The sequence below is a fragment of the Halorubrum kocurii JCM 14978 genome (assembly GCF_000337355.1).
GTDB classification, from domain to species: Archaea; Halobacteriota; Halobacteria; order Halobacteriales; family Haloferacaceae; genus Halorubrum; species Halorubrum kocurii.
Genome location: NZ_AOJH01000083.1, coordinates 1 through 55,533, shown reverse-complemented (window position 1 = coordinate 55,533; position 55,533 = coordinate 1). Strand labels below are relative to the sequence as shown.

The following is a 55,533-nucleotide window of genomic DNA, read 5'->3' as shown; positions in this document are numbered from 1 at the left end:
GACCTCGCGGAGGCGAAGGCGCGCGAGTTCCGCAGGCAACTGAGCGCGCGGACGATACGCCCGGCCGCACACCGCGCGTTCCGGGAGTTACGGGCGGACGCGGGCGAGTACGTGGACGACGGGAGCGCGGACCAACACGCGCCCGGCAAACAGCAGTACGTCGCCATGCGGCCGGCGATCCACGAACTCCACGAGAACCAGCGTCGGACACTCAAGCGAGTCCTCGACGGCTTCGAGGATCGGGAGGCGATCCTCGACTGGGGGCACGACCTCGAGCTCGCGACGCACGGGGAGATCGACGAGGCGTTCGTCACGCGGTGCTACGGCGAGCAATCGACGCGTCGGCTCCTCACCGGGACGGACCAGAGCGAGCGGCGTGGTCGCGAGTTGTTCGCGGCGCACTACCTGATCCCGGTGTACAACCGCGGGGTGCGCGACCTCGCGGGACGCGCGAAGGAACAGGCGGACGAACAGCGCGAGGAACGACAGACGGCGACGCTATGAGTACGAAACAACGACAGACGACGAGAGACGAGACGAAACGGCAGGTCCTCGAGGAGTTCCGCGACCCGATCTCCCTCACCCGGTGGACGGACGCGCGGTCGATGCGGGAGGAGTTCGGCATGGGGGCGTGGGACCGCGAGGTGTTCAACTGGCCGAGCGTGATCCCGAACTGTTTAGAACACAGTTGGGACTCGCCGTCGAACGAGGTCGACGGCGGGACCGACTGGCTCGCTCGAGGGAAACCGGGAACAGGAAAGTCGACGCTGGCGAACTACCTGGTCGTCCGGCTCCTCGAGATAAACGACGAGAAAGTCGTGTGGCGTGGGTCCTCCTCGCGGTCGGAGTGGATACCGCTCGCGCCGTGGACGACGCTGTACCTGCCGGCCGGGGTCGACATGTCGATCCGGCTTGAACCGAAGGACCCGACGAACGAACCGGTCGACCTCGAGGTGGACGAGCTCACGGAGATCGTCCGCGAGGTGCGGACCTACAGCGACCCGCGGGAGCTGAACCAGACGCTCGACGAGGGCTCGCTGCACGTCGTGTACCCGGACCCGCGGATGCGCGGGTGCCAGGAGGTGTACGAACGGAGCCCGGAGAAGCAGTACGACACGCCGCCGAAGCGTGAGACGCTGTTCTCCGAGGAGGACCCGGCGAACCACTGGTGGTTCGCGTGGTTCCTGGCTCGTGTCGAGCACGGGCCGCACCACTGGACCTCGCTGATCTTCGACGAGATCGGCGACGTGTGTCCACAGTCGGCGAGCAAAGACACGTTCGGAACCTACCAGAAAGTCGAACTACTGAAAGACACGTGGGTCGACGCCCGGAAGTTTGGGCTCTCGACGTACGCGTTCGCTCACAGTGAGACGGACGTGCATCAGATGATCCGTCGAAAGCTCCGCTGGCGGGTACAGATGCCAGAGACTGCGAACCCGACGAAAGCGAGCGACGTGGTCGGGTTCGAGTCGATCCGGATGAAACACGACATGACCTCGCGATATGATGTTGGCGAGGCGCTGATGTACACGGAGAGTAGTTTCGAGAGCTTCGGGTGGGACGACATGCCGAGCCCGAGCTCCTACAAACTCAAGATCGCGCCGGAGGTGCGCTGATGTTTCTGACTTTTAAAAACAAAATCAACGACGAGACGCCGACGGAGGCAGGGGGTCGATCGACTCAGACAGTCGTCCGCGCCGGTCCGGGCGCGGGCGCTCTACAGATACGCGCGCGCGTATCGGATGTGCACACAGGGGTCCCCCCGGGTGTGCGCGGACAGACGGAGGTGCGGGCATGACACGAGCAAGTGCGATCGCGATCGCTGCGATCGTCGTCGTGTCGATGCTGGCGGCGCCGCTCGGAGCGGCGACGGTCGGCGCACAGACGAGCGGACCGAGCGGTATGGTCGCGCTCGGGAGCGACCAGGTGGCGGAGGACGTACCGGACGGCGAGAGCATGCCGATCGGCGCGGGCGACCTCGAGGGCGCGATCTACGCGTCGGACCACGCCGACACGCTCGAGGCGGTCGTAACGACGCCGGAGCGAGCGGACGAGAAGTACATCGACAGCGGGACGGTCGTATCGAACGACAAGGTCGCGCTCGTGCTCCGTGACGACGAGGTCCACGACGGCCGCAAGGTCGCCGTGGAGATCTCGCTCCTCGAGGAGGCGATCGGATACGCGCCGGAGGTGGCGTACGGCGTCCACGACTCCGGTGAGGAGTGGCAGAGCCAGATCGAACGTGACGGAGAGGTCGGCGTGTTCGAGGTGCCGGAGTTCTCGAGCAACTCGGTGACGTTCAGCGGCGGGATCACGCTGTCGGGCGACGCAGCCGGCGACGGGACGAGCTATGAGTACCAGCTCGACAACCTCGACGGCGTCGATGATTTCGCGATCAATACGACTGGCGTGGAGAACAGCGAAACTGAGGAGGTATCGATGAGGGATACTGGCGAGGTTGACCCAGGGATCGGTGGTAACGTCGATCCGCCAGAGACGGAGATCACACTCGAAGGGAACGGGTTTGGATCCCGAACTGTCACCGATTCGGCGACCGGCGTCTCGGACGGTTACTCGACCACCGTCGATCTTGAGGGCTCGCTCACGGATACCGATAAGAGCGCGGCGCCGACGGTCGATGTGACGGGCGTAACTAACAGCGAGTGGGATAACGTCTCGGCATCGGGCGTCTCAAACGGCGACAGCATCCCTTTGGAGGTCTCTGGGACCACGTCGCCGACGGGACCGAGCTCGAATGGAGAGCCGACGGTTACGTTCACTGGTGTCGAGAAACACACAATAGACGACGTTGAAGACGGTGATACGACGACACTCTCCTCGGAGTGGGACGGCTGGAGCTCCGGATCTGGGACGACCTCGGCGACGAGCACAAACGTCATCGACGGGTCGCACTCGCTGGAGGTGTCAGGCAGTAACGAACTCGCGAGCGCGACGACGACGCGTAGTAGCGACATAACCGACCCACTTTCGGTGGATGTGCTTATCCCTCAGAAAACCGGCGACTCGGGCGACTCAACAACCCTCCAACTGCGATCATCCGATGCGACATTTCTCGGTGCTCTCAACTTCCAGGATGAGGGTCCGGTAGAGTTTGAGGGTGAGACAGTGCAATCATCATGGTCGACTGACACGGTCTATCAGGTCATGTTCGCGCCGAACTTCGCGAACGACGAGGTCACGATCTACATCAACGGAGAATCAAAAGGAACCTTCAGCCTGAGCAACTCGGCGAGCGGACATGGATACCTCCGCCTAGAGCGTGATTCGCGAGGATCTGGGGATACGCTCTCGGCGGTGTTTGACTCTATGAGTACCGGAAGAACAGATAGTCCAGCCATTGATATTGACGGCGACGGAGTCAACGAAGCCTCGCACTCAGGTGTCTTAGAAGCTGGTGAGACGGCGACCTATGAACTCTCGTCGCTGTCCACGGACAACGATGCTGGATCGGTGTCGCTCGAAACGGGGCCTGTCGACATCGATGTCTCGATGCGTGAACACAGCCAGACGCGCGATCCCGTCGTGGAGCTGAACGGTGAAACTGTCGAGCATACGGGATCGATCCCTGAGGGCGAGACAGAGACACTAACGTTCCCGGACGGCGCTGTCAATCCGGGGGAGAGTAATACTTTATCGCTAAGTCTCCGGTCGACCTCCGGTCCTTCCCATGAGGCAGATCTGAGTTATGAGTTTGAGGAATTAGACGGGTCGCTATCACCGGAGGTAGACACGAACGGCGACGGGAGCGCAGAAGTGTCGTCGACGGATCTTCTCACTGACGGAGAGACAACCACGGCGACGATCGACCCGTCGATCGCAGACACATGGAATATTTCGGCGACAGGTAACGCCCCGACCGTCTCCGCGGAGGTCACAGAGCGGACCAAAACGAGCGATCCCGTCGTGAAAGTGAACGGGTACGAAACCGAACACAGCGGAACGCTCGCGGATGGGGAAACGACCTCGCTCGCGACGAACGAGGCGTGGGTCGAAAACGGAACGAACACGGTGACGATCAACACAAATTCGCCGGAGAGAGGGCCGGAGTCACTGGTCGGGTTTGAGTACGCGCACGACGCGAGTGGGACGACACAGTCGGTAGAGGTTAGCGCGACCTCGTGGACGGAGAGGTTCAATGTGTCGAACACGTACCCGTCGGCGGTCTCGGACGCGAACGCGGTGCTCACGTTCGACGACAGCGTCGCGGAGATCAAGGAGGTGGAGTACCGGGTCGACGGCGGGGAGTGGAAGGCGCCGCCGAGTCACGAGCTGAACGGGACCGACCTCGAGGTCCAACTCGGGGACATGGGTGCCGACACGACGGTCGACGTGCGGGCGACGGGTCACAAGATTCGGACGTACGACGGCGCCGTGGAGATCGTCGAGCCGACGGTCGAGGGAGACGAGCTCGCGACCGAGGTAGAGATCACGAACATGACCGAGGACGCGATGTTCGGGCTCCGAGTCGACGGGACCGCGACCGGCGAGCGAGTCCACTACGCGACGGAGGAGTCGTGGAGTGGCGAGTCGGCTCATGTCGAGATCACCGAGAGCGGGACTCAGATACTCAGGGCTCCGGACGCGAACGTCGGCTCGATCATGACGGTGCGGTCGTCGCCGATCTCCGTCGAGCCGAACGTGGGCGCTGTCGAGGTGCTCATGGAAGACGCGAGCGAGCCGCGGTTCTCCGTCCGGGACGGAAACACGATCGGGGCGGACCAGCTCGACGTGACGTACTACGACACGATCAGCGGCGACCGCTATGCGCTATGGTCGGAAACGAACGACGTGGAGGTCGACGCGGCTCGCGCACAGTCGCCGGTGACGTTTACGGCCTCCGGCTCGACAGAGACGTACAGCATCCTACAACGCGACAGCTCCGGGACCACCGAGGTGGCGGGTCCGACGGACACTCGGAACACGCTGCCGCTCGTGCTGGCGTTTGGCGGGATCGGCGTGGTCCTAATCGGGACGGCGTTAGTTGGGCGACGGTTCGGAGTCGGTGGGCGACTCCTGCCGATCACGGCGGCGTCGCTGTCGGCGATCGCGATCCACGTGCTCGCTCCCGGACAGTCGCCGTTCGTCCGCGCGCTCGAGCTCGGGTACGACCCGACCGGAGACGCGGCGGGGAGCCTCCTCGAGGCGGCGCTCGGGTCGAACGTCGTCGCGATCGTTATCGCCGCGGTGCTCCTCCTCGGACTCTGGCAGGTCGACCAGCGGACTCAGGGGAACGTCCCGCTGCCGGTGTGGGCCGTGGTCGGTATCCTGACGGGCGTGTGGGCGCTCGAGACGCTCTCGCCGGGCGTGATTCTCGGCGGGCTCCGCGAGGGTATCTCGACCATGGCGCCGCTCCTGGTCGCGGGTGGAGCGCTGGGGATCGCGTACTTCGTGCGGAACTGGCTGCGCGCGCGGCGTGAGGAGGCATCGACGCCGGATACACAGGTGACACTCAGCGGGTTCGACCGAGGAGACGACTAAGCCATGTTCGGGGCCGTCCGGGAGATCGTCACGTCGATGGGGCTCGGCTCACAGGTCGCCATGGCGGCGACGCTGGTCGTCGCGGCGTTCTACGTGTACCGGGCCGTGGGCATGGCCCGCGTCGTCTCGGGCGTGCTGGGGACGCTCACACGGGAGGTGCTGGTCCTCCTGGTCGTCGGTGCCGTCGTGATCGGGCTCGGGTGGGCGTCGCCGAACGTCGGTACCGCGATCGACCACGCACAGTTCGCACTCCGCGAGGGCGTCGACCTTGCGAGCGGACCGGGCCGCCGGCTGTTCCGGTGGGCCGTCGACGCGGCTGCGGGAGGTGGCTCGTGATACTCGACCGGCTCGGGCGTGCTGTCGGAGCGGCCGTGATCACGTACAAGGAGGTGATTCGAGGAGAGGACCTCGCGATCTGTCGGGAGTGTGGACACGACGTAGACGTGAGCGAGGTTCCGTTAGTTCGGTGTCCGCGCTGTTCGGGCGACCTCGAGGAGATCGACCACTACCCACTCGACACGTCGTAAGGCTATCTGACAAGGTACCTTCTCGGGGTTCTGCCCACGCGTACACCGCGCTCTCACCGCGGAGAGGGCGTGATACGACCGTCCTGTAGGTTCACGTGCGGAGCGGTGCGTGGCGGTAGGCCGGAGCCGTTCTGGCTCCGGCCGTTATTGTTCTCCCCCTTAGGGGCTACACCCGTAGGGGAACCCGCTAACCTACCCACGCACCGCAAACGCTCTACCGGCCGATCTCGCGATGCTCGACACATCGATAGAGGGGATCCGACGAGCCGGGATAAGAATCATTATGTAGTTGCATCCGAGCCAGATCGCATCACAAATAAAATCATACGCTCAGGAGACACTTTCAGCGGGGTCGCGAGCCGGGCTTAACCAACATTAGACGGTCGTCGTCGGCCGAGCGTTGGTTAAGAGACGAAAAAGAGACGGCGCTGTCGCTGTCGACCGGGTCTCGAGTCGCGAACCGACGGGCGCCCTACCCGTCGATCCACTCGTACGGGTCGACGCGGACCCGCACGTGGTCGGGCTCGAGGTAGCCCTTCTCGAGCGCGTTCGACAGCTGGTGCGGCTCGAGGATCGTCTCCGAGAAGTACCGCCAGGTGTTCCGATCGTCCTTGTCGGCGCGATCGTCGTCGCCGGCGCCGTCGACGTCGTCGGTCTCCTCCTGGTCGCCGCCGACAGAGCTCGGATCGTCGCGCGCCTCGCGGCGCTCGCGACGCTCCTCCGCACGGTCCATCATGTCGTCGACCTGGTCGTCCGGGTACACGCGCCGGAGGATCTCCTCCGCCTCGTCGAGAACTGCGAGCGAGGGGAACACGACGAGAACCGGGTTCGAGACCTTCTCGACGACGCCCGTCTCCTGGAGTCGGGAGACGTGGTACCGGATCGTCGAGCGGGCGAGACCGGTACGCTCCTCGAGCGTGTCGTACGACGCGCCGCTCTCGGTGGCGACGACGCGGAGGATATCGTACACGGCCTGAGTGTTCGCTTTGAGAGCCTCGCGGTGGATCTCCGTCCCGACAGCCTCGTACCGCTCCCGGAGTTGCTCACGGCGCCCACCAGGGTGCGTATATTGGTACTCCGGCGAGGCGGGTCCGGGCTGATAGTCGTCGGCGATCAACTCCTCGCGACCGACGCCCGACCACTCGAGGTGGCTCGAAACGATCTCCCGGAGCGTTTGGAGGACCTCGTTCCACTCGTCGACGTGCGGGAGCGCGGCGTCTCCGTCGGTGCCGGCGAACGACGCCTCGAGCTTCGGGTGGTGGGCGGGGTCCTCGCGCGGGATCTCCGTCCATCCGGCGGCCTGATAGCACTTCAACTCGATATCGTACGACGTCCGCGGGTACCCGAGAAGGTGCCATCGGTCGGCGTCGAGGAGTGACTCGAGGTACCCCTCGCGCTGGCGTTTCTGGTGGGCGTCGATCTCCGACATACCACCGTACGCGATAAGCTCGCGAGTCTGGTCGATCGTCTCGACGACCTGGCGCTTCCACCCGATATCGAACCGGTGGTGAGCCTCGACTTTCGTGAGGCGGCGGGAGTCGGCGTCGCGATCGGCGAGGAGACGACCGCGGTCGACGTCGAGGACCAGCTCGAGAACGTCGATCATGCGACCCTCGACCTCCTCGGTGGAGTCCGCCCACGTGGTTTGGCACTTGACGAGACTCCCCTCTCCGTACTGTAGCGTGAGATCGGAGCCGTCCTGGTAATTGAGATCGGCGAATTGCGGGAGGACGCGGAGAGAACAGGCTTGTCCGGTCTTGTAGAGATCTCCGTCCTCGTCGCGCTCGCGGAACGTGAGGTCGTACTTGTAGTACGCGCTGTAGTCGTCGCCCGTTCCGGTCCCGGCCTTCCAGCGGCTCGAGGAGAGCTTAACGACCCACTCGCGGCCGGGAGTCGGCGCCTCGAGCCACGGGAGATCGTCAACGTCGACGACGGCGGCGATCCCGGGCTCGTTCTCGCGGTCGCCGACCACGTCATACCACAACTGGTGGACGGCGGAGTACACCGGGAGATCGCGGCTCTCGTCGTTAAAGACGGCTTGAACGCCGGCGCCGTGGGCGGCGGGCTCGGGACCGACACGGTCCTCGAGGCGCGGGTCGGGGAGCGTCCCGATCGTGGCGTCCGGCGTCGAGGGCATGTCGATGCTCATTCGGAATCGGCCTCCTCGAGGACGCGGAGAACGTTCCACCAGGTGACGCTCCGACACGAGTGACAGACGTGCTGGAAGGAACCGGTCGGCGTGTCGCCGACGATCTCGTTAGTCCGCTTCTCCGAGGTCTTTCCGCACCCCGTACACCGCGCCGAAAGAAGTGGTCCGACGTGACCGGCGCCGGGAGCGGAGCGCGACTTACTCGACATCTTCCTCCTCCTGGTCGAGTTCGTCCGCGAGCTCCTCGGGGAGGTTACCGTTCTCCTCCGCGAGCCGGAGCTGTTCCGCGAGCGAGTTTGCGTGACCGAGATCGTCGTCGCTCACGCGGATGCACCCCCGTCAACGCCGTCGGGCTTGTAACGGCGCGGCCCGTCCGAGGTACCTTTCGAGAAAGAGTCGGGGCGGTTCGGACAGCCGACCAGGTGACCGTACTCGAGATCACCATTGATGCTCCGGGTACACCGGGCGCCACACGTGTCACACCAGAACTCGCGGGATTTCGAGGCGGTGAAAGAGCCGGAGTAGCCCAGGCTCACGCCGGAACCCCTCCGGTTACGGACCTGTTTTTACTCGAATAGCTATTACTAAGAACTGATACGTTAGAGTGAAGACCGCTATGGGGCCGGAGGGATTTGAACCCCCGATCGACTGATATCTCCGGTGCGCCTCGGAACTCCAGAGGGTCGTCAACACGACCGATGATCAGTCGGCCGCTCGGTATATCAGTCTGGAGTGTCGTCCCGGGCGCAAGCCTCTGGAGTCAGTCGCCATGCCTGGCTTGGCCACAGCCCCGCGTGATCTCGCATCAGTTGGTTGCCGAAACGCAGATAAAGGGGTTTCGATCGCGAGCGATCGAGCGACGGGACGGCGGATCGAAGCCGCAGCGCCGCGGCGGCGCTGCGGCCTCACTCCTCGCGGTCGTCGGCGCTCCAGTCGCACTCCTGGCACTTGTAGCCGGTCACGAACTCGGTCACGCTCGGCATGTACCCGACCGAGATGACGTCGCTGCCGCACTCCGGACAGTCGCGGTCGGCGTCCGCGATCGACTCGGCTTCGAGCACCGACTCCCCCTCGACCAGTTCCGCGAGCTTCTCGGGCGTCACCATCCGTCCCTGCACGACGCGGTTTGACATACCCGCCGTACGCCGCCGAGCACCTAAACCCCGGCGACACGCCGGACGGGAACGAGACCCGGTTCGCCCAGCTTCCCCGGCTCTCGGTCCGGCCGGCGTCTACAGCCAGGGCGCCCGGGAGTCGTCGTCCGCGAAGGGGTCCGTGCCGTCCGCGTCGTCGTTCGCATCGGACGGGTCGCCGCCGTTGGCGATCACCGCCACGTCGTCGTCGACGATGGGCCCGGGCGCGGTCGGCGCGTCGAGCGGGGGATCCGTCGGGCCGGAGTCCTCGTCGCCGCCCGCGGCGTCCGACGCGTCGCTCTCGTCACCTTCAGCGGCTCCATCGGTGCCGTCCGCATCGTCGTCTGGGCCGTCGCCCGGCGAATCGTCGCTGGCGTCCTCGACCGGGCCGGCGTTCGGGTCGTACGCGAACAGCGTGGTGACGGCGAGAACGGCCAGCGCGATGGGGGCCTCGGTCTGCATCAGGTCGAACGGCCCGAGCAGGATAGGGAGCGCGAGGACGCCGAGCGCGACCGCTGAGCCGAACCGGAACCGGTCGATGTCGACCCGACCGCGGAGGTGCGGTGACAGCAGCGCGACGGCCAGGGCGAACGAAACGCCGACGCCCGCCGCGGCGGCACCGTTGAGCACGTACTCCGGCGACGTCATCTCGTTCACGGGCAACGCGAACCCGCTGGGGTCGAAGCTCGCGACGAGCCCGAGCGAGATGATGATGCCGGGGCTCGGCAGGTACTCGCCGATCTCCGAACTCGCGGTCTTGGCGGCGATCGTGAGGATCACCAGCCCGGCGAACCGCTCGAAGATAGGGAGATTGAGGAACGCCTTGAACGTGGGGGCGAACGCGGCTTCGAGCGCCGCCAGCGGGACGATCACCGCGCCGATCAGCAGCACGGAGGTCGCCATCTGTCGGCGGGTCCCGTCCATCTCGGCGAGGATCACGGCCGCGGTGGCCGACCCGCCGAAGATGAGGATTCCGGTCTCGACGACGCCGGTCGCCGTCGACATGACGCCGGCGATGACTAACGCGGGGAAGATCCCGTCGACGAGCGGCAGCACCATCACGGTCGCGAGCAGCTTCGTCGCGCTCCCGACCCGCTTCTCCAACCGGAGGGCGACCGGGTGACGTGAGACGCTCATTCAGGGACGATAACCCTGACCGACGGGTACACGGTAGGAAGCGGGCGACCCGCGATAGCCGAGGGCCCGGCGTACGGAGTCGAATCCGCGAGCGGCCCGACGAGTCCATGTAAAGCGTTTGCGCGGATTGCCGGCTGTAAAGCGGGCGCCGAGGTGGCGGATCGGCTGGCCGGCAATGCGCGCATTCACGGGACTGTCGGAGTCCATACTACATATATCCGTTTCGGTCGCGTTAAAGGTTGTGTGAGACGTGCCCGCACGGGTCGAGAGATCGGTGAGCAGCGTTTATATAGGCGTCGTGGATCCGGCGACGTGACCCGAACACGAGTAACGAATCGCCGGAGAGCCGTCGTCATCGACGACCGATCGGCACACGAACGCGTCGACCTCGATCCGACGATGCGCGAGGGCTAGGGCCCCGATATCGATCCACAATACTGTATATAACGTGAATGTGGATGACAACGACGTACACGTCTGTGCTGACTCGCAACGCTTTTTATCGGCCACTCACGACGGTTTATATGGCGACAGACTCCGGCCGATTCTCAGCGAAACTCGACGTCCCGGAAGCGTTGACGTTCGACGACGTACTGTTGAAACCCAAAGAGAGCCGCGTCGAGCCCGACGACGCGGACCTCTCCGCGCGCGTCTCCAAGAACGTCGAACTCACCGTCCCCGTCCTCTCGGCGGCGATGGACACGGTCACCGAGAGCGACCTCGCGATCGCGATGGCTCGCGAGGGCGGCCTCGGCGTCCTCCACCGCAACATGACGGTCGAGGAGACCGCCGCGGAGGTCGAGCGAGTCAAGCGCGCACACGAGCTCGTCATTCGCCGCGAGAACGTCGTGACCGTCTCCCCCGAGGACACGGTCCGAGAGGCCGACGCCGTGATGGAGCGACAGGGCGTCTCCGGCGCTCCGGTCGTCGACGAGGACGACGCGGTCCTCGGGATCATCTCCGGCACGGACATCCGCCCGTACCTCGAGGTCGGCGAGGACGACGCCGTCCGCGAGGCGATGACCGACGAGGTCATCACCGCGCCCGAAGACGTCGAGGCCCGGGAGGCGCTGGAGCTGATGTACGACCACAAGATCGAGCGCGTCCCGCTCGTCGACGACGACGAGCACCTCGTCGGACTCGTCACGATGCAGGGGATCCTCCAGCGCCGCGAACACGAGGAGGCCGCCCGCGACGGGGACGGTCGTCTCCTCGCCGGCGTCGCGGTCGGTCCCTTCGAGGAGGAGCGCGCCGTCGCGGCCGACGAGGCCGGCGTCGACGTGATCTTCATCGACTGCGCGCACGCCCACAACCTCAACGTGCTCGACTCGGCGCGGGCGATCAAAGAGACCGTCGACGCGGACGTCGTCGTCGGCAACGTCGGGACGCGCGCGGCCGCCGAGGCCGCCGTCGACTTCGCGGACGGGCTGAAGGTCGGCATCGGTCCGGGGTCGATCTGTACCACCCGCGTGGTGAGCGGCGCGGGGATGCCCCAGATGACCGCCGTCTCGCAGGTGGCCGACGTGGCGTCCGAACGCGGCGTTCCGGTGATCGCCGACGGCGGGATCCGGTACTCCGGCGACGCGATCAAGGCGCTCGCCGCGGGCGCGGACGCGGTCATGCTCGGCTCCTACTTCGCCGGCACCGACGAGGCGCCGGGGCGCGTCATCACAATGCAAGGGAAAAAGTACAAGCAGTACCGCGGGATGGGCTCGGTCGGCGCGATGAAGTCCGGCGGCGGCGACCGCTACCTCAAGGAGGAGGACGAAGACGAGGAGTTCGTCCCGGAGGGCGTCGAGGCCGCCACTCCCTACAAGGGGAGCCTCGCCTCCGAGCTCCACCAGCTCACCGGTGGGGTGTGTTCCGGCATGGGGTACGTCGGCGCCGAGACGATCCCGGAGCTCCACGAGCGCGCCGAGTTCGTCCGCGTCTCCAGCGCGGGACAGACCGAGGGACACCCCCACGACGTGATGATCACCGACGAGGCGCCGAACTACAGCCCGAACGAGTGACGCGGGCAGAGCGGGACCGGCGCAGGCTCGCAGTCCAGGCCCGGTCTCGCATCGAAACACGGGCGATCCGAAACCGGTGACGCGGACCCGAAGAGGTATTTTAATATAGTCCGCGAAGAGACGAAACGTGTGAGCGAACACGTCGTCGCTCCGAGAATCCATGAGTGAGCAACCGCCGCTGGTCCTCGTGGTGGAGGACGAACCAGACCTGGCCGACCTGTACGCCGCGTGGCTCGGCGACGAGTACCGCGTCCGGACCGCGTACGGCGGCCAAGAGGCGTTAGACGAGATCGACGACGCAGACGACGCGGTCGATGCGATTCTGTTGGACCGCCGGATGCCGGGGCTCTCCGGCGACGAGGTCCTCGCAGCGGTCCGCGAGCGCGGCATCGACTGCCGCGTGGCGATGGTGACCGCGGTCGAGCCCGACTTCGACATCCTGAAGATGGGCTTCGACGACTACCTCGTGAAGCCGGTCACCAGCGACACCCTCCGCGAGACGGTCGAGGGACTGCTCCGCCGCGGGGAGTATGACACGGAGATGCAGGAGCTGTTCTCGCTGACCTCCAAGAAGGCGATGCTGGAGACCGAAAAGAGCGCGACCGAACTCGCGGACAACAAGGAGTACCAGCGGCTCACCGACCGGATTAGCGATCTCAGATCGGAGGCCGACCAGTCGCTGGAGGCGGTGACCGAGGAAGACGACGACTTCGAGAAGCTGTTTCAGGAGTTCGACGCCGGTGCCGACATCGACGCTGAAGAGTAACCCGAGACGCGCGACTTTTTAAGTGCGATCCCGCCGAACCCGCAGATGGAATGCGCGTTCGCGATCTGCCGCTCTCGGAGCGGTTCGTCGACCACTTCGCTGAGCGGGGGATCCGCGAGCTGTACCCGCCGCAGGNGGGGGGCGCCGGGGGGTTGCCCCCGCCGCAGGCGGCCGCGGTCGACGCCGGCGTCTGCGAGGGCGAGAACGTCGTGGCCGCCGTACCGACCGCGTCCGGAAAGACGTTCGTCGCGGAGCTGGCGCTGCTGACCGCCGGTGGCCCCGGGTTGTACGTCTGTCCGCTCCGCGCGCTCGCCCGCGAGAAGTACGAGGCGTTCGCGGCGCTCCCCGGTGTCGACGCCGCCATCTCGACCAGCGACGTCGACGCGACGGGCGAGGCGCTCGCGGGCAACGACGTGGTGGTCGCCACGAGCGAGAAGGTCGACTCCGCGATCCGCAACGGCGCCTCGTGGGTCGACGAGCTCGCTTGCGTCGCCGTCGACGAGGTCCACCTCCTCGGCGCGGCGCGCCGCGGCCCGACCCTCGAAGTGACGCTCGCGACGCTCCGACGGCGGAACCCGGAGCTGCAGGTCGTCGCCCTGTCGGCGACCGTCGACAACCCGGACGCGATCGCCGACTGGCTCGACGCGACTCTCGTGGAGTCGGCGTGGCGTCCCGTCGACCTCCGCACCGGGGTCGCCGTCGGCGGCGACGTCTCGTTCGACGACGGGACGGCGATGACCGTCGAGACCGGAGACGACGCTGTCGGCGGGGACGGAGGCGAGGAGAGCGAGGGCGGCGACGACGATCCCCCCGACGCCACCGAGGTCACGGCCGCCCTCGTCGCCGACGCGGTCGACCGGGGCGGCCAGTGTCTCGCGTTCGTCAGGTCGCGGACCGAGGCAGTCGCGCTGGCCGAGCGGCTCGCGGCCGACGGCCTCGCGGACCGACTGGGAGTCGAGTCCGCCGCCGCGGCCGCGGGCGACGAGGCCGCGGACGTGGACGGGACGGCGACCGGCAGCCAGCTGGCAGACTGCCTTCGTGCCGGCGTCGCGTTCCACCACGCCGGGCTTCGAGCCGGCCATCGGGCGGTCGTGGAGGAGGCGTTCCGCGACCGCGAGGTCGCCTGTATCTGTGCGACGCCGACGCTGGCCGCCGGCGTCAACGTCCCCGCGCGGCGAGTCGTGGTCCGCGACCAGAAGCGGTACGCGGGGTCGGCGATGGAGTGGCTTCCCACGCTGGAGGTCCACCAGATGTGCGGGCGGGCCGGGCGGCCGGGGTTGGACCCGTACGGCGAGGCCGTCCTCGTCGGCAGTCGCGACACCGAGGCCGAGCTCGTCGAGCGATATGTCGACGGGGAGCCGGAGGCGGTGGAGTCGACGCTCGCCGATCCGGCGTCGCTCCGGACGCACGTCCTCTCCGCGGTCGCGACGGGGTTCGCGGAGACGGAGGCCGAGATCCTCGACGTGTTCGAGGGGACCTTTTACGCTCGGGAGACGGGAGCCGGCGGACTCGCCGACGCCGTCGCAGTCGCGGTTGACGACCTCGTGGCCGCCGGGCTCATCCGCCGGGAGACGGGCGGAGGCGGCGTTGAGGCGTATCGCTTGGTCGCCACGCCGATCGGAGAGACCGCCTCGAAGCAGTATGTCAGGCCGGAGACCGCCGAGCGGATCGTCAGCGGGCTTCGGACCGCGGCCGAGATGCCGAACGCGACGACGCTCACCGTTTTTGAGGTCGTCTGCGACACGCCCGATATGCAGGACACCTATCTCGGCAACGCAGAGCGCGCCGAGATCTACCGGTTCGCGCGGGCGAACGCCGGCACCCTGACGACGGCGATGGACGAGACGGACGACTTCGAGGGGTGGCTCGAGTCGGTGAAGACGGCGCGGATCCTCGACGAGTGGATCGGCGGCGCGACTGTCGAGGAGCTGGTGGAGTCGTACCGGATCGGCCCGGGCGACCTCGACTCTCGCGTCGAGCGCGCCGAGTGGCTGTTGAGCGCGGCCGAGGCGCTCGCCGAGACGATCGGCGTGCGCGTCCCGGCGGTCGCGAGGGCGCGCTCGCGGCTGTGACGGGGCGAGAGAAACGAAGCGCAGGAGAGCGCGGGAGAGCGCCGATCAGTCCGCGGGTTCGACGGCGCGGTGGAAGGGAGTCCGCGCGATCGTCTGCCGGAGGTCCGCGAGGGAGTCGCGGCCGGCGTCGCCGGCGACGGCCATCACCGCGAACACCTCCTGACGGGAGATCTTCACGCCGGTCTCGGTGAGCGCGTCCTCGGGGCGGGAGCTGAGTTCTCGGAGTGTGCCGACGGCGAGCAGGTACGGGACGGTCCACGCCTCCATCGTGTTTCCGTTCGAGAGCGGCATCGTCTCTAAGTACGCCTGCGCGTCGTCGAGGAACGAGCGAGCGTACTCGGCGGTCCGGTCGACGACGCGGGCGGACGACTCGCGGTTCTCCGGGTGGACGACGCGCTCCTGCTCGACCCCCTCGTCGGCGAGCCACTCCGCGGGGAGGTAGACGTTGTTCTCCTCGGTGTAGTCGTCGTACACGTCCTTCGAGACGTTCACCAGCTGGAGGAGGAGCCCGAACTCCTCGGCGGTGTCGCGGAGCCGGCGCGCGCGGTCCTCGGTGATGTCCCCGCGCGTGAGCAGGTTCGTGATGAGGTTCCCGACCGTCCCGGCGGCGTAGTAGCAGTACTGCTCCAACTCGTCGCGGTCGTCGATGCGGAGCCCGCCTTCGGTGGCGTGCCGGTCGACGAACATCGCCATCCCTTCGACCATCTCCAGCACGGGCGGGACGATCGCTTCGCGGGCCTCGGCGTCGAACTCCGCGAAGGTCGCCGCAATCGTCGGCGCCTCGGCGACGACCTCCCAGTCGTCGTTGCGCTCCGCGGGCGCCGGGAGCCACTCGTCGACCGCGTCGCGGAACGCCGCCATCTCGGTGTCGTCGTCGGGATCGATCGCGCGCCGGTACGTCCGCAACACGTCGCTCTGGGCTTCCGGGGGAATGTGCCCGGCGTCCTCGACGGTGTCGGCAACCCGACAGAGCAGGTACCCTACGCAGATGTGTGAGGCCATCGGCTCCTCCAACACGTCGACGGTTAACGCGAAGGTCCGGGACACCCCCTGAACCGCCTCGTGGCACCACGGGAGGTCGGGCTCGACGGGACCGTGTTCTCGTCCGCTCATTCGGTTACGGACACTTACGGCACAACGCATAAAAAGCCTCGTGGAACGGCGGGAGCGTCCGCGGCGACGATCGCCGGTCCGCGTCGCCCGCTTCTCCCCGCTCGCCCCCGCGCGGGCCCACGTTTCCGGCGTTCCCCGCGTCGCCCAACGCCCGGCCCGTGTACAACCGTGTGGAAACTGCTAAGTTGCCGTGAGGATACCCTCAGGCATGGACTTCACGCTCTCCGGGGAACAGCGTCAGATCCGGGACACCGTCGCGGAGTTCGTCGACGAGGAGGTCGTCCCGCGCGCCGCCGAGATCGACGAGACCGACGAGTTCCCGGCCGACCTGATCGACGAGATGGCAGAGCTGGGACTGATGGGGATGCCGTTCCCGGTCGAGTACGAGGGCGCCGGGCTCGACTACCACAGTTACGCGATCGGGCTCGCAGAGATAGCCCGCGGCTCCGGCGGACTCGGGACGATCGTCGCCGCCCACACGTCGCTGGCGGGCAACATGCTGTACGAGTTCGGCGACGAAGCGCAGAAGGAGGAGTACCTCACCGCGCTCAACACCGGCGAGGACATCGGCGCCTTCGCCCTCTCCGAGGCCGAGGCGGGCTCGGACGTGCCAGCCATGTCGACCGCCGCTGAGCGCGACGGCGACGGCTACCTGATCAACGGCGGGAAGCTGTGGATATCGAACGGCTCCGTCGCAGACACGGTCACGCTGTTCGCGAAGACCGACCCCGACGCGGGACGGAAGGGGATCTCCTCGTTCGTCGTCCGACCCGAAGAGGACGACGGGTTCATCGTGGAGGGGACGGAGGACAAGCTCGGCGACAAGGGGTGTCCGACCGCCGAACTCCGCTTCGACGACATGTGGATCCCCGAGGAGCGCCGGCTCGGCGAGGAGGGGGCCGGATTCGTGCACGCGCTGAAGACGCTGAACGGCGGCCGGATCACCATCGCCGCGCGCTCGGTCGGGATCGCCCGGGCCGCCCTCGACGAGGCGAAGACGTACGCGCAGGAGCGCGAGCAGTTCGACGGCCCTATCGCGGAGTTCCAAGCGATCCAGCACAAGCTCGCCGACATGGACACCAAGGCCCGCGCCGCCGAGCTGTTGATGCACGAGGCGGCCGACCTGAAGATGCGCGACGAGGACTACATCAAGGAGGCCGCGCAGGCGAAGCTGTACGCCTCCGAGATCTCGCGCGAGGTCGCCAACGAGGGGGTCCAGATCCACGGCGGCTACGGCTACACGAAAGACTTCCCCGCCGAGCGGTTCTACCGCGACGCGAAGCTGAACGAGATCTACGAGGGGACGAGCGAGGTGCTGCGGAACACGATCGCCCAACAGCTCCTCGACGAGTAGAACGAGGCGGCTGACGCCGGCGTCTCGTCACGTGTTGGCGTCGTTCGTATCACCGTCGGCCTCGTCCCCGTCGTCTCGGTCGCTCCTCGCGTCCGGCTCGTCTTTCGACTCCGCCGCCTCGCCGGCGGTCCCGCCCGCGTCGTCGCGCGTCGAGTCTTCGCTTTCGGTTCTCCCGTCCGTGTCGTCGCGCGTCGCGTCCGCTCCGTCCCTCCGGTCGGCGTCGTGGATGTCCGAGGGGTTGCGGTCCACCGCGTAATCCCCGGTGTCGACCCGCTCGGCCGGCTCGGAGTAGTCCCGATCGCTGCCCGAGAAGTCGGGGCGGATCACGCCGTCGCGGGGGGCCTCCGAGCGCTCTTCGTCGTCCCCGTCGACGGGGACGTCGACGTCGTCCGGAGCGGTGGAGCGATCGTCGGTCGTCTGCTCATCAGGGTCGGGGTCCGCAATCGGCTCCTCAGGGTCGGGACCCGCAATCGGCTCCTCGACGTCGCCATCGAACCACTCGAACCGATCCCGCCGCTCGCGGTGCTCCGCGACGGCGACCCGGAGCCGTTCTCGGAGGGTCTCGCGGAGGTCGACCGCCTCGTCGGTCGCGAAGTCGACGGCCGCGGCGTCGTTGCCGGCGATGGAACTGCTGCCGGCGGTGTCAGCGACGACCGTCGCCACGTCCCAGCGGCGCTGGAACACGGTCCGGGTGTCGATGACGTTCTGGATCCGGTAGTACGGCACGACGGTCACCGTGCGGCTCCAGAACCCGTTCCGGGTGAGGAGGTGGTCCTCGCCGAGCCAGTAGCCGCGGTGCTTCCACTTCAGGTGGGCGGCCGGCGGCACCACGAGGAGGAGCGCGGCCGGCGCGTACCACGGGAGGCCGGCGCCGAGATACCAATCGACGCCGAACGCGACGGCGACGAGGAGGCCGACGACCAGGGTGTAGCGGAACGCGTACCGCCACCGGATCCGCTTGGGCGGCCGGCTGAATCGCGGGTCGCCGAACGACTCGACCTCGCGGGCCAGCCGGTACACCCGGTCGGTCGCCGCGATCGGGACCGCCGCCTGGCTCCCCTGTTCCCCGTTCTGTCCGGGCGCGTAGCCGGCGGTCTCGATCGACAGGCTCGCGTAGCCGAGGGCCCGTTTCGCCGGGTTGTCGGTGAGCCGTAGCGCCTGCACCTTCTCGGTCGGGATCGAGCCGCTGTACCGGCGGAACAGCCCGCGCTCGTACCGGAGCTCGTCACCTGCGCGGGAGAGCCGGAAGCCGTAGTAGTTCGTGAAGGCGATCCCGGCACCGAGCACCCACGACACGAGGAACAGCCCGCCGACGCCGACGATCGCGGTTGCGGTGAGCGCGACCGCCGACGCGTTCGGCACGAAGCTGGAAAGCACCGGGACCGACCCGGAACTCAGGAAGGCCAACAGGCCGATGAGGCGACCGTCGAACGACAACGCCCCCACCAAGGCGAGCTCCCCCGGGGAGATCGCGAACAGCTCTTCCTCGGCGGGACCGACGGTCCCCGGCCCGGCGCCCGTCTCGCGTCCGGGTCGGCCGTCGGTCTCGTCGCCCGCCGCTGCTTCCGTTCCGGTTCCCTCGCTCGACCCGGCCGCTCCCGACGACTTGCGGCGCTGGACCTCGCGTTGGAGCCGGGTCGCCTCGGCGGGGGAGACGAAGCGGATCGACCCTTCGGTGCTGGACCCGCCGGCCGTCTCCAGATCGACGGCCGCGACCCCGATCGCCCGCTGGATCACGCTCCGGCTCACGTCGACGTTCTGGATCCGACGGTAGGGGATCTCCCGCTCGCGCCGCGAGATCACGCCCGAGGAGATGTCGAGGGTGTCCTCGGTCAGCTCGTACTCGTACCGCTGGTAGTACGCGACCTCGTACCCGACCGCGAGGAGGACGACCGCGCCGCTGACGGCGGCCGCGGCCGCGAACCCCCACTCGGGGTTGTTGTTCACGATGAAAAAGAGGACGACGACGACCCCGGACACCTTCTGGAGCGCGCGGTACGGGATCGACTGGGGCGCGAGCTTCACACCGCGTCCTCCCCGTCCGCGCGGATGGCCAGTCGCTTCAGCTCCTCGCGGAGGTCGCTCGCGCCGTCCGGCGTGAGCCCCGGAATCCGGACGTCCGCGCCGCGGGAGCCGGCCGTGTACACGACACAGGAGGCAAGGCTAGCCCCGCGCTCGACCGGACCGCGCCGGGAGTCCACGTGCTGGATCCGTACCAGCGGCACCGTCGTCCGGACCTGCGTGATCACGCCCCGGTCGAGGTACAGCGCGTCTTCCCGGATCTCGTAGCTCCACCGGCGGTACCGGAGGATCGCGTGCCCCACGCCGAGCACGAGAAAGGCGACTCCGGCGACGACCGGCGCCCACTCCGGCAGCCGGTCGAGGTAGACGCCGCCAGCGAACGGCGCCGTCAACACCGCGGCGATGAGGACCGCACGGAGGACCCACACGACCTGAACGCGGGGGTGAAGCGTCTGTGCCGTCATCGACGCACCCCCGGCGCGCGTCCGAATGTCATGCGCCGTGGTTGTCGACGCCGACGTATAAGTCCGGCCGAAAGCGAGGAGGGGCGGCCGGCGTCGACTCGTCGCTGTTGTGGGACCGGACGGTCGGTTCGGAGGCGGACGGTCGGTTCGGGGGCCGCTCGTCAGTGCGAGGCCGGACCATCGGTGCGGCGTCAGCGCGCCGACTCGCTGTGCGTGTCAATAACAGTCGGTGGCGATAATTGCCGAAACCGATATGACCCGGGGTCGAGTCGCCCCGATCATGACGGACGATCCGTTCGAGAACATGCTCGCACAGATGGACCGCGCGGAGGAGTACGCCGACGTGGATCACGGCGTCTTCGAGCGCCTCAAACACCCGGAGCGCACCCTCAAGGTGACGCTTCCGGTGGAGTTGGACTCCGGTGAGACCGAGGTGTTCGAGGGGTACCGCTGCCAGTTCGACAGCGCCCGCGGTCCGTTTAAAGGCGGCGTCCGGTTCCACCCGTCGGTCACCCAGCGCGAGGTCGAGGCGCTCGCCGGGTGGATGACGTGGAAGACCGCGCTGGTCGACCTCCCGTACGGCGGCGCGAAGGGCGGCGTCGTCTGCGAGCCGAAGGACCTCACCCAGAACGACCTGGAGAGCCTCACGCGGCGGTACACCGAGGGGATCCGTCGGATGATCGGTCCCGAGACCGACGTGCCCGCCCCGGACATGAACACGAACCCGCAGACGATGGCGTGGATGATGGACACCTACTCGATGTACGAGGGCCACTCCGTGCCGCAAGTCGTCACCGGGAAGCCGCTGGAGATCGGCGGCACGCCCGGGCGGGTTGAGGCCACCGGCCGCGGCGTCTCCATCGTCACCGAGCGGCTCTTCGACTACCTCGACCGCGACCTCTCGAACGCCAGCGTGGCGATCCAGGGGTTCGGGAACGTCGGCTCAAACGCCGCCCGACTGCTCGACGAGGCCGGCGCGCGGATCGTCGCCACGTCCGACGTGACCGGCGCCGCCTACGACCCCGACGGGCTCGACGTGGCGGCGCTGGGCGCCCACGTCGACGCCGGCGGGCTGATCGAAGAGTACGTCGCCGGCGATCCCCGGGCGCTACCCGAAGACCGGCGCACCAGCGGCGGGAACCAGTGGGACGATCCCGACCGGATCACGAACGAGGAGCTGTTGACGCTCGACGTCGACGTGCTCATCCCCGCCGCGGTCGAGGGCGTGATCACCGCGGACAACGTCGACGACCTCCGCACCTCCGCCATCGTCGAGGCCGCGAACGGGCCGACGACGGTCGCCGCCGACGAGGTGCTCGCCGAACGGGACATCCAGGTCGTCCCCGACATCCTCGCGAACGCCGGCGGGGTGATCGTCTCGTACCTCGAGTGGGTCCAGAACGCACAGGAGTTCTCGTGGCCACTGGAAACGGTGAACGCCGAACTGGAGCGCCGCATCGGCACGGCGTTCGACCAGACGATCGACCAGTACGACCGGAAGGGGCTGCCGGACCTCCGGACGGCCGCGTACACGCTCGCGCTCGAGCGTACCGCCAGCGCCCACGAGTACCGCGGGCTGTTCCCGTGAATCGCGCGTAGCTCTCCTGAGCGGCGAGCAACCGCGCGAGTGGGGGGGTCGCAGATCGGCGGTGATACTGTGACATTTAAAAATCATGAGCGACAGCGACGATCATTTATAAACGAACGCCGCGGTGGCGTGTGCACGAGTGATCGCCCTCGGCGGCCGTCGAGGAGCATGTGCGAGGTCGCCGGCGCTGCGCGCCGGCTGCCAGCGGGACCGCCGGTCGCTCGCTGGAGTCGCTCGCCAGAGGCGGGCGACGAGGCTGGGGAGGTGTGAGGTGCTGTCCGATTCCGTGCGGTCTTTGGAAGTGTTCACCCCGGAGTCGATCATGGTTGACATCCTCTCCGCCCTGAAGGGCGAAGATTCCCACGGCACTACACCGCTGGGTTGGGATGGTTACGGTTTGTAGACGCCTCGATGGCGGCTACTGGCTGTGCCAACCAGCCGTTACTCCTATCCCGGCATGGGATTCGGAGGTACTTCTTCCTGCCTACACCCTATTTCGGCACGGAAGAGGGTGTCTTCCGCTTGAAATGAGGGAATCCCGATATTGTCCGATTAGTGGGGCGGGGAGACCGCCTCGGTTGTGCTTAAATACGATCTCAAGCTACTTAAATATCCGTTCGGCACGTCGAACGTAGTTCGTAGAGGGGTTGTCGGATTCATCCCCGCCGTGAACGGCGGGGCTTTCTCCTCGCACCTCCGTAAGCCTCGAAGATCGTTGGTCGCGGCGGAACCGCCCCGACTCAGTACGACTTCGCGAAGTACGCCGTCCGCTCGGCGTCGGCGTCGCAGATCGCGCAGGTCTCGTCGCCGTCGCCGTCGACGAGGGGGTCATCGTCCTCGAACGGGACCATCACGATCTCGGCGGCCATCGGCTCCTTGATCGGCTCCTCGCACTCCTCGTCGCCGCACCACGGCGCCGTCACGTAGCCGCCGTGCTGGCCGAGCGTCCCGAGGATGTCGGCGCGGTCGTCGGCCTCGCGAACCTCGCCGTCGAGGGTCTCCTCGGCGGCGGCGTACAGCTTCGCGTACACCTCGTCGAAGTGGTCGCGGACCGTCTCGACGACCCCGTCACGCCCCTCGACGACGCTCTCGCCGTCGGGCCGGTGGACGAGCGTGAGCTCGTCGTCCTCGACCTCGTGGGGACCGATCTCGATCCGGAGGGGGACGCCGTTGAGCTCGTGTTCGTTGAACTTGAACCCGGGGTTGCGCTCGTCCCGGTCGTCGAGCTCGACGCGGATCCCCGCGTCGTCGAGGTCGTCGGCGACGCCCTCGGCGTACGCCAGCACGTCGTCTTTCGTGTCCTCCTGCCAGATCGGGACGACGACGACCTGTTCGGGGGCGACCCCGGGCGGGAGCACGAGCCCCTGCTCGTCGGAGTGCGTCATGATCAGCGCGCCGAGCGCGCGCCACGAGAGCCCCCACGAGGTGGTGTGCGCGAGCCGCTCCTCCTCGTCCTCGTCGGAGAACGTGATGTCGAACGCCTCGGCGAACGACTGCCCGAGGTGGTGGGAGGTCCCCGCCTGCACCGACTTGCCGTCGGGCATCAGCGCCTCGACGGTCGTGGTCGTCTCCGCGCCCGGGAACGTGTCGTGGTCGGGCTTCTGGCCTTTTAAAACGGGCATCGCCAGCAGGTCCTCGTAGACGGAGGCGTACTGGTCGAGCCGCGTCATCGTCTCCTCCCACGCGCCCTCCGCGGTGGCGTGGGCGGTGTGACCCTCCTGCCAGAGGAACTCCTTCGTGCGGAAGAACGGCTTCGTCTCGGTCGCCTCCCAGCGCACGACGGAGCACCACTGGTTCACGCGCAGCGGGAGGTCGCGGTGGCTGCGGACCCACTGGCTGATGTACGGCGTGATGATCGACTCGGAGGTCGGTCGGACCGCGAGCCGCTCTTCGAGCTCCTGATTGCCCGCCTCGGTCACCCACGCGACCTCGGGGTCGAACCCCTCGACGATGTCCTTCTCGCGCTCGAGGTACGACTCGGGAATGAAGAGGGGGAAGTAGGCGTTCTGGACGCCGGTGTCCTTGAACTTCGCGTCGAGGAACCCCTGGAGCCGCTCCCAGACGGCGTACGCGCGGGGACGGGTGACGATGAACCCGCTCATCCCCTCGGGGCCGTAGTCGGCCAACCCCGCCTTCTGTACGACCTCGGCGTACCACTCGCCGGTGTTGTGTGACTTGGACTCGGTGATGCCGAGCTCCTGGTCGTCGTCGCTCATTGTCCAGTGAAGGGTGGGTCGCGGGCTTAAAACGTCCGAAGCCGCGCGGGTCGCTCGGGCCGCCCGCGCTCGTTTCAGATCGCCGGAACGCGGAGAAACGTTAACCCGGTCCGGGGGCCTACGGCCGGTATGGACCTGACGGGGCTGCGCCGGTACACGCCCGAGGAGGTGACCCGGGCGCGCCGCGAGGCCGCCGTGCTGGCGCCCGTCATCGAGCGCGGCGGCGAGGCCCACCTGCTGTTCACCAAGCGCGCGGCCCACCTCGGCGAACACCCCGGGCAGATGAGCTTCCCCGGCGGCGGCCGCGAGCCGATAGACCGGACCCTGACCGACACCGCGCTCCGGGAGGCCGACGAGGAGGTCGGGATGCGCCCCGAGGAGGTCGACGTCCTCGGGCGGCTCGACGACACGCGGACCTCCTCCGCGTACCGGATCCGGCCGTTCGTCGGCGTCGCGCCGGACCGGGAGTACGTCGCCGACGAGTCCGAGGTCGCGGAGATTGCGATCCTCCCCGTGGGCGGGCTGACCGACCCCGCGAACTACGAGACGGAGCGTCGAATCGGCCACCCGGAGTACGGCGACCACCGAGTCCACTTCTTCCACGTCGACGGCTACACCGTCTGGGGCGTGACGGGCCAGATGGTCGTGCAGTTGCTGGAGCGGACGACCGACTGGCGCGCGCCCGAGGAGGTCGACCGCGTTGTCGGGGCCGACGCCGAGCTGCCGATCTGAGCGCGGTCGACCCCGAATGGGCACTTTTACGCCGTTGCAGCAAAAGTTTCCGCCATGTCAGACCTCGTCGAGACCCTCCGCGGCGTCGACGGCGCCGACGCCCGGGTGATCGCTCACCTCGACTCCCTCGATTTCACGATCGAGTACGTCCGGGAGGACCTCGAAACGCGGTACTCCAACCGGGATCTGGAGTCCGCGTACCGGCTGATCATGGCGAACCAGGTCACCGGCGACGAATTCAAGGATCTGATCGACGAGGCGTTCGAGGCCCAGACGCTGTTCTTCGAGAACGTCGTCGTGCTCGTGTTGCCCTCGGCCCGCTACGAGGCCCTCTTCGCGTCGTTCGACCGGACCGACCCGTTCCCCGTCAACGATCTCATCGCCGCCGCCGATCGGTCCTGATCCGGCGGGACGCGGGCGTTCCGCCGACCGCGTTACTCGGCCGGTTCGACCGCCAGCCGCAGCGCCACCGGTGCGCCGGCCGCGAGCGCGTCGACCAGGTCGCGGTCGAGGTCGGCGGCCGCGCCGTCGCCGTCGACGAAGATCGTGCGCTCGTCGTCGGTGTAGCCGCTGGTCCGGCCGACCATCGAGCGGTCGTCGAGAAGCGTGAGGTCGGGGTCGCCGCGGCCGACGATCGCGTCGACGTGGGCGGGCGCCGCGAGGTCGACCGCCTCGTCGCCCGGCTCCCCGACCGCGAACGTCGCCCTGATCGTCGCGTCCGCGTCCCGACACGCCTCGCGGAAGGCGGCCGAGAAGTCGCGCGGCGCGCGGTCGGCCTCGACGCCGACGATGCAGTCGCCCGCGGGGGTGAGCCAGTCGTCGGTCGTGAGTTCGACGGTGCTCGCGTGCTCGGCGGTGACGTGCTCGTGGCCGACGGCGCGGACGACCTCGACGAGGGCGTCGTCGGTGTCGTCCTCGGACTCGACGTCGTTCGAACCGGCGCTCTCGGCGTCGCTCATGCCAGTTCGGTCCGCGTCGGGGCGACAAGTGCCCGTCGCTTCAGACGTCGGCGCCCTCGGCGAGCCCGGGGATCAGCCGGGCGGGGTTCTTCGCGAGCACGCGGCGCATCAGGTCCTCGGAGACGTCGAGGGTGAGCACCTCCATCACGCCGACGTTCGGGTGCACGTCGGGGGCGCCGGAGCCGAAGAGGACGCGGTCGGGGTGTTCGAGGACGCCGCGTTCGAGTACCTCGCGGTACCGCACGGCGCTCGTCTCGACGTACAGCCGGTCGTACTCGTCCAGCAGGTCGAGCGTCTCGTTCATCAGGTCGGCGTCGAGGGGGTAGCCCCCGAAGCTGGCGAGCACGATCGGGACGTCGTAGCCGAGCAGCTCGCGCTCGACCGCCTCGGGCGGGAACCGCTTCCCGGCGTGGACGATAACGGGGAGGTCCGCGCTCTCCAGTCGCGCGAGCACGTCCTCGTTCGGGAGCCCGTCGGCGTGCGGCACGAGCGTGAACCCGTGGAACCGGTCGTCGTAGGAGTACTGCTCGACGTCGTCGGGGCGGGCGTGGTGGTCCTCGCGCTCGGCGCGGAGGTTCTTCACTGCGGAGAGGGGACCGGTCCCGGGATCGCGGGGACCGTTGAGTCGGGCGAACGCGACGAACGGGCGGTCGATCGAGAGCCGCGCGACCGCGTTGTTCGCGCGGAGGTAGCTCCGTCCCGAGGCGCGCCGACCCGGGCTTGCAACCGCGCGGACGACGCCGGCCTGCAGCATCTCGCGTTCCAGCCGCTCGGGGGAGATGTCCCGTCCGTGGGTCGCGACGGACGACTCGTCGGGGTCGAGCGTCGCGCGGGTGTCGACGATCCGGAAGTCGTGTTCCAGCCCGAGCATCTACCGGCCCCTCTCGGGCGATCCGCATGTGCCTGTCGGTCGCGCTCGCCGCCCGTCCTCGCCTCGGATTCAGTCCGTCCCGTCACGGCCCCGCAGTCGAGACGATCTTCACCACGTCGCCCTCCGAGAGCTCGTGGGCCTCGCCGATCCGACGCGACGAGCGCGCGTCGACGGCGTGGAGGTACCCCTCGCCGATGTCGGTGTGGACCGCGTAGGCCATATCGGGGGGCGTCGAACCGGACGGGAGCAGGAACGCGTCCGGGAGGACGTTCCCGGTCCCGTCCGTCCACTTCGAGGCGTCCTGCACGGGGTAGACGGTGATCCGGTCGAGCAGGTCGTACACCGCCGTGTTCAGCGCGGTCTGGACCCCGGTTCCGCCGTGCTCGGCCATCGCGCCGCGGATCGCCTCCAGCCCCTTCCGTTGGCCCTCCGAGACCTCTCCGACCACGTCGAACCCCTCGTCGCCCGGGTCGTAGTCCACGACGCCCGCCTCCGCGGCGCGGCGCAGCGCGAGCTCCCCGTCCGCCGTGGCCGGGACCACCGGCTTGTCAGTCCCCTCGCGGAGCCTGTCGACGGCCCCCTCCGGCGCGGCGTCGACCTTGTTGGCGACGACGACGATCGGTTTGGTCCGGCGCCGGATAGCCCGCGCGAGGTCCTCGCGGTCGTCGTCGGACCACGCCTTCGGGTCGTCGGGGTACTCCAGTTCGCGGAGGACCGCCGTCACGTCGTGTTCGGTCGCGCCGAAGCCCGTCAGCAGGTCGGTGACGGCGGCCTCCAGGTCGAAGTCGGGCGACCGCGACTGCCGCTCGACGCCCTCCCAGTTGCGGTCGACGATCCCCGCCAGCCAGAGGTCCATCTCCTCCTCGACGAAGTCCACGTCGTCGAGGGGGTCGTGCGCGCCCACCTCGACGGGCTCGCCCTCCGCGTTCGTCGCGCCGGAGGCGTCGACGACGTTGCACACCACGTCCGCGTTCGTCAGCTCGTCGAGGAACTGGTTCCCGAGGCCCTTGCCCTCGTGAGCGCCCGGCACGAGCCCGGCCACGTCGAGGAGCTCGACGGGGACGTACCGCTTCCCGTCGCGGCAGTTCTCGTCGCCGCAGCGCTCCTCGCGGTCGAGGCAGGGGCACTCCGTGCGGACGTGCGTCACGCCGCGGTTGGCGTCGATCGTCGTGAACGGGTAGTTCGCCACGTCGACGTCGGCCATCGTGGCGGCGGTATAAAAGGTGGACTTGCCGGCGTTCGGCTTGCCCGCCAGCGCGACCGTGAGCATACCCGACGGTCGCGGCCCCGCGAAAAGCGCCTTTCGGTCGGCCGCGGTGACGCCTGCGCGATCCGGGCGGGGAGAGCGGAAGAGCAACCGAGGCTGTCGCAGTGGCGCGTGCCTGCGAGCGCCCGCAGGGCGCGAGTCAGCACGCGCGAGGGAGTCGCTCGCCTCTGGCGAGCGACGAGGCTGGGGAGGCGTGAGGTGCTGTGCGGAGCGGTGCGGGGTGGGACTCAAAGGGGCAGTCGCGTGGACGAAGCACGGCGCAACAAGCACCGCAGCGAAGGAGCGCCAGCGACTGAGCGAGGAGCGCAGCAGGCCGCGCGAGTCCTCGCGACTGGGGCTTTGGCGGTGTTCGTCATCGATCCATCGTTACCCATTTATAAGCATTCTCCGAGAAGCGCAAGACCGCTAGCCCGCCCCCTCCACGCACCGCGTACAGCAACCGATTACTTCCGGGCGACGATCCGGAGCACGTCCTCGTCGGCCAGCTCGTGGCCCTTCCCGACCTGCTGGTCGTCGTGTTTCGCGCTGGGGCCGGACACCCGCGCGAACTTGAACCGCTCGTCGAACTCGCCGCCGATCTTCGTGCAGGCGTCGCCGACGGTGTCGCCCTCGAAGAGCACCAGCGGCTCCTCGTAGTCGACGCCGCGCCCGGGCTTGTCCATGTAGATGCGGATGAGCCCCAGTTCCTCCCAGAGCCGCTCTTTCAGGCCGTCGAGCCCGAGCTCCTTCTCGGCGGAGATGAAGAGCACGTCGTCCGGGTCGAGGTCGCGCTCGCGGAGCTCCTCTTTCACCGTCGGGAGGTAGCTCTTATCGATGAGGTCCGCCTTGTTCACAGACACCATCGAGGGGAGGTACTCGCGGTTGTCCATCACGGCGTCGACCAGCTCGTCGATCGTGAGGTCGTGGGGGATCGTCACCTTGGCGTTGACGTAGCCGTACTCCCGGAGGACCTGCTTGACGGTGTCCTCGGCGAGGCTCACGTCGTCGCTCATCGTCACCCCGATCCCGTCCTTGTGGGTCTTCCGGATGTTGATGTTCGGCGGTTCCGTGTCGAGGCGGATGTTGGTGTTGTACAGCTCCTCGCGGAGGCGGTCGTACTGCTCGATCTCGAACACGGAGAGCATGAACACGACCAGGTCTGCGGTCCGGACCACGGAGAGCACCTCCTTCCCGCCCCCGCGCCCGCCCGCGGCGCCCTCGATCAGCCCCGGCACGTCGAGGATCTGGATGTTCGCACCGCGGTACTGCAGCATGCCGGGGTTGACGTCGAGAGTGGTGAACTCGTAGGAGCCGACCTCGCTGTCGGCGTTGGTGAGGGCGTTGATGAGGGTCGACTTCCCCACGCTCGGGAATCCGACGAGGGCGACGGTGGCGTCCCCGTGCTTCTCGACGGCGTACCCGTGGCCGCCGCCGGCGGAGGACTGGTTCTCCAGTTTCTCCTTCTTCTCCGCGAGCTTCGCCTTTAAACGCCCGATGTGGGCCTCGGTGGCCTTGTTGTAGGGCGTGTTGGCGATCTCCTCGCGGAGGTCCTCTATCTCGTCCTCCAGTCCCATTGGCGTACAGTCGGCCGCTCGACTCGTTAAAGGTGTTCCTTCCGCCTCGCGGGCGCCTCGCCCGTTCCGTGGTCCGCCGTTCCGCCATCCGCGTCCGGCGGCCGTTCCTGCGGAGCGGAGCGCGGTCAGCCGGCGATGCGGAGCGCGTCCGGCCGACAAGTCGAAAAGCAGTCAGCCGGCGATTCGGAGCGCGGTCCGTCGGTGGCGACGCGGGCGAGCGCCGCCCCGATTCGGCAATCTTTCGACACGATTATACCGGCTTACCGCGATTGTAGACCCGTCGAATGCCCGATCCGTCGAGCCTCCGTGACAGCACGCAGATCGTCCTCCCGCGGTGCGCGCTCGACGGGCTGCGAGACGGCGTCTGCGAGCGGTTCACCGTGACGGTGGTCGAGACCGACGACCACTACCGGATCATCGGGAGCCCCGTCGAGATCAAGGCCGCGAGCGACTACCTCGCCCGGAACGGCGTCGCCGTCGCCTGATCGGATCGAGAGCGAAGGGAGAACCGCGACTCGTCTTTTTAACGCCGAGGCGGTCCGGAAACCGGTGATGCGTCCGGCAACGAATTCGGAGAGGGTTTCAGTTTGGAGAGGGGTTGCAAAAGCCGTCCGCCCGTCCGACCGCGGCTACCCGATGACGCCGATGAGCAGCTCGGTCACGATGAGGACGAGGAACACGAGTCCCGACGCGAACGAGCCGGCCGCGACGCCGTGTGCGTTACCGAGACCGCGGCCGCGAGCGCCGAAGTAGGCACCGAGGAAGACGAAGCCCGTCAGCAGGAGCCCGACGACGGCGTACACGGCGGTGAGAAGCGTTCCGGCGAGCGCCTCAGACACTCCGAAGTTGCCGACCGCGAGGAGCGCGACCGCGCCGATACCGACCGTGACGGCGATGAAGGCCACGGCCCAGACGACCGGCTTCCGGGCGACGTCGCTGAGCGTCCCGGTTATCGCGTCGTACCTGCTGACCGATCCGGCACCGGGAGCGGTGCGCTTCGCGCCGATCCGCGCGACGGCGACGAAGGTGGCCACGACGAGCAGCCCCATCAGTGCCGTGCTCAAGAGCGTGAGTGAGACCATGGTGAGTTCGTTGTTAGCTGGTCCGTTCCCGCGTACAAATAGCCTTCGTATGTTCCGGCGTTCACCGCTTCGTATGTTCCGGCGATCGACGCCGAATCGTTCGTACGCGCCGGGGACCGACGCCGCCGCACCCCGCCGTGGCGCTCCGTCGTGACTCCGTCTACAAAGGGATCCGGCCGCCGAGAAACACACCGTCCGGACCCCGAGAAGGGGCGCGTCCCGCTTGGCTACACAAGAGTTAACTTCGCCTTCGCTAAGGAGGGTACAAGAGCAGTGAGACGAACATGATAGATTCACTTATCCTGCAACAGGGGAGCGACTGGCGCGCGCAGGCGGAGGTCTTCGACGAGATTTTCTTCGTCTTCCTCGCGTTAGGCACCCTCGTCGGCACCATCGTCGTCGCGTACACGTTGTGGAACGTGTACAAGTACCGCGACGACGGCAGCGAGCCGAAAGAGGACTTCGACGCGCCGGAGGTCGGAGAGCTCCCGACGGGACAGGGCGGTCCGAAAGCGAAGAAGCTCTTCCTGTCGTTCGGGTTGAGCGCGATCGTTGTCATCAGCCTCGTCGTGTACGCGTACGGGATCCTCCTCTACGTCGAGGATGGGCCGGACGCCAACGATGACAACATCGAAATAACGGTCGAGGGGTACCAGTACGGCTGGGATTACGAGTACCCGAACGGCCACAGCGAGACCGGTGAGATGATCGTTCCCGCCGACACGCGGATCGACATCACGGTGACCTCACGGGACGTGTGGCACAACTTCGGCTCGTCGGAGTTACGGATAAAGTCCGACGCCATCCCCGGAGACACTAACACCAACTGGTTCTCCGTGAGTTCCGAAGAGGTCCAAGCGCAGGGCGGCGAGGCGACGTACACGGTCGAGTGCTTCGAGCTCTGCGGCCCCGGCCACTCCGCGATGGGGGGCCAGATCACCGTCATCCCCGAAGACGAGTGGGAGGAGTGGTACGAGGGGACCGGTAACGAGTCCAACGTCGAGGGCGCCGCAAACGTTAACGGCGCTGCGTACGGGGGTGTGACCGCATGAGCGAGCTACCACCGACGACCTCCGTCAAGCGCTGGTTCGTCACCACGAATCACAAGGACATCGGGATCCTGTACACCATCACCGCGCTGTTCTTCCTGCTGTTCGGCGGGGTGCTCGCCCTGCTGATCCGCCTGCAGCTGTGGGACCCGACGAGCCAGATCCTCTCCGGGCTGGCGTACAACGAGGCCGTCACCGCGCACGGGCTCATCATGGTGTTCTGGTTCCTCTCACCGTTCGGGTTCGGATTCGCGAACTACTTCGTGCCGCTGCAGATCGGCGCCGACGACCTCGCGTTCCCCCGCCTGAACGCGCTGTCCTACTGGATGTACCTCTTCTCGGGCGTCCTGCTGGGAATCAGCTTCTTCCAGGGCGGGACCCTCGACGCCGGGTGGACGATGTACGCTCCGCTCAACATCCCGATGTACACGCCGAGCATCGGGTCGACCGGGGCGGTGCTCGCGGTCGCGGTGTTCACCATCGGCATCACGGCGTCGACGGTGAACTTCCTCACGTCCATCCACCACTCGCGGGCCGAAGGGATGGGGATCATGGACATGCCGATGTTCACCTGGTCCATCCTCGCGACGGCGTGGATGATGCTGTTCGCGTTCGCGGCGCTGCTGGCCGTCGGACTCATCCTCGCGTCCGACCGCGTGCTCGGGAGCGTCTACTTCTCCGCGACCGAGGGCGGCTCCCTGCTGTGGGGCCACCTCTTCTGGTTCTTCGGCCATCCGGAGGTGTACATCGTCTTCTTCCCGGCGCTGGGCGTGATGTTGGAGCTGTTCCAGACGTTCTCCGGGCGGCGCCTCGTCGGCCGGAAGTGGGTGATCATCTCCATCTGTCTGATCTCCGTGCAGTCGTTCCTCGTGTGGATGCACCACATGTTCCTGACGACGATCAACCTGGAGATCAAGACGCTGATGATGGCGACCACCATCGGCATCTCGCTACCCTTCGACCTGCTGGTGTTCTCGCTTATCTACACGCTCATGAAGGGCCGCATCCAGTTCACGACCCCGTTCCTCTTCGCGTTCGGGGCGCTGCTGCTGTTCATCCTCGGCGGCATCACCGGGGTGTTCCTCGGCGCGATCGTGCTCGACTACGAGTTCCGCGGCACCTACTGGGTGGTCGCGCACTTCCACTACGTGATGTTCGGGGGCGCGACGGCGCTGTTCGGCGGGGCCTACTACTGGTTCCCGAAGGTGACCGGGAAGATGTACGACGAGCTGCTCGGGAAAATCCACTTCGTCATCTTCTTCATCAGCTTCAACATGGTGTACTTCTCGATGTTCCTCGGCTGGGAGACCCCCCGCCGGGTGTTCGAGTACAACCCCGAGTTCCAGATCTTCCACCAGTTCGGGACGATCGGCGCGTTCATCCTCGGATTCTCATTCTTCATCATGTTCTACAACTTCGCGAAGTCCTACGTCTCCGGCGAGCCCGCCGGGGACAACCCGTGGGACTACTCGCGGACCGCGGAGTGGGCGGTCTCCTCGCCCCCACCGCTCGAGAACTGGCCGAACCGCCCCTCGTACGCCTCCGGCAAGCTCGAGTTCGTGAAAGATTACGTGCCGGACGGCGGCCCGGCGGTCAAGGCCGACGGCGACGGCAACGCCGCCACGGACGGCGGTGACACCCACGAGGACCACATCTCGAAGTATCCGCACTGGGACAAACACCCGAGCCACGCGAGCATCTGGCCGTTCGCGCTCTCGCTGGCGCTCGGTGTCATGATGCTCGGCCTCTCCGGATTCAGCGAGTCGCTGTCGTTCGCTGTCGGCGAGTCGCTCGCGGCGACGACCATGACGGTCTCGAACCCCGTGTACCCGATACTCGTCGTCGTCGGCCTCGTCGGGTTGGTCTGGAGCGGCGTGAAGTGGGGGTTAGAAGACTTCTACGCCCCGCCCAGCGAGTTCGCCGAGCGGTGGCCCTTCGAGGGCGTCGAGAAGGTGAAGCTGGGAATGTGGTTCTTCCTGGCGTCGGACGTGATCGTCTTCGGCGCGTTCCTCTCCGCGGCCATCTTCGTTCGGTACAACGCCGGCTGGATGACGTGGGAGCCGCTGACGGAGTCGCTGCCGGGACTCATCAACACGTTCGTGCTGATCACCTCGTCGTTCACCGTGATCCTCGCGCTGGTGTTCGCCCACCGGAAGAGCCGGCAGGGAGTGCTCGCCTCGCTCGGCGCGACCATCGCGCTCGGGTTCACGTTCCTGGCGATCAAGATGTGGGAGTGGCACCACGAGATCTTCGAGGTGGGGGTCCGCCTCGCGCAGAACCCGTACGGCGACCCCGTTCAGGCGTCGATCTACTACGTGACGACCGGTCTCCACGGGATCCACGTGGTCATCGGCCTCGTTATCGCCATCTTCCTGTTCGTCCGGACGTATCAGGGGCACTACCTGAACGACGAGCGGCCGATCGAGTACTTCGGCCTCTACTGGCACTTCGTCGACATCGTCTGGGTGTTCATCTTCCCGCTGTTCTACCTCTTCTGAGGGAGCGGCGGACACCCCGACCAGATTTTCTCGACCGAACGCTCCGGTTTGATCTGTTCACCGACGGACGCGCCGTCCGGTTTCGCTCAGTGGTTCCCCGTCAGTTTTCGAGCGGCTCGGCGCACCACTGACAGAACTCCAGTTCCGCGTCCGCCTGCCGGCCGCAGTGCGGACACGAGGCGGTCTCGGAGGCCGCTCCTGTGTCCGATTCGGGCGATTCGGGCGATTCAGGCGATTCGGACGCTGACTTCGACTCGGTCGAAGCCGCCTCGGACGTGGTCCCGGTGCGCCACGCCCCCTCGGCCCCGGATCGCTGCGGCGCGGCGTCCGTGGGCCCCGCCGTCGACCGGCGCTCGTGCTTGCGGTTGTTTCTGACGGCGAGGACGTACGCGTCGACGACGCTGGCGGCGACGGCGACGAGCGCCGGGGCGACCTCGACGACGGGCGGGCGGTCGCCCGCCAGAATTCCGTCGACCGCCGCGTCCGGGACGACGAACACCAGCGTCGCGGTGATAACGACGTACCACCCGAAGGCCCGCGCCCACCGACGGAGGTATGCGTGGCCGAGCCCGGACACCACGAGCGCCAGCGCGGCCGCGAGCCACGGTCGTCGACGGGAGGTATCGGAATCGCTCATGCCGTGCACGACGGGCGCGAGCGCCGAGAAACTACCCCTCCCTCGGAGCGTTTATGTGGCCAAGACGCCGAGCGGGAGTATGTTCGGCGTGCCGACCGGAGAGTTCCTGATCGGAGTCGGGTTCGCGATCGCCGGGGTCGGAACCTGGTTCATCGGGCTCGGGATCGCGTACCTGCTGTACAGGCGGTGGCGCGGCGACGGTCCGCGAGCCGACGGGGTGGACGGTCCCGACAAGACGGGCGACGACGAGGCGCAGACGGAGAACTGACCGTTCGTTCCGGTTCGGCCACGCTTTTGAGTCCGGTCCCCGGAGAACCGGTATGACCGATACGGCGCTCGTCATCGGCGGCACCCGGTTTATCGGCCGGCACACCGTTGCAGACCTGCTCGCGAACGGCTACGAGGTCGGGATGCTGAACCGGGGCACGCGCGAGAACCCCTTCGCCGACGACGACCGCGTGACCCACGTCGAAGGCGACCGCAAGGACGATCAGGCGCTCCGGACCGCGAAGCTCTCGGTCGAGCCCGACGTCGTGATCGACTGCGTCGCTTATCAGCCGGCCGACGTGGAGGCGGCGACGGACGTGTTCGCCGACGCGGACGGGTACGTGTACGTCTCCTCGGGCGACAGCTACGCCGCCGAGGAGGTCCCGAAGCGCGAGGGGGAAACGCCGCTTCGGGCCTGCACGCCCGAACAGGCCGCCGACGACGGCTCCGAGACCTACGGGAACCGGAAGGCCGAGGGCGACCGCGCCGTCTTCGCGGCCGCCGAGGAGGGCGTTAACGCGATGGCGGTGCGCCCCTGTATCGTCTACGGCCCGTACGACTACACCGAGCGGCTCGACTACTGGATCGACCGCGTGTGCGCCCACGACCGCGTCGTCGTCCCCGGCGACGGGCAGAACCTCTGGCACCGCGCGTACGTCGAGGACGTGGCCAGCGCGCTCCGGATCGTCGCCGAGCGCGGCGAGGCCGGACGGGCGTACAACGTGGGCGACCGACGGGCGCTCACGCTCGAGGAGACGCTGGAGACGATCGCCGACGCGGCCGGCGTCGACTGCGAGGTCGTCACGGCGAGCGCCGACGCGCTGGCGGCCGGCGGCCTCGAACCGGACGACTTCGTCTTGTACCGGGAGTACCCCCACCTGCTCGACACGTGCGCGCTCGCCGACCTCGGGTGGGAGTCGACGCCCGTCGAGGAGGCGATGGCGCGGACCGTCGCCGAGCACCGGGACGCTGACCGCGACGGCAGCGAGTGGGACCCGGGCCGGGAAGCGGAGGAGCGCGTGCTGGGCGTCAAAGAGACGCTGTAGGAAGGGGGACGCGGGAGGCGCGGTTCAGTACGCCGCGTCCCACCGGGCCGGCTTGCGCCGGTTGCCGCAGTCGAGACACTCCATGCGGTCCATCGTGTCGATGGCGATGTTCGTCCCCTCGCAGTTCCCGCAGAGGTAGCCGTAGCGCCGCGAGAGCTCGGCATCGACGTACGCGACGTAAAACGGGGCCAGCGAGCCTCGATCGCTCTCGTCGAAGGCGACGTAGACGGTCTCGCCGTCCTCCGTCTCGTAGGTCCCCTCCGAGATGCCGGTCAGCCGACCGACCTGCTTTCTGTACTCCCGCTCGTCGAACGTCTCGTCGCCGATCTCGACCGCGCGCTCGCCGTCGAGGTCGTACCCCTCCCGCTCGTAGAAGGCCGTCCCGGCCTCGTTGTCGACGAGGACCCGCGCCTCGATGCGGTCGACGTCGGCCGCGCGGAGCTCCGACTCCACCCGCTCGAGGAGCTCCGAGCCGATCCCCGACTCCCTGTGGTCCGGGTGGACGTGGAGCCAGTCGATCTCGCCGACCCGCTCGCGACGGCCGACGACGTAGCTCTCGGCGAAGCCGACGATGGTCCCCTCGACGACGGCCACCGGGAACACCGTGTCGTCGCCGCCGATGTCCGCGCCGAGCTCGTCGGGGTCGTACCACTCGTCGACCGCCTCCGTCAGGAGCGATTCGTCGACGGCGTGGCCGTAGGAAGCGATCAGCGATTCGCGCGCCACAGTCCGGATCGCGTCGATGTCGTCGAGCGTCGCGGGTCGGAGATCCATACCTGCTCATTCACGCGTGGCCACAAAAAACACACAGGCGGAACGCGTCGGCGGTTGAGACGGCGCGGTGAGAACCGGAACGCGGAATAAAACCCTGAACGCTCGCGGGCGGTCTACGAGATGGAGTACGTCGCGGCGGCCATCAGCAGCATGGTGAGCGCGAGCGCGAGCCCCATCACGTAGGTGAGCGAGCGGTTCTCCCACCGGAGGTGCTGGAAGTAGGCGACGATGAGCAGCGTCTTCACCGTCGCGATCAGCAGCGTCCCGCCGAGCGCCTGGGCGTACGTGAAGTTCAGGAACTCGGCCTCGAAGAGCACGAAGTTCAGGGCGGCCGCGACCAGGAGCGCGACGTAGATCGCCGTGTACAGTTTGAGCGAGTCGTCCGACATTGCTTGCCTTCGACTTCGTCCGTGTGCTTAAAGAATTAACCATCCGGGGGGCGGATCCCCCGAGTAGCGAGACGCCTCGCCGACGCGTCGACCCGGGCGATGCCGTCGTCACCGACGCCACCGGTCGGTTCGACCGCGGATCCCGAAACGCCTATCCGCTCGACGCGCCGACTTCAGGGCGGTCGCAGCCGCCGACCGATGTCACCGTGGACCCGCTCGAACCGACGGACGATCTGCTTGAATCGCTGTACGTCGTCAACAAGGTCGCGAAGCAGTTCGCCGACGAGGCGACCGCCGCGTACGAGCGCGGCGACCTCACCGAGAGCAACGTCCGCTCGGCGCGCAAGGACGCGCTGTATCGGACCAAGACGGCCGTCCTCTCCCGCGTCGTCGCCGCCGACCCCTCCCGCGTCTCCGGGGAGTACCACGCGATCAACGGCGACGTGTGGCTCTTCTTATCGGTCGACGGATGGAAGTTCCACCAGCCGGCCTACGCGATCGGCGGGGAGCTCACTGACGCGATTGAGATCTCGAACTCACGATCGGACCCCCTCGACGCGCCGTACGAACGCGACGCGTCGGTCGAGCGCTCCGATCGGACGTTAGAGGAGTCGCTCTCGCGACTGGCCGACGCCGGCATCAACGCGAACGACCACCTCGCGCGCCCGACGGTCACGAGCGAACACGACCGGATCGTCGACGTGCGGTGGTCGTTCCTGCCGTAGCTCGCGTGGGGACGACGGTGGAGGGGGCCGTCGCGTCGCTGACGGTGCGATCGGTTGTGTCGCTGACGGTGCGTTCGGTCGCGTCGGTGACGGTACGATCGGTTGTGTCGCTGACGGTACGATCGGCCGCGTCGCTAGCGAGGGTCATCGATTCATAAAACCGAACCGTGATCGGCGGCCGAGTTACGCTTCGACGACGTCGACGGCGCCGAGCATTCCGTTCCCCTGGTGGGGGGTGCAGTAGTAGAGCTGAATCCCAGCGCTTTCGAACGACTGCTCGAAGGTCTCTCCCTGCTCGTCGACGGCGCTACCGCTGTCGAACTCCGACGCGGAGTTCTCGGCGGAGGCGACGTTGTGCGCGCCGCCCTCACCGGTCCACTCCCAGACGACGGTCGTGCCCGCGTCGACGCGGATCGCCGGCGGGTCGAAGGCGAACCCCACGTCGCCCGCGCCGACCGCGACCGTGACCTCGTCCTGTCCGGTGAAGTCCATGATCTGGCCGTCGTACAGCTGGGCGTCCGCGAGGAACTCGTCGATCTCGTCCGGAACGTCGTCGGAAGGAGACCCGCCGTCGGAGCCGTCGCCGCCGTCGGACCCGTCACCGCCGTCCCCACCGCCGGAACAGCCGGCAAGCGTTCCCAGGGTCAGCGCAGCTCCGGTTCCGGCGACGTACCGCCGTCTAGACAGTCTATCAGACATCACTACTCTGTAGGGGTTCAAGCCTTACAAACCCCTTGGTGGACCGCGTGCGACGAGACCCGGTCGGGCCGGCGAGACGCCTCGCCGTCGGCGGCTTTATTCGCGGGCGTCCCCGTGGTCGAGCCATGCGAGAGGACGAGTTGGCGACGCGCGTGGTCGACCACTACGCGGCGGTCCACGACGACCCCGAGATCCGGTTGGAGGAGCCGTACGACGCCGAGGGGCGCCGCGGGATCGTCGACGTGTACGTCCGGGTCCACACGCCGGAGCGCGTCGACCACGTCATCGAGCTCAAAGGCGACGCGGCCGTCCGGCGCGCGACCGGCGCCAACGAGGTCCTCCGGCAGTACCGCCGGATGGAGCGGTACTTCCACGCCGACGCGAGCCACGCGCTCCGCCCGAAGCTCGGGCGCACGGAACCGGGCGCGCGGTTCCGCCTCTGTTTCGCGCCGACCCCGACTTGCGTCTATCACGTCGCGACGCATCGGTCGCTGTACGGCTCCGTCGACGCGGCGACGCGGGTCGACGACGTCCCCGCGGTGCGAACGGTCGCGTTCCTCACCGGGCTCGACGGCGACCCGGCGGACCTCGGGATGGTGTCGGTCAACGGGGACGCGCCGTTCGGCTCCCCGGCGTTTTTAAACGCCGTGCCAGACGGCTCCCGGCTGGCGGAGAGCATTCGGCGGGTCGACGACGACGTGATCGACCCGGAGAACTGAAGGGATGGTCGTCTGAGGCGGTCGCCCGCCGTCCGGCTCAGTACTCCTCGTACGCGAGGTTCATCATCCACTGCGAGAAGGCGTCCGCCTGCGGGTCGACCTCCTCCTCGCCGATGAACGGCGAGAGCATGTCGCCGGCCATGAGCAGGGAGAAGTCCAGGTCGCGGGGCGCGGGTTCGAGGTAGTACGTGTTGTGGCCGTTGTAGACGGTGTCCGTGCGTTGGATGAGCCCGGACACCTCTAACGCCTCCGCGATCCGACTCCCCTTCCGCGAGGAGACGTCGAGTTCCTTCCAGAAGTCGCTCTGGTGGATGCCACCGGTCTCGCGGATGAGTTCGAGGCCGGCGTGTTCGTCCTCCGAGAGGTCGGCCTCGAGTTCGGACACGCTCATACACTACTGGGCGCCCGCGAGTCGCTTAAAACTGGCTTTCCGCGCCGTCGCCGGCGCTACGCCGATCCGCCGGATCCGAAGCCCGCCGGCAGCGACACCGCCTCCGCGGGGGTCTCGCAGGGCGGGCCGTCGGCGTAGGCGAACTCGGGAGTCCCCTCGGGACCGGGGGCGGTCCGGATCCGAGTGAACGACCGCGTCCCGAAGCCGTCGCCGTGGAGGCAGGCCCCGTACTCGTGGTCCGCCAGCGTCGCGCTGGCGCGGTCGAGCCACTCCGCACCCGTCTCGCCCGGTTCGGGCGCCGTCGCGACCGCGACCGCCCGCGCGCTGTCGGCGCGCTCCGCGCCGAACTCCCGCCGGCGCTCGGGGACCGCGAAGCGCTCGACGCCGTTGACCACGCCGCCGACGTTGCCGACGACGTGGACGCCGGGGTCGAGGCGGGTGATCGCCAGTCCGCCGTCGTACGAGAGGAGGAAGGCGGCGTCGGCGTCGGCGAGCACGAGATTGAACCCGTCGTACGACCGCGTTTCGAGGTCCCGTTCGACCCTGCGAACGGCGTCCTCCGCGGAGTCGGCCGTCAGGCAGTCGCGGACGAGCAGGCCGCGGGACCGGTCGCTCCGGCGGTCGGCGTCGAGCCACCGGTTCGTGACCGCGGCGACGACGCCCGACCCCGAGAGCCCGATCCACGTCCCGCCGGCCTCGGCGTCGCGAGGCGCGACGTAGCCATCGGCGGCGTCGTCGCTGTCGTCGCCGCCCCGAAGGGCCGGCGGTTCAGACGGTCGGTCCAGCGCTTCGTCGCGGTTCGCGGCGAGCGCAATCGGGGCGTCGCCGAACGTCCGCCACGCGAGAGTGAGCGTGCACACGGCGGTGATCCGGGGGGCGCCGCCGAAAAACCCGCGGTCTCGGTGGTGGTGAGTCTTTACTCACAATAAAAGAAATCTTTTGGTGACTGACCTCGAAGGTCATGGTATGAAAGCGATCGCCGTGTACGACGGGGCGGCCGAACCGGTCGTGACAGAGAAGCCGCGGCCGGAGCCGGCGCCCGGGGAGGCGTTGGTCCGGACCCTCCGAGTCGGCGTAGACGGGACCGACCACGAGGTCATCTCGGGGGGCCACGGCGGGGCTCCGGAGGGCGAAGACCACCTCGTGTTGGGCCACGAGGCCGTCGGCGTGATCGAGGACCCGAACGACACGCCGTTCGAGGTCGGCGACGTCGTGGTCCCGACGGTCCGACGCCCGCCGAACGGAGCGAACGAGTACTTCGCGCGGGGCGAGCCGGACATGGCGCCGGAGGGGCGGTACCACGAGCGCGGGATCGTCGGCGCGCACGGGTTCATGGCGGAGTACTTCACCAGCCCCGCGGAGTTCCTCGTCGAGATTCCGCCGGCGTTGGCCGAGTGGGGGTTCCTCGTCGAGCCCGTGTCGATCGCGGAGAAGGCGATCGAGCACGCCCACGCGAGCCGGTCGGCGTTCCACTGGGAGCCGGAGTCAGCGCTGGTGCTCGGGAACGGCTCGCTCGGGCTGTTGACGGTGGCGACCCTCGACGAGGAGTTCGATCGGATCTACTGTCTCGGCCGCCGCGAGCGCCCCGACCCGACGATCGACGTGATCGAGTCGCTCGGCGCGACGTACGTCAACTCCAACGAGACGCCGGTGCCGTCGGTGCCGGAGGACCACGAGGCGATGGACTTCGTTTTCGAGGCGACCGGCTACGCGCCCCACGCCTTCGAGACGATCGAGGCGCTCGCGCCCAACGGCGTCGGCGCGCTGCTCGGCGTGCCGAACGACTGGGAGTTCGAGATCGACGGCGGCCGGCTCCACCGGGAGTTCGTCCTCCACAACAAGGCGCTCGTCGGCAGCGTCAACTCCGGCTACGAGCACTTCGAGGCCGCCGTCGGCTCGCTGTCCCGCTTCTCCGAATCGTTCCTCGACGATCTTGTCACCGGCGTGTACGGGCTCGACGAGTTCGAGGCCGCGTTCGCGGATGACGACACGACTATTAAAACGGCGGTCGAATTCGACGTATATGAAGAACGTTGACGACCTGATAGACAGCGCGGCCGAGCTCGCGGAACACGGCCTCTCGAAGGGCGAAATCGCCGACGAACTGAACGTCTCCCGGGAGACCGCGAGCTGGCTCGTCGAGCGCGCCGGCGGGAACGACACCGGCGCCGAGCTCGCGGCGTCGACCACGACCGCCGACATCCACGTCGACTGGTCGGCGCTGGGGCGCGACTCGACGCGGCTTCGGTACGCGGCGAGCGCGATGGCCGACCTGCTGGCCAAGCAGGGGGAAGCGGTCGACCTGACGGTCGGCATTGAGAAGGCCGGCGCGCCGCTCGCGACCGCGGTCGCGAACCAGCTCGACACGGACCTGGGAACGTACGCGCCCGCGAAACACCAGTGGGACGAGGGTGACATCGACGAGCAGGGCGGCGGCTTCTCCCGGAACTTCGCCGCCATCCGCGACCGCGAGTGCTACGTCGTCGACGACATCATCACCTCGGGGACGACGATGCGCGAGTCGATCGACGCGATCCGCGAGCAGGGGGGCGAGCCCGTCGCGTGCGTCGTGCTCGTCGACAAGCGCGGGTACGACGAGATCGACGGCGTGCCGGTGTACTCGCTCGTCGACGTGGTCCGCGTCGACCGCGAGGAGTAAGGGGCGGAAACGCGCCGGGGCTCCCCGTGCTCCCGGCTACGCCGATCCCGTGCGGAACCCATTTGCGTCGCGGGTGCGTATCGCTCTCCATGACGTTCCAACCCGAGACGGACGCCGAGCCCGACGAGATCGCGGCCCGAGTCGAGGAGACGATCGCCGACAACGACGTGGTGCTGTTCATGAAAGGCAACCGCCTGATGCCGCAGTGCGGCTACTCGAAGCGCGCGGTCGAGCTGATCGGCCAGCACGTCGACGAGTTCGAGACGGTCGACGTGCTGCCGGCGCTGCCGCACTACCGCGAGGCGCTGGAGTCTCACAGCGGCTGGGAGACGATCCCACAGACGTTCGTCGACGGGGAGTTCGTCGGCGGGAGCGACGTGCTGGCGGAGCTCGACGAGCGCGGCGAGCTGGCGGCCGAGCTGGGCGCCGAGTAGACGAACCCCGCCTCGACGCGCCTCTCGATCGCCGGCAGACACCGAGGCGACGTCCCCGAAACGGTCGGCACCGCCTCCGCTCCGGGGCGTTGCGGCTCCGATCTCGGAGAATCGAAGGGCAGGCCATATAAACCCACGGGCCGTAGAGTCGGTAGGTGCAGCAGTCGCCGCTGCCGCCGTGCTGATCGGTTCGACCCCACTTCACCCAATCAACAATGACAGGCCGCGTGTTCAGACTTCATTCGACGCTCGAACTGCCACTCGAAGACGTGGAGACGTACTTCGAAGAAGATCCCGACCTCCCCCCGGAGATCGACGACATCGACATCACGCGTCGAAACAACACCCTCATCATCAAGGCCCTGTCCGACGACGAGTCAATTAGCAAGTACACGCCGACAGCCCAGCTGAAGGCGTCGGTCACCGAGACCCGCGTGTGGGAGGAAGAACCTCCGCGCGCCGGCGGCCCGCAGTGGATGGACGACGAGGAGGAGGAGATCCCCTCCGAGCTCGTCGAGTTCGCCTGCTTCAAGGGTGACCGCGAGACCGTCCTGCAGAACTCCGCGCTCCAGTACCCGATGTTCCTCGTACTCCGCAAGATCGCGACCCTCTCCGAGAAGGGGACGCTGACGGCGATCACCGAGGAGGACGGCGAGCTGGAGGCGACCCGCATCGTCGAGGGAGAACCGCGTCCCGCGAGCATCGAGGTCGTCGAGAGCCCGCAGGGGGCGGGTGACGGCGACGGCGGGGTCAACTGGCGCGATAACGAGTTCATCTCGGACTGAGACCGGCGCCGCCGCGGCGTCGATCGGTGTCAGTGGTCGGTCGACGGCGGCGTCGCGCGGCGGTTCATCGCAGCGAAACCTCTTTTTAAGTCCGCGATCAGGTCGTCCGTTCCCTCGATACCGACCGAAACGCGGAGGAGCGTGTCGGAGATCCCCAGCGCTTCGCGCTCCGCCGCCGACAGCGGCTCGTGGGTCATCGCGGCCGGCAGCTCGATCAGGCTCTCGACGCCGCCGACGGAGACCGCGAGCGTGAACACCGATAACGCCTCGACGAACCGCTTCGCGTCGTCGATTTCTCCGTCGAGTTCGAACGAGAGGATCCCGCCGAAGCCGGACATCTGCTCGCGAGCGAGCTCGTGGTCCGGGTGGGTCGGCAGACCGGGGTAGTACACGTCGGTCACCGCCGGTCGCTCGTCGAGGAACTCGGCGACGGCCGTCGCGTTCGCTTCGTGCCGGTCCATCCGAGCGGCGAGCGTCTTCGTGCCGCGTAACACGAGGTAGCTGTCGAACGGGCCGCTCACGGCGCCCACGCCGACCTGCTGGAGGAACCGGATCTCCTCGGCCAGCGCGTCGTCGTCGGTGACGACCGCGCCGGCGATGGCGTCCGAGTGGCCGTTGAGGTACTTCGTCGTGCTGTGGACGACGACGTCGGCACCCAGTTCGAGCGGCCGCTGGAAGTACGGGCTCGCGAACGTGTTGTCCACGCCGAACAGCACGTCTCGGTCCGCGACCAGGTCGGCGATACCGGCGATGTCACACAGCGCGAGTTTGGGGTTCGTCGGTGACTCCATCCAGACGACGGCGGTCTCCTCGCGGAGCGCGGCCGCCACGTTCGCCGTGTCAGTCGCGTCGACGTAGGTGACGTCGACGCCGAGGCGCGACCGGAACACGTCGTCGAGCATCCGACGGGTGCCGGCGTACAGGTCCTCGAAGGCGACGACGTGGTCGCCGGGAGTGAGTCGCGCGAGCAGGGTCGTGAAAATCGCCGCGGTGCCCGAGGCGAACGCGGCGCCGTGCGCGCCCCCCTCGAGCGCGGCGAGCCGAGTCTCCAACGCGTGACGGGTCGGGTTCGACAGCCGGCCGTAGACGAACTCGCCGGCGCTCGGATCCACGTCGTCGAGTCGCATCTCGGTGTCGAGACCGGGAAGCGCGAACGTCGACGAGAGGTGGACGGGCGAGACGACGTCGCCCGCTTCGCTGCCGTTCCCGAACGGTTCCTCGCCTTCCGCGACGGCGGTCGTGTCGAGCGACGGCTCCGGTTGGTCCTCCATACGCGAACTCCGACGCGCAGTCGCTAATATATTGTTATTTTTCATTAATAATAGCGGTTCGGCGGATAACTCTCGGAGATATCGCCGTTCGATCGACGGATCGCCGCGTCGCGGTCGGCTCGGTCGACGACCGTCAACCCGGACCGCCGACGCTTTAGGCGCGCCGAGCGTTCTCCCACCAATGACCGACGACTGGGTGAGCCTCTTTTCGGGCGGGAAAGACTCCTCGTGGGCGCTGTACCGCGCGCTGGAGGAGGGACTCGACGTCTCGCGGCTCCTGACGGTCCACCCCGCGGGCGACTCGTACATGTACCACACGCCGGCGACCGAGCTGGCCGAGCTCGCGGCCGAGAGCGTCGGGATCGACCTCGTCGAGGTGTCTCCCGACGACTTCGGAGCTGACGACGTCGACGACGCGGGCGCGCAGGGAGACGCCGAGCTGGAGCCGATGGAGGCGGCGCTCCGCGAGATCGCCGCCGAGGACGACGTCGACCTCGCGGGCGTCACCGCCGGCGCGGTCGAGAGCGAGTTCCAGACGAGCCGCATTCAGGGGATGTGCGACCGCCTCGGGATCGACCTCTTCGCGCCGCTGTGGCGGGAGGACCCGGTCGCGCTCGCCGAGTCGATGTTCGACGCGGGCTTCGAGATCCGGATCGTGCAGGTGGCCGCCTACGGGCTCGACGAGTCGTGGCTCGGCCGCCGGTACGACGCCGACGCGCTGGCCGAGCTCGTCGACCTGCGCGAGGAGTACGGGGTCCACCCGCTCGGCGAGGGCGGAGAGTTCGAGACGTACGTCGTCGACGGGCCGCACATGGACCGCCGGATCGACATCGAGTACGACGCGGTGTGGGAGGGCGACCGCGGTCACGTCGAGATCCGGAACGCGCGGCTGGGTTAGAATTCCTCCCTGAGGCGACAGTTACGGCCAGTTGCCGGCCTGATCGGCGGCGTCGACGATTCGATCGATGGCGACGACGTACGCCGCGGTTCGGAGGTTCGGCGTGTCGCGCGCCTCGTAGGCGTCGACCATCCCCTCGAACGCCTCGGTGATCACGCGCTCTAACTCCTCGTTCACGCGCTCTTCCGTCCAGTAGAACCGCTGTCGGTTTTGGACCCACTCGAAGTACGAGACGGTGACGCCGCCGGCGTTCGCGAGGATGTCGGGGACGACGTACACGTCCTGCTCGACGAGCGCGTCGTCGGCGTCCGGCGTGAGCGGTCCGTTCGCGGCCTCGACGACCACGTCGGCGCGCACGTCGACCGCGAGGTCGCCGTCGATCGCGTTCTCCAGCGCCGCCGGCACGAGGATGTCGACGTCGAGCGTCAGCAGCTCCTCGTTCGTGAGCGACCCCGCGTCGTCGTACTCGGTCACTGAGCCCGTCTCCGCCTTGTGTGATTTCACCGACCGGGGGTCGAGGCCGTCGGGCGCGTGGATACCGCCGGAGGAGTCGGACACCGCGACCACGTCAGCGCCGAGGTCGTCGAGCAGCGCGGCGGCGACCGAGCCCGCGTTCCCGTATCCCTGCACGGCGACCGTCGCGCCCGCGAGGTCGCGGTCGAGCCAGTCGAACGCCTCCCGCGCGGCGAGCGCGACGGAGCGGCCGGTCGCCTCGACGCGTCCCTCGCTGCCGCCCGAGTCGAGCGCCTTCCCGGTGATGACGCCGGGTGCAGTCGTGTTCTCTAAGGTCTCGTAGGTGTCTTTGATCCAGTTCATCTCCCGCTGGCCGGTGTTGACGTCGGGCGCGGGGATGTCGCGGTCCTCGCCGATCAGCGGCCGGAGCTCGGTCGCGAACGCGCGAGTGAGACGCTCCAGCTCGGCCTCGGAGTAGTCGGCGGGGTCGATCGCGATCCCGCCTTTCCCGCCGCCGTACGGGACGTCGACGACGGCGCACTTGTACGCCATCCAGCCGGACAGCGCCTTCACCTCGTCGCGGGTGACGCCCGGATGATACCGGATGCCGCCCTTGTACGGGCCGCGGTCGCCGTTGAACTGCGAGCGGTACGCCCGGACCGTCTCCAGCGATCCGTCGTCGAGCTCGAACGTGAGGTTCGTTTCCAACACTCGCTCGGGGTTCTTCAGGCGCTCGAGGACCCCCGCGGACGCGTCGAGGAACGCCGCCGCGTCGTCGACCTGCTCTCGGAGGTTCTCGAAGGGATTGGCTTGGTCGCTCATGTCTCAGTCTCCCGGGGGGTTGAGGTTAACTGTGGCGGACGGCTCGGTTCTTGTCTCGACCGGTGCCCTACCGATCGCCCGCGCCGGCGCGCTCGACGATCCGCTCCGCCTGCGCGATCAGGGGCGCGTCGATCATCTCGCCGTCGACCTCGAAGACGGCCCGACCCTCTCGGTCCGCGGCGTCGCGGGCGTCGAGCACCGCCTCGGCCCACTCGACCTCTTCGGGGTCCGGCGTGAACGCCGCGTTGATCGGGTCGACCTGGTCCGGGTGGATCGCCAGCTTCCCATCGTAGCCGAGCGTGAGGGCGAACGCGGCGTCGTCGTGGAGCCCGTCGATGTCGGTGAAATTGGTGTACAGCGTGTCTATCGCGTCGATATCGGCCGCGCCGGCCGTGAGGACGACGTGCTCGCGGGCGTACAGCACCTCGGTCCCCTCGTCGGTGCGGGTCGCGCCCACGTCGGCCGCGAGGTCCTCGGCGCCGAAGACGAGCGCGTCGGTCCCCGGGGCCGCCGCGATCGACTCGGCGGAGAGGACTCCGCCGGCGGTCTCGACCAGCGCGAACACGGCGAGGTCGAGCCCGCGGTCCGCGCAGAGCGACGCCGCCCGCTCGACGCGGTCCGGCGACTCGACCTTCGGGAGCATCACCGCGTCGAGGCACGGATCGGCGCGGCGATCGGTCGCCGGCCGCTCACCCGCCCCGACCAGCGCGTCGAGGTCGACCGCCGGCTCGGAGGCGGTGAGCCGGACGCACACCTCCGCGTCGGGGGCGAAGTCGGGGTCGGCGAGCACCGCGCGAACCGACTCGCGGGCCTCCGCCTTCCGGTCGGGGGCGACCGCGTCCTCCAGATCGAAGCAGATCACGTCGGCGCCGGCGCGGGGGGCCTTGCGCATGAGCTCCGGACGGTCGCCCGGCGAGAACAGCAGGCTTCGTCGTGCCATGTCGGGCGGTCCGGCCGCATCGACATAAATCGTCCCGACGGCGACGCCGGCCGGTCGGCTCGTCGTCCAACGCGCCGCGCGACCGGCGGAGCGGTAGCGATTTGCCGCCGGCGGGAGACGGTGGCGCCATGCCCGGACGCTACTACGAGGAGTTCGCGGTCGGCGAGGCGATCGAGCACGCGACGCGACGAACGATAAGCGAGGCCGACAACCAGCGGTTCTGCGACATGACGATGAACCAGCAGCCGCTCCACCTCGACGCCGACTTCGCCGAGGGGACGCAGTTCGGCGAGCGACTCGTCAACGGCCTGTACACCATGTCGCTCGCGGTCGGCGCGTCGATCCCGGAGACGACAGACGGGACCATCGTCGCGAACCTCTCGTACGACGCGGTGGAACATCCGAACCCGGTGTTCCACGGCGACACGATCCGCGCGCGGTCGACCGTCACGGACAAGCGCGAGACGAGCGACGGCGAGCGCGGCGTGGTGACGATGCACGTGGAGGCGTTCAAGATCGTCGAGGACGGCGACGACGTGCTCGTCTGCGAGTTCGACCGGACCGTGCTCTCGGAGAAGCGACCGAGAGACGGGGAGTGAACGGGGCCGCGGGACGACTCAGTCGGTCGCCTCGTCGTCGGCCAGCAACAGCCCGAGGTACGACGTACGGACCTGCGAGTCGCCGTCGAGACCGAGGCGGTCGAGGGCCTCCAACGCCTCGTCGCGGGTGGCCTCGATCACGCCCTCGTCGTCGACCTCGCGCTCGATCTCGACGAACTCGCCGACGCCGTCGACCGCGTCGACGGTCACGGTGAACCCCGCGAACGACCAGAACTCGCGGCGCTTCTCGACGACCGCGGCCGGCTCGAAGCCGAGCCCCGAGAGCACGCCGGCCATCGCCTCGCCGTCGTCGACGGCGGTCTCGTGTTCGACGCGCGTCTTCGACCCCGCGTCGAGCAGCGGTCCCTTGTAGGTGACCTTCGTCGTTTCCGGCGCCGAGTCCGCGGTCGACCGCGTCCCGGCGGCCGACCCGATCCCGTCGGGAAGCGGGCTCTCGCGCCGGACCCGGAGCGCCTCGTCCGTCTCCGCAAAGTCGCGGTGCGGAGCGTCGTAGTACGCGTCCCGCTGACTGCGGGCGTCGACGCGCTCGGCGCCGGCCTCGCGCAGTCGCTCGCGGACCGCATCGGCGTCGGCCGGCACCTTGATCTCGACCTCGTACATACCACCGGGTCCGCCGGGACGGTTCTTAAGCGCGATGGGACGCGCTCGTCGCCGTCGCCGGTCCGTGCCGAACCGTGCGCCTTAAGGGTGTAACAGGAGACGTTCAGGGTATGAGCGATCAGGAGCAAGCGGACGCGGCCGAGGACGCCGACGAGGCCGAGACCGAGGGACTCGCCGACGGCGACTTCGTGCGCGTCGCGTACACGATCCGAACCGCCGACGACGACCGCGTCATCGACACGACCGACGAGGCGGTCGCCGAGGACGCGGAGATCGACACCGAGGAACACGAGTTCGAGCCGCGCGTCATCGCGCTGGGCGCGGGTCACGTGTTCCCGTCGGTCGACGAGGCCTTCATCGGCGCCGAGGTCGGCGACGAGGGCGTCGTCGACGTGCCCGCCGAGGACGCCTTCGGCGAGTACGATCCGGACGAGGTCGAGACCGTCAAGGCCGACAAGATCCCGGAGGACAGCCGCTACCCCGGCGCACAGGTCCAGATCGACAACCAGCAGGGCTACCTCGAGACGATCATCGGCGGCCGCGCCCGCGTCGACTTCAACCACCCGCTGGCCGGCGAGGACCTCGAGTACGAGTACGAGATCATCGAGGCCATCGACGACCGCGAACAGCAGGCCGCCGGCATGCTCGGGATGTACCTCCAGGAGGCTCCCGAGGTCCGGATCGAGTCGGTCACCGAGGAGGAGGAGACCGTCACCGAGGACGACGACGGCGAGGAGGTCGTCGAGACCGAGGCGGTCGAGAAGGACGTCCTCTACGTGACGGCCACGCAGGCGATGCAGATGAACCAGCAGTGGATGTTCCAGAAACAGCAGATCGCGCAGGACCTCATGGGCCGGCTCGACCTCGACCGCGTCGTGGTCGAGGAGGTCATCGAGGGCGGCGGCATGGGCGGTCTCGGCGGCATGATGGGCGGCATGGGCGGCGCCGGTGCCGGCGACATCGAGGAGGCGCTCGAGGACGTCGACGTCGACGCCGACGAGATCGTCGACGAGATCGACGACGAGTAAGCCGGGCCGCGGCCAGCCCCGCGGAATCGCCGCGCGAACGCGAACCGATCCCTTTTGAACAGCGGTCGACCCACTGAGAGACATGGAAATCGAACGTGCGCGTGACGACCTCATCGTCGCCGCGAGCGCCGGGGGCGCGACGATCGCGATAGCGCTTCTGTCCGGGGTCGCCGGGGTCGCCGACGTGCCGACCCTGCCGGCGCTGGCACCGCTGGTCGTCTACGCGGGCTACCTCTTCTCGCGGAAGGGCGGACCGTACGGCCCGCTCGACCGGCCGCGGAACTGGGCGGCGGTCGCGGTGCTCGTCGGCGTCGTCGTCGTCGCTGCGGCGTCGGTAGCGTAGAGCGGAAGGATCGGCCTCACCGAGTCAGGCGATGTCGCGGCTCGTGTCCACCGACACGGTGTCGGTGAGCTTCAGTTTGAGTGGCTCTTCGAGCGCCGCGCCGCCGCGGAACTTCGGGACGATCAGTCGGTTCACGATCTCCGTGCCGGTCACGGTCGTCCGGAGGTCGAACACCACGTCCGCGACCTGCTCGGTGACGACGCGGTTCTCGCCGCTCTCGCTTTTAAATGCGTGTATCACCGCGATGCCGCCGGCGTCGGCGATGCGTCCGCGGAGGTCGGTGAGGAACGGGCCGTAGCGCGACCGGTCGGTCGCCTCCAGCGGCTCGACGGAGTCGACGACGAGCGTGGCCCGCTCGGGGAGGTCGGCGGCGGCCGCCAGCACGTCGTCGATCGGGTTTTTGGGGTCCGTCTCCTCGACGACCGTGCCGGCGTCTCCCCCCTCGGCGGCCTCCCCGCTCTCCGCCGCTCCGTCGAGCGTGAGACTCGCCTCGACCGCCTCGGCCGACCGCACCGTCGTGAGGTAGCGACACTCCCGCGGGCGCGAGAACCGGTCCACGATCAGCTCCGACTGGCTCGCCGGGTCCGCCTTCAACACGACGACGCTGCCGCTCGGGAGCCCGCCGCCGAACTCCCTGTCGAGCACGGAGATCCCGGTCGGGAGCGTCTCCATACATCCGCTGCCGGCTCCGGAGGTTTGGCTCTGTCGGTGGGTGACGAGCGCCCGACGCGAGCCCGAGCCGCCGTTCACGTCCGGCGCTCTCCGGCCCCTCGTTTTCGTCCGCCCGGGGCGTTTGGACGGGAGCCGGAGGTCACGCGACCCGCCACCGGTCCGCCCCGTACTCATCGACGATCCGGCTCGCGAGGTCGTCGTGAGCCGATCGAACCGAGGGGGCCGCGAGGGGCTCGGGGTCGGCCGGAGGGACCCGTCCGAGCACCGGACAGCCGAGCAGATCCCCCACCCCGTCCGGAACCGACTCGGCTCGAACGGCGACGACGCCGACCGGGGGACAGTCCAGCCGCCGCGCGAGCGCCGCCGTCTTCGCGGCGTCGCGGAGCGCCGCCCGTCGGAGCGGCGTCGCGAGGAGACACCGGTCGGCGACCCGGAGCGGCGCCGCGGCGTCGGGCGACGCCCCCGCCGGACAGTCGAGAAGGGTGGGAGAGTCGTCGGGGGCCGCCTCGGCCAGCGCGCCGAGAACTCGCCCCGCGTCGAGGTCCCCGGGCCGGTCCGGCGCCGAAAGCACCGTCGGTCCCCGCCGATCGGGACGGAGCTCGCCGGCCGGCCGAACGGCGTCGACCACGGTCGGCGCGCGCGCGGCGGGCTCGCCGCCATCGGCGGTCGCGCTCGCCAGCCGCGCGAGGTTCGGGAGGTCCCAGTCCGCGTCGGCTGCGACGACGGGAGCGCCCCGCCGCGACAGCGCCCGCGCGAGCCCCAGCGTGGTGGTCGTCTTCCCGCTTCCGCCCTTTCCGCCGGCCACGGCTATCACGCGCCGGAGTGCGGCGCGATCGCTGATAAATGACGGGACGGAAAGCGGACTGCGGGATGACCGGACGAAAAGCGGACTACGGGACGAAGGGAAACGGAACCGGAACGGCTCAGTCCTGACAGCAGCCGCCGGCCTCGCCGCCGAAGTCGACCGCGAGCGGCTCCGAGATCGCCTCGTTCACGGCTTCGAGGGTGTCGGTCAGCTCCTCCTGCGCGTCGAGGAACTCGCTCATGACGGGCATCGAGTGGAGTTCGGCCTGCGCTTCCTGCACCTTCTTCAGCCCGGATTTCGTCGCCTGTCCGGTCTCTCGGGACTGCATGAACTCCGCGCGGATCTGCTCGAACTCATCGATCTTCGCTTGGACCTCCTCGTCGCGCTGGACCGCTTCGCGAGCCGCCTCGAAGCGCTCGTACTCCGCCGTTCGGGCGATGCGCTCGCCGAGCTCGCGACCGAGGTCCTCGATTGCGGCCTGTTCGTCGGAAGAGGCCTGTTCGACGCTCATACCGTATCCTCGGGACGGATCGGTTTTAACCTGCCGGAGCCGGGGGTGTCGCCGGGCACAGGCCGGCTCCGACCGGCTTCCACGGGGCGTGGAACGGCTCCGTTCACGCCTCCTCTGCGACCTGCGACTCGACGAACGCGACGACGTCGCGCAGCTCCTGTTGGCCGATGCCGTGGCCACCCGGGTAGCTCCCGCGGGTGACCGCGGCACCGATCTCGTCGAACCTGTCGGCGGCGGCGGTCGACCGCGATTCCGGGATCACGCGGTCTCCGGCCCCGGCGCCGACGAACACGGGCTTGCCCTCGATCCCGGCCGGTTCGAGGTTGGCGTGCGCGTCCGCGAGGTAGCCGTGCAGCGCGACGACCCACGCGTAGCGGTCCGGGTCCTCCAACGCGAGCGAGAGGCTCGTGATCGCGCCCTGACTGAACCCGAGCAGGCCGAGTCGGTCGGGATCGAGACCGTACGACTCGACCGCGGCGTCGACGCTCTCGGCGACCAAGTCGAGGCTCCGTCGGAACTCCGCCGCGTGCGGCTGGCTCGATTCGAGGCCGCCGGCGGACAGGTCGAGCTCGTACCACGTGTACCCGCCCTGCAGCGGGTCGGGGGCGCGTAGGCTCACGACGTGCAGCTCGTCCGGGAGGTGTCGCGCGACCGGCAGCAGGTCCTCTTCGTCGGCGCCGCGGCCGTGCAGCACGAAGACGGCGGGAGCGAGTTCGTCGTCGAACCCGTGGTCGGGGGCGACGTGAATGTGTTGCAGCGGAATCTCGGACATGTCCCTGCGGTTGGTCGGCTCGGCGGTTGTATCCGTCGGCCGCGGCAGCGCGCGGTCTGGGGGATCGTCGCCGACGGTCGGTAGAGCCGCGACCTCCGCTCGTTCGCGCGTGAGTTATTTGGCGGTCGCGGCGAGAGTTCGGGCCATGCGTCCTCGCACCATCGCCGCGGCGACGGCGATTCTCCTCCTCGCGGCCGGAATCGCCGCCGCACCGGCGGCCGACGCGCGCGCACCGCCGACGCCGATATGCGGCGTCTGTGAACTCGACCGAACGACGCCGGACGGCACGCCCGTGGCCGCCGGCGAGAGCGCGCTGACCGTCACGCTCCGCGGGAACGGGTCGACGACGTGGGAGGCGCGGGTGGACCTCGCGGCCGGTAGCGACGCGCTCGCGGCGAACGAGTCGCTTCGGCAACGGGTCGTGTCTGCGGCAATTCGAGACGGGATCGCGGAGCCGAGAGACGTTAACGCTCGGGTCGACGGCGACACTCTCCTCGTCGACTACCGGGACCCGAACGCCACGGAGCGACACCTCGGCGTCGTGGTGTTCACGCCGCTGACGCCGGCGTCTCCCTCGGTCCCGTTCGCCATCGGCGGCGAGGGGCCGCGGTACCTCGGCGCCGATCGGGTGACCGTCCGCGGGGAGTCAGGGTGGGAGGTCCGCGGCGACGCGAGCGCGAGCGATTCTGGTGGGCGCCTCGTCTGGACCCGTGACGGCACCGAGCCCGATGACGAGGGACGGGTGTTCGTCGACGTCGATCGGGACCCGGTCGCCGTCGAGGAGGGCTCGGTGCTAGCTGGCGGGCGAGCGTGGGTCGGTCGCTTGCTCACCGGAAACAACTTCTGAGGGGGCGGGGTCGCCGTGACGTTCACGAACGTCGTGAACATCACGAACGTCTCGGACGGTACCCGCAGTCGAACGCGCCGTTTAACCGTCCTGCCGCACAATTCGGTCCATATGAGCGGCTCCACGGAGGGCGACCTCACGAAAACGGGGATGGCCCTGAAACACGACCGCGAGTGGGACTACGAACTCGATCGGATCGTCGAGGCGATCGAGGAGCGCGACGCCTCCAAGGTCGGCCTCCAGTTCCCGGAGGGACTCAAGCGCCGCGGCCCCAAGGTCGCCGACGACCTCCGCGAGGTGGCGCCGGACGACGTCACGTTCATGCTGTCTGGCCAGCCCTGTTACGGCGCCTGCGACCTCGACACGTACCTGATGCGCCGGACGGACGTGTTCGTCCACTTCGGTCACACGCCGATGAAGGAGTCCGACAGCATCGTCTACGTGCCCCTGTTCTCGAACGTCGACCCATTCCCGATCATGGAGGACGCGCTGGCGGAGGAGCTCACGGCTCCGGAGGAGGACGCCGACGTTGGCCTCGTCACGACCGCCCAGCACATGAACCGGTTCGAGGAGATGACCGACTGGCTCGAGGAGCGCGGCTACGAGGTCCACACTCGCCGCGGGGACGACCGGCTCACGAAGGAGGGGCAGGTGCTCGGCTGCAACTACGCCTCCGCGGACATCGACGCCGAACAGGTGCTGTACGTCGGCGGCGGGAAGTTCCACCCGGTCGGGCTCGCGATGGAACACCCCGACAAGCGCGTCGTCATCGCCGACCCCGTCAACAACGCGGTCTCGGTCGCGGAACACGACCAGTTCCTCAAGCAGCGCTACGCCTCGGTTCACAAGGCTATGGGCGCCGAGAAGTGGGGCGTCATCTTCTGTACGAAGATCGGTCAGGGCCGCTGGGAGACGGCCCAGGAGATCGTCGAGAACAACGAGAACGCCTACCTGATCACGATGGACGAGGTGACCCCGGACCGCCTCCGCAACTTCGACATGGACGCGTTCGTCAACACCGGCTGTCCCCGGATCACGACCGACGACGGCCCGCGGTTCCACAAGCCCATGTTGACCCCGGGCGAGTACGAGGCCGCGATCGGCGAGAAACCGCTCGACTCGATCGAGTTCGACACGTTCCACGACACCTGGTAAGCCCTCCGGGTCACTCCAGGCGTTCTCCTTGCACTCCAGGCGTTCTCCTTGCACTCCCGGTAGATATAGGTCACGCGGACACAGGATGGACACACAAGTGCCGAAATGGAGTCATCGAGCGACGGTGTCGCGATCGTCCTCGTCGCGAGGACACCGGAACGAGCGGCCGAGATAGAGCGGTCGCTGGAGCGCGAAGACGGTCGTTTCG

57 protein-coding genes and 1 tRNA gene (1 of these 58 only partly in view) are annotated in these 55,533 nt (G+C 68.3%); 29 read left to right on the top strand and 29 right to left on the bottom strand.

The annotated features are described in order from the left end of the window. The 5 genes from C468_RS13610 to C468_RS13590 form a co-directional block, all read left to right on the top strand. Positions 1–504: the 3' portion of a hypothetical protein gene (locus tag C468_RS13610; RefSeq protein ID WP_008849481.1), read on the top strand. The gene continues 303 nt to the left of window position 1, outside the view; the window shows 504 of its 807 coding nt (coding positions 304–807); the start codon falls outside the window, past its left edge; its stop codon occupies positions 502–504. Then, positions 501–1,616, top strand: coding sequence for a hypothetical protein (locus C468_RS13605; RefSeq protein ID WP_008849480.1), 1,116 nt, complete (start codon positions 501–503; stop codon positions 1,614–1,616). The genes C468_RS13610 and C468_RS13605 overlap by 4 nt, the downstream gene beginning before the upstream one ends. A gap of 178 nt (positions 1,617–1,794) precedes the next feature. Beyond that, positions 1,795–5,499, top strand: coding sequence for a hypothetical protein (locus C468_RS13600; RefSeq protein ID WP_008849479.1), 3,705 nt, complete (start codon positions 1,795–1,797; stop codon positions 5,497–5,499). A gap of 3 nt (positions 5,500–5,502) precedes the next feature. Then, a complete protein-coding gene (locus C468_RS13595) occupies positions 5,503–5,835 on the top strand; it encodes a hypothetical protein (protein ID WP_008849478.1) in 333 nt (110 codons plus the stop codon). After that, complete coding sequence (locus C468_RS13590; protein WP_008849477.1) at positions 5,832–6,026, top strand: hypothetical protein; 195 nt, start codon at positions 5,832–5,834, stop codon at positions 6,024–6,026. The genes C468_RS13595 and C468_RS13590 overlap by 4 nt, the downstream gene beginning before the upstream one ends. 472 nt (positions 6,027–6,498) lie before the next feature. Here the strand turns inward: C468_RS13590 and C468_RS13585 are convergent, their stop codons facing one another. The 6 genes from C468_RS13585 to C468_RS13575 form a co-directional block, all read right to left on the bottom strand. Next, a complete protein-coding gene (locus C468_RS13585) occupies positions 6,499–8,175 on the bottom strand; it encodes a winged helix-turn-helix domain-containing protein (RefSeq protein ID WP_008849476.1) in 1,677 nt (558 codons plus the stop codon). Continuing rightward, a complete protein-coding gene (locus C468_RS17625) occupies positions 8,172–8,384 on the bottom strand; it encodes a hypothetical protein (protein ID WP_008849475.1) in 213 nt (70 codons plus the stop codon). The genes C468_RS13585 and C468_RS17625 overlap by 4 nt, the downstream gene beginning before the upstream one ends. After that, positions 8,374–8,499, bottom strand: a complete 126-nt coding sequence (locus C468_RS19140) for a hypothetical protein (RefSeq protein ID WP_275039710.1) — start codon at positions 8,497–8,499, stop codon at positions 8,374–8,376. The genes C468_RS17625 and C468_RS19140 overlap by 11 nt, the downstream gene beginning before the upstream one ends. Before the next feature lie 293 nt (positions 8,500–8,792). Further along, a tRNA-Trp gene (locus C468_RS18145) sits at positions 8,793–8,967 on the bottom strand. Between the two features lie 113 nt (positions 8,968–9,080). Beyond that, complete coding sequence (locus C468_RS13580) at positions 9,081–9,308, bottom strand: DUF5795 family protein (protein ID WP_049912230.1); 228 nt, start codon at positions 9,306–9,308, stop codon at positions 9,081–9,083. A 99-nt stretch (positions 9,309–9,407) separates the two neighbouring features. Then, complete coding sequence (locus C468_RS13575) at positions 9,408–10,445, bottom strand: DUF5794 domain-containing protein (protein WP_008849473.1); 1,038 nt, start codon at positions 10,443–10,445, stop codon at positions 9,408–9,410. A gap of 524 nt (positions 10,446–10,969) precedes the next feature. Between C468_RS13575 and guaB the strand changes: the two genes are divergently transcribed. The 3 genes from guaB (at position 10,970) to C468_RS13560 (ending at position 15,295) form a co-directional block, all read left to right on the top strand. Beyond that, positions 10,970–12,457 carry an IMP dehydrogenase gene (gene guaB / locus C468_RS13570; RefSeq protein WP_008849472.1) on the top strand — a complete coding sequence of 496 codons (1,488 nt, stop codon included), beginning with the start codon at positions 10,970–10,972 and terminating at the stop codon, positions 12,455–12,457. Positions 12,458–12,617: 160 nt separating this feature from the next. Continuing rightward, positions 12,618–13,223, top strand: a complete 606-nt coding sequence (locus C468_RS13565; RefSeq protein ID WP_008849471.1) for a HalX domain-containing protein — start codon at positions 12,618–12,620, stop codon at positions 13,221–13,223. Between the two features lie 50 nt (positions 13,224–13,273). Further along, positions 13,274–15,295, top strand: a complete 2,022-nt coding sequence (locus C468_RS13560) for a DEAD/DEAH box helicase (protein ID WP_008849470.1) — start codon at positions 13,274–13,276, stop codon at positions 15,293–15,295. Between the two features lie 45 nt (positions 15,296–15,340). Here C468_RS13560 and C468_RS13555 read toward each other — a convergent pair whose 3' ends face one another. Further along, positions 15,341–16,408, bottom strand: a complete 1,068-nt coding sequence (locus tag C468_RS13555; protein WP_008849469.1) for a phytoene/squalene synthase family protein — start codon at positions 16,406–16,408, stop codon at positions 15,341–15,343. Positions 16,409–16,616: 208 nt separating this feature from the next. On the opposite strand from C468_RS13555, the gene C468_RS13550 reads away from it, so the two are divergent. Beyond that, entirely contained in the window at positions 16,617–17,762 is a 1,146-nt protein-coding gene (locus C468_RS13550) for an acyl-CoA dehydrogenase family protein (protein ID WP_008849468.1), read from the top strand. A gap of 27 nt (positions 17,763–17,789) precedes the next feature. Here C468_RS13550 and C468_RS13545 read toward each other — a convergent pair whose 3' ends face one another. Both C468_RS13545 and C468_RS13540 read right to left on the bottom strand, forming a co-directional pair. Further along, complete coding sequence (locus C468_RS13545; RefSeq protein ID WP_008849467.1) at positions 17,790–19,787, bottom strand: PH domain-containing protein; 1,998 nt, start codon at positions 19,785–19,787, stop codon at positions 17,790–17,792. Beyond that, complete coding sequence (locus C468_RS13540; RefSeq protein WP_008849466.1) at positions 19,784–20,248, bottom strand: PH domain-containing protein; 465 nt, start codon at positions 20,246–20,248, stop codon at positions 19,784–19,786. Before C468_RS13540 ends, C468_RS13545 begins: the two co-directional genes overlap by 4 nt. A gap of 280 nt (positions 20,249–20,528) precedes the next feature. Between C468_RS13540 and C468_RS13535 the strand changes: the two genes are divergently transcribed. After that, positions 20,529–21,836 carry a Glu/Leu/Phe/Val family dehydrogenase gene (locus C468_RS13535; protein WP_049912229.1) on the top strand — a complete coding sequence of 436 codons (1,308 nt, stop codon included), beginning with the start codon at positions 20,529–20,531 and terminating at the stop codon, positions 21,834–21,836. A gap of 740 nt (positions 21,837–22,576) precedes the next feature. Here C468_RS13535 and proS read toward each other — a convergent pair. Then, a complete protein-coding gene (gene proS, locus C468_RS13525) occupies positions 22,577–24,052 on the bottom strand; it encodes a proline--tRNA ligase (protein WP_008849464.1) in 1,476 nt (491 codons plus the stop codon). Positions 24,053–24,181: 129 nt separating this feature from the next. On the opposite strand from proS, the gene C468_RS13520 reads away from it, so the two are divergent. Together C468_RS13520 and C468_RS13515 are read left to right on the top strand one after the other, a co-directional pair. After that, positions 24,182–24,784: an NUDIX hydrolase gene (locus C468_RS13520; protein ID WP_008849463.1), complete on the top strand. Its 603-nt coding sequence runs from the start codon at positions 24,182–24,184 to the stop codon at positions 24,782–24,784. 54 nt (positions 24,785–24,838) lie between these two features. Next, complete coding sequence (locus C468_RS13515) at positions 24,839–25,186, top strand: hypothetical protein (protein ID WP_008849462.1); 348 nt, start codon at positions 24,839–24,841, stop codon at positions 25,184–25,186. 32 nt (positions 25,187–25,218) lie between these two features. On the opposite strand, the gene C468_RS13510 is transcribed toward C468_RS13515, so the two are convergent. The 4 genes from C468_RS13510 to C468_RS13495 all read right to left on the bottom strand — a co-directional run bounded on the left by C468_RS13510 (position 25,219) and on the right by C468_RS13495 (position 29,434). Next, on the bottom strand, positions 25,219–25,743 hold the full coding sequence (locus C468_RS13510; RefSeq protein WP_008849461.1) for a DUF371 domain-containing protein: 525 nt from the start codon (positions 25,741–25,743) through the stop codon (positions 25,219–25,221). A 40-nt stretch (positions 25,744–25,783) separates the two neighbouring features. Then, positions 25,784–26,614, bottom strand: a complete 831-nt coding sequence (locus C468_RS13505) for an amidohydrolase family protein (RefSeq protein ID WP_008849460.1) — start codon at positions 26,612–26,614, stop codon at positions 25,784–25,786. An 82-nt stretch (positions 26,615–26,696) separates the two neighbouring features. After that, positions 26,697–27,884: a redox-regulated ATPase YchF gene (locus C468_RS13500; protein ID WP_008849459.1), complete on the bottom strand. Its 1,188-nt coding sequence runs from the start codon at positions 27,882–27,884 to the stop codon at positions 26,697–26,699. A gap of 440 nt (positions 27,885–28,324) precedes the next feature. Continuing rightward, positions 28,325–29,434 (bottom strand): OBG GTPase family GTP-binding protein, encoded by a 1,110-nt coding sequence (locus C468_RS13495; RefSeq protein ID WP_008849458.1) that lies wholly within the window; start codon positions 29,432–29,434, stop codon positions 28,325–28,327. 284 nt (positions 29,435–29,718) lie between these two features. On the opposite strand from C468_RS13495, the gene C468_RS13490 reads away from it, so the two are divergent. Next, positions 29,719–29,919, top strand: coding sequence for a VNG_1110C family protein (locus tag C468_RS13490; RefSeq protein WP_008849457.1), 201 nt, complete (start codon positions 29,719–29,721; stop codon positions 29,917–29,919). Positions 29,920–30,063: 144 nt separating this feature from the next. On the opposite strand, the gene C468_RS13485 is transcribed toward C468_RS13490, so the two are convergent. Beyond that, positions 30,064–30,516, bottom strand: a complete 453-nt coding sequence (locus C468_RS13485; protein WP_008849456.1) for a hypothetical protein — start codon at positions 30,514–30,516, stop codon at positions 30,064–30,066. Between the two features lie 284 nt (positions 30,517–30,800). Between C468_RS13485 and coxB the strand changes: the two genes are divergently transcribed. Together coxB and C468_RS13475 are read left to right on the top strand one after the other, a co-directional pair. Next, positions 30,801–31,568: a cytochrome c oxidase subunit II gene (gene coxB / locus C468_RS13480; RefSeq protein WP_008849455.1), complete on the top strand. Its 768-nt coding sequence runs from the start codon at positions 30,801–30,803 to the stop codon at positions 31,566–31,568. Beyond that, a complete protein-coding gene (locus tag C468_RS13475) occupies positions 31,565–34,063 on the top strand; it encodes a cbb3-type cytochrome c oxidase subunit I (RefSeq protein ID WP_008849454.1) in 2,499 nt (832 codons plus the stop codon). The genes coxB and C468_RS13475 overlap by 4 nt, the downstream gene beginning before the upstream one ends. A gap of 100 nt (positions 34,064–34,163) precedes the next feature. Here C468_RS13475 and C468_RS13470 read toward each other — a convergent pair whose 3' ends face one another. Further along, on the bottom strand, positions 34,164–34,700 hold the full coding sequence (locus tag C468_RS13470) for a zinc ribbon domain-containing protein (protein WP_008849453.1): 537 nt from the start codon (positions 34,698–34,700) through the stop codon (positions 34,164–34,166). A 79-nt stretch (positions 34,701–34,779) separates the two neighbouring features. Here C468_RS13470 and C468_RS13465 point away from each other — a divergent pair, with 79 nt between their 5' ends. After that, positions 34,780–34,968 (top strand): hypothetical protein, encoded by a 189-nt coding sequence (locus C468_RS13465; protein WP_008849452.1) that lies wholly within the window; start codon positions 34,780–34,782, stop codon positions 34,966–34,968. Between the two features lie 52 nt (positions 34,969–35,020). Then, positions 35,021–36,013: an NAD-dependent epimerase/dehydratase family protein gene (locus tag C468_RS13460; RefSeq protein WP_008849451.1), complete on the top strand. Its 993-nt coding sequence runs from the start codon at positions 35,021–35,023 to the stop codon at positions 36,011–36,013. A 24-nt stretch (positions 36,014–36,037) separates the two neighbouring features. Here C468_RS13460 and C468_RS13455 read toward each other — a convergent pair whose 3' ends face one another. Both C468_RS13455 and C468_RS13450 read right to left on the bottom strand, forming a co-directional pair. Then, positions 36,038–36,787, bottom strand: a complete 750-nt coding sequence (locus C468_RS13455; RefSeq protein WP_008849450.1) for a GNAT family N-acetyltransferase — start codon at positions 36,785–36,787, stop codon at positions 36,038–36,040. 113 nt (positions 36,788–36,900) lie between these two features. Beyond that, on the bottom strand, positions 36,901–37,176 hold the full coding sequence (locus C468_RS13450) for a cytochrome C oxidase subunit IV family protein (protein WP_008849449.1): 276 nt from the start codon (positions 37,174–37,176) through the stop codon (positions 36,901–36,903). 206 nt (positions 37,177–37,382) lie between these two features. On the opposite strand from C468_RS13450, the gene C468_RS13445 reads away from it, so the two are divergent. Further along, entirely contained in the window at positions 37,383–37,901 is a 519-nt protein-coding gene (locus C468_RS13445; RefSeq protein ID WP_049912237.1) for a hypothetical protein, read from the top strand. 183 nt (positions 37,902–38,084) lie between these two features. Here C468_RS13445 and C468_RS13440 read toward each other — a convergent pair whose 3' ends face one another. Continuing rightward, the gene (locus tag C468_RS13440) at positions 38,085–38,600 is read right to left on the bottom strand and encodes a halocyanin domain-containing protein (protein WP_008849447.1); all 516 of its coding nucleotides are present in this window, start codon (positions 38,598–38,600) and stop codon (positions 38,085–38,087) included. A 125-nt stretch (positions 38,601–38,725) separates the two neighbouring features. On the opposite strand from C468_RS13440, the gene C468_RS13435 reads away from it, so the two are divergent. Beyond that, complete coding sequence (locus tag C468_RS13435) at positions 38,726–39,319, top strand: hypothetical protein (protein ID WP_008849446.1); 594 nt, start codon at positions 38,726–38,728, stop codon at positions 39,317–39,319. 37 nt (positions 39,320–39,356) lie between these two features. Here the strand turns inward: C468_RS13435 and C468_RS13430 are convergent, their stop codons facing one another. Then, on the bottom strand, positions 39,357–39,710 hold the full coding sequence (locus tag C468_RS13430) for a helix-turn-helix transcriptional regulator (protein ID WP_008849445.1): 354 nt from the start codon (positions 39,708–39,710) through the stop codon (positions 39,357–39,359). Positions 39,711–39,766: 56 nt separating this feature from the next. Continuing rightward, positions 39,767–40,570, bottom strand: coding sequence for an NRDE family protein (locus C468_RS13425; protein WP_008849444.1), 804 nt, complete (start codon positions 40,568–40,570; stop codon positions 39,767–39,769). 106 nt (positions 40,571–40,676) lie between these two features. Here C468_RS13425 and C468_RS13420 point away from each other — a divergent pair, with 106 nt between their 5' ends. From C468_RS13420 to C468_RS13405, 4 genes are all read left to right on the top strand, one after another. Continuing rightward, positions 40,677–41,747, top strand: coding sequence for a glucose 1-dehydrogenase (locus tag C468_RS13420; RefSeq protein ID WP_008849443.1), 1,071 nt, complete (start codon positions 40,677–40,679; stop codon positions 41,745–41,747). Further along, positions 41,734–42,369, top strand: coding sequence for a transcriptional regulator GfcR (gene gfcR / locus C468_RS13415; protein ID WP_008849442.1), 636 nt, complete (start codon positions 41,734–41,736; stop codon positions 42,367–42,369). The genes C468_RS13420 and gfcR overlap by 14 nt, the downstream gene beginning before the upstream one ends. An 89-nt stretch (positions 42,370–42,458) precedes the next feature. Beyond that, complete coding sequence (locus tag C468_RS13410) at positions 42,459–42,803, top strand: glutaredoxin family protein (protein WP_008849441.1); 345 nt, start codon at positions 42,459–42,461, stop codon at positions 42,801–42,803. Between the two features lie 215 nt (positions 42,804–43,018). Next, a complete protein-coding gene (locus tag C468_RS13405; RefSeq protein ID WP_008849440.1) occupies positions 43,019–43,588 on the top strand; it encodes a DUF7110 family protein in 570 nt (189 codons plus the stop codon). Positions 43,589–43,617: 29 nt separating this feature from the next. Here the strand turns inward: C468_RS13405 and C468_RS13400 are convergent, their stop codons facing one another. Next, a complete protein-coding gene (locus C468_RS13400; RefSeq protein WP_008849439.1) occupies positions 43,618–44,859 on the bottom strand; it encodes a trans-sulfuration enzyme family protein in 1,242 nt (413 codons plus the stop codon). Positions 44,860–45,040: 181 nt separating this feature from the next. Here C468_RS13400 and C468_RS13395 point away from each other — a divergent pair, with 181 nt between their 5' ends. Beyond that, positions 45,041–45,757, top strand: a complete 717-nt coding sequence (locus tag C468_RS13395; RefSeq protein ID WP_008849438.1) for a diphthine--ammonia ligase — start codon at positions 45,041–45,043, stop codon at positions 45,755–45,757. Positions 45,758–45,778: 21 nt separating this feature from the next. Here C468_RS13395 and C468_RS13390 read toward each other — a convergent pair whose 3' ends face one another. Continuing rightward, positions 45,779–47,032, bottom strand: coding sequence for a Glu/Leu/Phe/Val family dehydrogenase (locus C468_RS13390; protein WP_008849437.1), 1,254 nt, complete (start codon positions 47,030–47,032; stop codon positions 45,779–45,781). A gap of 67 nt (positions 47,033–47,099) precedes the next feature. Beyond that, positions 47,100–47,972 (bottom strand): HpcH/HpaI aldolase/citrate lyase family protein, encoded by an 873-nt coding sequence (locus C468_RS13385; RefSeq protein ID WP_008849436.1) that lies wholly within the window; start codon positions 47,970–47,972, stop codon positions 47,100–47,102. Between the two features lie 128 nt (positions 47,973–48,100). Here C468_RS13385 and C468_RS13380 point away from each other — a divergent pair, with 128 nt between their 5' ends. After that, positions 48,101–48,571, top strand: coding sequence for a MaoC family dehydratase (locus C468_RS13380; protein ID WP_008849435.1), 471 nt, complete (start codon positions 48,101–48,103; stop codon positions 48,569–48,571). An 18-nt stretch (positions 48,572–48,589) separates the two neighbouring features. Here the strand turns inward: C468_RS13380 and cyaB are convergent, their stop codons facing one another. Then, positions 48,590–49,192, bottom strand: coding sequence for a class IV adenylate cyclase (cyaB, locus tag C468_RS13375; protein ID WP_008849434.1), 603 nt, complete (start codon positions 49,190–49,192; stop codon positions 48,590–48,592). A gap of 110 nt (positions 49,193–49,302) precedes the next feature. Here cyaB and C468_RS13370 point away from each other — a divergent pair, with 110 nt between their 5' ends. Both C468_RS13370 and C468_RS13365 read left to right on the top strand, forming a co-directional pair. Next, positions 49,303–50,220: an FKBP-type peptidyl-prolyl cis-trans isomerase gene (locus tag C468_RS13370; RefSeq protein WP_008849433.1), complete on the top strand. Its 918-nt coding sequence runs from the start codon at positions 49,303–49,305 to the stop codon at positions 50,218–50,220. An 82-nt stretch (positions 50,221–50,302) separates the two neighbouring features. Then, a complete protein-coding gene (locus C468_RS13365) occupies positions 50,303–50,563 on the top strand; it encodes a hypothetical protein (RefSeq protein ID WP_008849432.1) in 261 nt (86 codons plus the stop codon). A 24-nt stretch (positions 50,564–50,587) separates the two neighbouring features. Here C468_RS13365 and C468_RS13360 read toward each other — a convergent pair whose 3' ends face one another. From C468_RS13360 to C468_RS13345, 4 genes are all read right to left on the bottom strand, one after another. Continuing rightward, on the bottom strand, positions 50,588–51,235 hold the full coding sequence (locus tag C468_RS13360; RefSeq protein WP_008849431.1) for an RAD55 family ATPase: 648 nt from the start codon (positions 51,233–51,235) through the stop codon (positions 50,588–50,590). Positions 51,236–51,374: 139 nt separating this feature from the next. After that, positions 51,375–52,049: a MinD/ParA family ATP-binding protein gene (locus C468_RS13355; RefSeq protein ID WP_049912227.1), complete on the bottom strand. Its 675-nt coding sequence runs from the start codon at positions 52,047–52,049 to the stop codon at positions 51,375–51,377. A gap of 109 nt (positions 52,050–52,158) precedes the next feature. Further along, positions 52,159–52,551, bottom strand: coding sequence for a YlbF family regulator (locus C468_RS13350; RefSeq protein WP_008849429.1), 393 nt, complete (start codon positions 52,549–52,551; stop codon positions 52,159–52,161). A gap of 103 nt (positions 52,552–52,654) precedes the next feature. Then, positions 52,655–53,323, bottom strand: a complete 669-nt coding sequence (locus tag C468_RS13345) for an alpha/beta hydrolase (RefSeq protein WP_008849428.1) — start codon at positions 53,321–53,323, stop codon at positions 52,655–52,657. Between the two features lie 145 nt (positions 53,324–53,468). Between C468_RS13345 and C468_RS13340 the strand changes: the two genes are divergently transcribed. Next, the gene (locus C468_RS13340; protein WP_008849427.1) at positions 53,469–54,170 is read left to right on the top strand and encodes a hypothetical protein; all 702 of its coding nucleotides are present in this window, start codon (positions 53,469–53,471) and stop codon (positions 54,168–54,170) included. Between the two features lie 111 nt (positions 54,171–54,281). Beyond that, complete coding sequence (gene dph2 / locus C468_RS13335) at positions 54,282–55,325, top strand: diphthamide biosynthesis enzyme Dph2 (protein WP_049912226.1); 1,044 nt, start codon at positions 54,282–54,284, stop codon at positions 55,323–55,325. Positions 55,326–55,533 lie beyond the last annotated feature (208 nt).

Bases quoted from the DNA above. Each gene is read 5' to 3' on its own strand.
- C468_RS13605 (WP_008849480.1), top strand. From the start codon at position 501: ATGAGTACGAAACAACGACAGACGACGAGAGACGAGACGAAACGGCAG.
- C468_RS13600 (WP_008849479.1), top strand. From the start codon at position 1,795: ATGACACGAGCAAGTGCGATCGCGATCGCTGCGATCGTCGTCGTGTCG.
- C468_RS13595 (WP_008849478.1), top strand. From the start codon at position 5,503: ATGTTCGGGGCCGTCCGGGAGATCGTCACGTCGATGGGGCTCGGCTCA.
- C468_RS13585 (WP_008849476.1), bottom strand. From the start codon at position 8,175: ATGAGCATCGACATGCCCTCGACGCCGGACGCCACGATCGGGACGCTC.
- C468_RS17625 (WP_008849475.1), bottom strand. From the start codon at position 8,384: ATGTCGAGTAAGTCGCGCTCCGCTCCCGGCGCCGGTCACGTCGGACCA.
- C468_RS13580 (WP_049912230.1), bottom strand. From the start codon at position 9,308: ATGTCAAACCGCGTCGTGCAGGGACGGATGGTGACGCCCGAGAAGCTC.
- C468_RS13575 (WP_008849473.1), bottom strand. From the start codon at position 10,445: ATGAGCGTCTCACGTCACCCGGTCGCCCTCCGGTTGGAGAAGCGGGTC.
- guaB (WP_008849472.1), top strand. From the start codon at position 10,970: ATGGCGACAGACTCCGGCCGATTCTCAGCGAAACTCGACGTCCCGGAA.
- C468_RS13565 (WP_008849471.1), top strand. From the start codon at position 12,618: ATGAGTGAGCAACCGCCGCTGGTCCTCGTGGTGGAGGACGAACCAGAC.
- C468_RS13555 (WP_008849469.1), bottom strand. From the start codon at position 16,408: ATGAGCGGACGAGAACACGGTCCCGTCGAGCCCGACCTCCCGTGGTGC.
- C468_RS13550 (WP_008849468.1), top strand. From the start codon at position 16,617: ATGGACTTCACGCTCTCCGGGGAACAGCGTCAGATCCGGGACACCGTC.
- C468_RS13540 (WP_008849466.1), bottom strand. From the start codon at position 20,248: ATGACGGCACAGACGCTTCACCCCCGCGTTCAGGTCGTGTGGGTCCTC.
- C468_RS13535 (WP_049912229.1), top strand. From the start codon at position 20,529: ATGACGGACGATCCGTTCGAGAACATGCTCGCACAGATGGACCGCGCG.
- proS (WP_008849464.1), bottom strand. From the start codon at position 24,052: ATGAGCGACGACGACCAGGAGCTCGGCATCACCGAGTCCAAGTCACAC.
- C468_RS13520 (WP_008849463.1), top strand. From the start codon at position 24,182: ATGGACCTGACGGGGCTGCGCCGGTACACGCCCGAGGAGGTGACCCGG.
- C468_RS13515 (WP_008849462.1), top strand. From the start codon at position 24,839: ATGTCAGACCTCGTCGAGACCCTCCGCGGCGTCGACGGCGCCGACGCC.
- C468_RS13510 (WP_008849461.1), bottom strand. From the start codon at position 25,743: ATGAGCGACGCCGAGAGCGCCGGTTCGAACGACGTCGAGTCCGAGGAC.
- C468_RS13505 (WP_008849460.1), bottom strand. From the start codon at position 26,614: ATGCTCGGGCTGGAACACGACTTCCGGATCGTCGACACCCGCGCGACG.
- C468_RS13500 (WP_008849459.1), bottom strand. From the start codon at position 27,884: ATGCTCACGGTCGCGCTGGCGGGCAAGCCGAACGCCGGCAAGTCCACC.
- C468_RS13495 (WP_008849458.1), bottom strand. From the start codon at position 29,434: ATGGGACTGGAGGACGAGATAGAGGACCTCCGCGAGGAGATCGCCAAC.
- C468_RS13490 (WP_008849457.1), top strand. From the start codon at position 29,719: ATGCCCGATCCGTCGAGCCTCCGTGACAGCACGCAGATCGTCCTCCCG.
- C468_RS13485 (WP_008849456.1), bottom strand. From the start codon at position 30,516: ATGGTCTCACTCACGCTCTTGAGCACGGCACTGATGGGGCTGCTCGTC.
- coxB (WP_008849455.1), top strand. From the start codon at position 30,801: ATGATAGATTCACTTATCCTGCAACAGGGGAGCGACTGGCGCGCGCAG.
- C468_RS13475 (WP_008849454.1), top strand. From the start codon at position 31,565: ATGAGCGAGCTACCACCGACGACCTCCGTCAAGCGCTGGTTCGTCACC.
- C468_RS13470 (WP_008849453.1), bottom strand. From the start codon at position 34,700: ATGAGCGATTCCGATACCTCCCGTCGACGACCGTGGCTCGCGGCCGCG.
- C468_RS13465 (WP_008849452.1), top strand. From the start codon at position 34,780: ATGTTCGGCGTGCCGACCGGAGAGTTCCTGATCGGAGTCGGGTTCGCG.
- C468_RS13460 (WP_008849451.1), top strand. From the start codon at position 35,021: ATGACCGATACGGCGCTCGTCATCGGCGGCACCCGGTTTATCGGCCGG.
- C468_RS13455 (WP_008849450.1), bottom strand. From the start codon at position 36,787: ATGGATCTCCGACCCGCGACGCTCGACGACATCGACGCGATCCGGACT.
- C468_RS13450 (WP_008849449.1), bottom strand. From the start codon at position 37,176: ATGTCGGACGACTCGCTCAAACTGTACACGGCGATCTACGTCGCGCTC.
- C468_RS13440 (WP_008849447.1), bottom strand. From the start codon at position 38,600: ATGTCTGATAGACTGTCTAGACGGCGGTACGTCGCCGGAACCGGAGCT.
- C468_RS13435 (WP_008849446.1), top strand. From the start codon at position 38,726: ATGCGAGAGGACGAGTTGGCGACGCGCGTGGTCGACCACTACGCGGCG.
- C468_RS13430 (WP_008849445.1), bottom strand. From the start codon at position 39,710: ATGAGCGTGTCCGAACTCGAGGCCGACCTCTCGGAGGACGAACACGCC.
- C468_RS13420 (WP_008849443.1), top strand. From the start codon at position 40,677: ATGAAAGCGATCGCCGTGTACGACGGGGCGGCCGAACCGGTCGTGACA.
- gfcR (WP_008849442.1), top strand. From the start codon at position 41,734: ATGAAGAACGTTGACGACCTGATAGACAGCGCGGCCGAGCTCGCGGAA.
- C468_RS13410 (WP_008849441.1), top strand. From the start codon at position 42,459: ATGACGTTCCAACCCGAGACGGACGCCGAGCCCGACGAGATCGCGGCC.
- C468_RS13405 (WP_008849440.1), top strand. From the start codon at position 43,019: ATGACAGGCCGCGTGTTCAGACTTCATTCGACGCTCGAACTGCCACTC.
- C468_RS13400 (WP_008849439.1), bottom strand. From the start codon at position 44,859: ATGGAGGACCAACCGGAGCCGTCGCTCGACACGACCGCCGTCGCGGAA.
- C468_RS13395 (WP_008849438.1), top strand. From the start codon at position 45,041: ATGACCGACGACTGGGTGAGCCTCTTTTCGGGCGGGAAAGACTCCTCG.
- C468_RS13390 (WP_008849437.1), bottom strand. From the start codon at position 47,032: ATGAGCGACCAAGCCAATCCCTTCGAGAACCTCCGAGAGCAGGTCGAC.
- C468_RS13385 (WP_008849436.1), bottom strand. From the start codon at position 47,972: ATGGCACGACGAAGCCTGCTGTTCTCGCCGGGCGACCGTCCGGAGCTC.
- C468_RS13380 (WP_008849435.1), top strand. From the start codon at position 48,101: ATGCCCGGACGCTACTACGAGGAGTTCGCGGTCGGCGAGGCGATCGAG.
- cyaB (WP_008849434.1), bottom strand. From the start codon at position 49,192: ATGTACGAGGTCGAGATCAAGGTGCCGGCCGACGCCGATGCGGTCCGC.
- C468_RS13370 (WP_008849433.1), top strand. From the start codon at position 49,303: ATGAGCGATCAGGAGCAAGCGGACGCGGCCGAGGACGCCGACGAGGCC.
- C468_RS13365 (WP_008849432.1), top strand. From the start codon at position 50,303: ATGGAAATCGAACGTGCGCGTGACGACCTCATCGTCGCCGCGAGCGCC.
- C468_RS13360 (WP_008849431.1), bottom strand. From the start codon at position 51,235: ATGGAGACGCTCCCGACCGGGATCTCCGTGCTCGACAGGGAGTTCGGC.
- C468_RS13350 (WP_008849429.1), bottom strand. From the start codon at position 52,551: ATGAGCGTCGAACAGGCCTCTTCCGACGAACAGGCCGCAATCGAGGAC.
- C468_RS13345 (WP_008849428.1), bottom strand. From the start codon at position 53,323: ATGTCCGAGATTCCGCTGCAACACATTCACGTCGCCCCCGACCACGGG.
- C468_RS13340 (WP_008849427.1), top strand. From the start codon at position 53,469: ATGCGTCCTCGCACCATCGCCGCGGCGACGGCGATTCTCCTCCTCGCG.
- dph2 (WP_049912226.1), top strand. From the start codon at position 54,282: ATGAGCGGCTCCACGGAGGGCGACCTCACGAAAACGGGGATGGCCCTG.